The organism is Pseudomarimonas salicorniae (assembly GCF_023156535.1).
GTDB lineage: Bacteria > Pseudomonadota > Gammaproteobacteria > Xanthomonadales > Xanthomonadaceae > Pseudomarimonas > Pseudomarimonas salicorniae.
Genome location: NZ_JALNMH010000001.1, coordinates 399,063 through 455,672 on the forward strand (window position 1 = coordinate 399,063; position 56,610 = coordinate 455,672).

A 56,610-nucleotide genomic window follows, 5' to 3' on the forward strand; every position below is an offset into this window, starting at 1 on the left:
AGCACGAGCGGCATGGGAGGTTGTCCGCGATTTGAGGGGCAGGGGCAGCGCGGCGATGGGTAGCGGGACGGCGCAGGCAGTCCGGCTGCGAACGCGGCCAGCCGCTCAGCCCGCCGCCAGCGCCTCAAGCAGGGCCGCGCGGGGCAGCTTGCCGGTGTCGTTGCGCGGCAGGCGCGCGACCCGGCGCAGCGGGCGGGGCAGGAAGACCGCGTCCACCGACTCGCGCAGGGCGGCCAGGACCTCGGCCTCGGAAATGTCGCTGACCACCAGGGCACACAGGCGACGCACGCCGGCGGCGTCGGTCTCGTCGCTCTGGAAGACCACCGCGTCGCGCACGCCCGGCACCGCCTGCAGGCGACGGGTCAGATCACCAAGCGAGGCGCGCTTGCCAGCGATCTCCAGGAGGTCGCTGCTGCGCCCGCGCAGCAGGAAGCGCTCGCCATCGACCTCGATGGCGTCCTGCAGGCGCACCGCCTGGGCGAACCAGGGCGCGTCGACATCGGTGCCATCCGGCCCCGGGCGCAGCTCGACCCCGGCGTAGCGGGTGTAGGCCTCGTCCAGTGCAGTGCGGCGCCAACCGACCACGCAGGTTTCGGTGGACCCGAACATCTCGATCACCCGCGTCGCGTGCCGGGCCTCGATGGCCGCGGCCAGCTCCGGCGACAGTGGCGCGGTCGCCGAGAGCACGAGCGCCAGCGGCGGCAGGTCGACCCCCGATTCGAGCAGGGCGCGCAGATGCACCGGCGTGCTCACCAGCACCCGCGGCGCTTCGGCACAGCGCAGGGCATCGGCGATCTCGGCCGGGAAGAAGGGCCGCCCAGCGTGCACCGAGAAGCCGCCGAGCAGGGGCAGCAGGACCGAGGTCTCCATCCCGTACATGTGCTGCGGCGGCACGGTGGCGACGATGCAGGCGTGCTCGCCGGCCTGCTCGCGGACCAGGGCCGCGTTCATCGCGTTGCTGGCGCAGAAGCCGGCCCAGGTCTTCGGATTGGCCTTGGGTACGCCGCTGCTGCCCGAGGTGAAACCGATGGCCACCACCTGGCCGGGGGCAAGGCCGGGTAGCCCGGCGTCTCCATCGAGGGCGACGGGCCCGCCCTGCAGGCGGTGGAAGCGCGGCGGCAGGCGCTCGGGCGCCTCCTCGGCGATGCAGTAGCTCTGCGGGTGGCGATCGAGCGCTTCGCGGACCACGTCCGGCGCCCGCGAGTGCGGCAGCAGATTGGTCTGGCCGCGCAGCGCGACCGCGCAGAACGCGACCAGGAAGCGGTAGCGGTCCTCGCAGAGGTTGACCGCATGACGCGCCTCGGGAAGGGCCCGGGCGGCGGCGCGGACGTCGTCGAGGAAGCGCGCTGCATCGATCCGCCCCTCGGCGCCGCCGAAGCTGATCGCGCGCGACAGCGGCCCGCCGTCCAGCAGGGGAAGCGAGAGAGGCACAGTATCGTCGGGTCGGATCGCGGCGGACATGGATTCCCGAGGAGCCGGTCGGGCAGCGGATTATCGGGGTCGTCCGCGGGCTTGGCCAGTGACGCCGGGTCACTCCCGCACCCACTCCCGCACAGCTTGAACAGGCGCCCCCCGCGGTCGAGCCCGGGCTATGCTCGGAGAATGAGCTGGATCGAGCGCCTGCCCGCCCCGCCCGACACGCCTGCCTTCATCGGCTTCATCCTGGCCAGCGCGCTGGCTGCGGGCTGCGTGCTGGCCTTCGACTTCGTGCCGATCATCGACCACGTGAACCTCGCTTTCCACGAGGCCGGCCACCTGATCTTCGGCCTGTTCGGCGAGCTGATGCACTGGCTCGGCGGCACCCTCGCCCAATTCGTGTTCCCCATCGCCTGCGCGGTGCACTTCCTGCGCCGGGCACAGCTGCTGCAGGCCGCCGGTTGCGTACTCTGGGCGCTGGAGAACCTGCGCTACGTCGCCTTCTACCTCGGCGATGCGCGCACCCAGGCCCTGCCCTTGGTGGGCGGCGGCCAGCACGACTGGGCCTACCTGCTCGGCCGCTTCGGCCTGCTCGAGCAGGACCAGCGCATCGCGGGTCTGTTGGTCTTCCTGTGCTGGAGCGGCTGGATCGCCGTCTGTGCCGGCGTCACCTGGTGGTGGTGGCAGGGCCGCCGCGCCGAGATCGAAGCGGCCGCCGAACGCCGCCGTCAGGCCATCATCGAGGCGGCGCGCGAGCGCGCGCGGGAAAGCTCGCGCAGCGAGCCGCCGGGCGCCGGTCCGGTCTGAACCCGTGCAACGGCGCACGGGCGAGAGCGTCGTCCGGCAAATTCAACACTTCCGGCGCACCAGACTGGGCACAGCAACGGCCGCGGAGTCGCGCTAGTGTCGTATCAAGAAGCACCGCTGCCGCCATCGCAACGCGCAGGCGTCGCCGGGACAGAACGCGGGGAGGAGGCATCGCAACGCCATGGATACCAGGGAAAACGCTGGAACGACGCCGCAGACCTTGCGGGGCGTGCGATCCACCTCCGGATCGGGACACGTGGCGCGCGGAGCGTGCCGCCGCTTGTCCGTCATGCGCTGGATGCTTCTGACCTGCCTGGCAATCAGCAGCACGTCCGCGCCGGCCGAGCCACTGCGCATGCTGTTCATCGGCAACAGCTACACCTACACCCACAACTTGCCCGAGGTCTTCCGCCGGGTGGCCGCGGCACAGGACCGGGCCGTGGTCGTCAGCGCGGTGACCATCCCGGGTGCCGCCATCGAAGACCACTTCAGCACCGGCAACCTTCCGGACGCGCTCGAGGGCCAATGGGACTGGGTGGTGATGCAGCAGGGCCCGTCCTCGCTGCCGCAGAACCGTGTCCATCTGGTGCTATGGACCGCGGAGGTGGCGAGGCATCTAGACCCGTCGCGCACGCGGATCGTGATGTTCAGCGTCTGGCCGGCGCTCGAGCACGCCCACACCTGGGCAAATGCGGAAACCAGCTATGCGCAGGCGGCGTCGAAGTCGGGCGGCTGCCTGCTGCCCGCGGCGGCGGCCTGGCGCCTCGCCCTGGCCGAGAATCCGGGGCTGCCGCTCTACAGCGAGGACCGCCTCCATCCCAGCCGCGAGGGCACGCTGCTGACCGCGATCACGCTTGCCCGCGCGCTCTGGCCTGCCGCAGGAAAGGCGATCGATGACCGGCTGGCGCGGCAGTTCCGTGAGCAAAGCTGGCAGCCGGCGGTGCAGCTGGCGCCGGTGTTCTGGCGCCATGCCGCGCAGGCGGTGGCGGAGTCGCCGCCGCGCTGCGTTGACTGAGCCGCCTCAGTCGCGGGACTGCAGCTTGGACAGCAGGCGCAGCATCTCGATGTACAGCCAGACCAGGGTCACGACCAGGCCAAAGGCGCCGTACCACTCCATGTACTTCGGCGCGCCGGCCTCGACGCCGCTTTCGATGAAGTCGAAGTCGAGGACCAGATTGAGCGCGGCGACGGTGACCACCACCAGGGAGAAGCCGATCCCCATCCAGCCACTGTCGTGGATCAGGCCGAACTCGTAGCCGAAGAAGCCGGCGACGAAGTTGGCAAGGTAGATCAGGAAGATGCCGCCGGTGGCCGCGACCACGCCGAGCTTGAAGTTCTCGGTGGCCTTGATCAGGCCGCTGCGATAGGCGATCAGCATGGCCGCCATGGTGGCGAAGGTCAGGCCCGCGGCCTGCATGACGATGCCCGGGTACTTCGCCTCGAAGATGGCCGAGATGCCGCCGACGAAGAGGCCCTCGACCACGGCGTAGAGCGGCGCGGTGACCGGTGCCCAGGTCTTCTTGAACACGGTGACCAGGGCCAGCACCAGGCCACCGATGGCACCGAAAATGGCCAGCGGCATGACCTTGGAGACGCTCTCCGGACCGTCGTACTGGCTCCAGCAGAAGAAGGCGCCGAGCAGGACCAGGGCAAGCAGCACGCTGGTCTTGTTGACCGTACCCTCGAGGGTCATCACCCCACCTGCCCCGGCAGACCGCAGCTGGCCGCTGCCTACGTCGAGGAAGGTGTTGTCGTTGAGCGTGGGATTGCCGCTGCGCATGGACCGGGCTCCGCGTGGGGAAACGAGGTGCCGAGTGTACCCGAGCCCGCGGTGGGCGCACGGGGTGGGGCCGAGCGGCAGGTTTGGGCGCGAAGCAGACCTTCCGCAAAACCCGAATGTAGGAGCCAGCTTGCTGGCGGTCGTCCCATCCGGGGCGCCTATCGCCAGCAAGCTGGCTCCTACAGCGGGACCGGGGCGAATGCGAACTTCGCACCCGGAGCGCGCATCGCCCGCCCCCGGCGGCCGGGGCCGCCGGGGGGGCGACGGGTTCAGAACCAGATCGACAGTTCGACGCCGTAGACGCGCGGCTCGTTGACGAAGCCGGTGAGGTTGTTGAAGTCGATGCCGCCGACCGCTTCCTGCTCGTCGAAGATGTTGCGGCCGAAGGCGGCGATCTCGTAGAGGCCGTAGTTCCAGCGGTAGCCCACGCGCAGGCCGGCTTCCAGCAGCGGGTCGCCGGTGAACTCGGCCGACTCGTATAGGAAGAAATTGACCTCGCTGCGATAGGCCCAGTCGGTGAAGACGAAGAACTCGGCGTCGTCGCCGACCGGAATGCCGTAGCGGGCGGTCAGGTTGTAGATCCACTCCGGCGCCTGGGGCAGCGGGTTGCCGTCGATGGAGACCGTGCCGGGCACCGGACCGACCGGATCGAGCACGGTGCAGCCGCCGCCGCAGGGCTGCACGGCGAGGTCGCGGTCCTTGATCTCGGTGTGGTTGTAGCTGACGCCGGCGGTCATCAGCAGCTGGTCGGTGACATAGGCCTCGACATCCATCTCGAAGCCGTAACCTTCGGTTTCATCGGCATTGATCAGGGTGTTGAAGTTGGTGCCGCCGCCGACCGCGGTGAGCTGCTGGTCATCGATGGTGTAGGTGTAGATCGCGGCGTTGAGGCGGGCGCGGTTGTCGAACAGGTCGGCCTTCATGCCGAGTTCGTAGGACAACACGGTCTCCGAGTCGGCCACCGAGACCACATCGCCGAACAGCAGGCGGCCCTGGATGCTGGGCGCACGGAAGCCGCGGGCGATGCGGCCGTAGAGGTTGACGTCCTCATTCAGGCGATAGGTACCGGAGAGGTCCCAGCTGACGTCGGAGTCGTCCGGGCTGACGCTGATCGGGCCGATCGGACCGATGCCGAGGAAGGACAGCGGCGACTGCGTGCGCTCGGCGGTGAACTCCTTCTCGTCATGGGTGTAGCGCAGGCCACCGCGCAGGGTGAAGGCCTCGCTGACGTCGTAGTCGACCGAGCCGAACACCGCCCAGGCATCGTTCTCCTGCTGCTGGCGGGCGTACCCGTTGACCACGTCCCCGGCCAGGGTGTCGAAGTTGAAGCTGTCGATGCGCAGGTTCTCGGAGAAATAGAACACGCCGCCCTGCCAGTTGAGCGGACCCTCGTTCACCGACTCGAGGCGCAGTTCCTGGGTGAACTGGTGGTGCGAGGGCAGGCCGTCGCCGCTCTCCGCGGTGAACGGGATCAGGCCCGGGCCGAAGGGCGGGGCGAACACCGCGCCGAAGCCGCCGTCGATGTCACCGCGGGAGAAGGCGTCGACCGTCTCGTAGCCGGTGATCGAATGCAGCGAGTAGCCGTCGAAGTCCCAGCGCAGCTTGGCGATCGCGCCGAGCGCGTCGAGATCCTGCTCGTTGCGGCCGTCGATCGAGACCCGATCGCGCGCGAAGTCCGGACGGAGCTGGTTGGTCCCGGGCACGAACACGTTGGCGCGGAACAGCCGGGCGGTGCCGTCGAGCTTGCGGGCGTGGATGTTGAACAGGGCATCGAAGCCCTCGGTGCCGACGTACTGCAGCTGCCAGCGCGCGGCCTGCTCGTCGTAGCCCTCGAGGTCGCTGTTGGGACCGCCGCCGGTGTTGTCGACCCAGTCATTGCGCGACTGGCTGAGGAAGGAGAAACGGGTGCGCCAGGCCTCGTTGATCGGGCCACCGACGGCGCCTTCGACGTTCACCGAGTCGAAGCGGCCCAGCGCGAGCTGGCCGTAGCCACCGAACACCTCGTCAGGCAGGGCCGAGTTGAACTTGACCACGCCGGCCGGGGTATTGCGCCCGAACAGGGTGCCCTGCGGACCGCGCAGCAGCTCGACCTGGTCGAGGTCGAAGGCCGGGAAGCCCTTCAGGATCGGGTTCTCCAGCACGACGTCGTCATAGACCAGGGAGACCGGCTGCGAGGCGTTGACGTCGAAGTCAGTATTGCCAAGGCCACGCACGTAGAAGCGCGGGAAGGCGCGGCCGAAGCTGGATTCGATGTTGAGGCTGGGGAGACGCGAGGCAAGGAAGCGGATGTCCTCGCCGCCGGAACCGGCGATGTCGAGGCGATCGGCGCTGATCGCCGAGACCGCGATCGGCACTTCCTTGGCGTCCTCGACCTTGCGGGTGGCGGTCACCGAAACCGCGTCGAGCACCGCCGCCTTGTCGGCATCGGCCGGCTGGCCGCGCTCCTGGGCGGCGAGCGGTGCGGCCAGACCAAAGGCCACGGCGAAGGCGAGAAGCGAGGGGGCAAGCGGCGCACGAAGGGCGCGGGCGTTGGCGGCGGCGTCACGCATGGGGTCGGTCCTGTGATGGAAGGGGCAGGGCCGGCGCGTGGCGTCCCGGGGGTCGCCCTCCCCCGCGCCGGACGCCGGCATTGTACCCACCCCGCTCCGCCCCCGCCCCCGGCCCGGGGCCCCCCGGCGGGCGGAAAAACCCCCTACTCGCTGCGCAGGGCGGTGATCGGATCGAGCCTGGCCGCCTGGCGCGCCGGATACACCCCGAAGGCCAGGCCCACTGCGGTGCAGGACACCGCCGCCGCCAGCACCGGAAGCGGGGCCCAGGCCACCTGCCAGCCGGCGCCCCAGGCGATCAGGTAGGCCAGCAGGCCGCCGAACAGCACACCGGCCACGGCGCCGAGCACGCAGATGACCGCCGCCTCGCGCAGGAACTGCGCAACGATGTCCCGCTGGCGGGCACCGAGCGCGCGCAGCAGGCCGATCTCGCGACGCCGCTCCAGCACGTTGGCCAGCATGATGTTCATGATCCCGATGCCGCCGACCAGCAGGGACACTGCGGCGATCGCCGCCATCACGATGCGGAAGATGCGCTGGGTCTGCTGGTGCTGCTGGAACAGCTGGGCGGGAACGATCAGCTGGTAGTCCTCGACCCCGGCATGGCGCTGGTCGAGCAGGGCGCCGAGCACCTTGGCGCCGGGCGCGATGTGCTCGGGGCCGGCGACCCGCAACAGCAGCCGATCGATCTCGTCGTCCAGCGGCTGGAAGCGCAGCCGGGCGCGGGCGCTCCTCAGCGGAACGAAGATCCGGTTGCTCTCCAGGCCCAGCTGCACGCCCTCGAAGTCGGCCTTGGAGAAGTCGCGGTCCTCGAGCACGCCGATCACCTGCAGCCAGGCGTGGTTGAGCTTGATCGACTGGCCCACCGCACTGCCGTCGGGGAACAGGCTGGCCGCGGCCTGGTGGCCGAGCACGGCGACGGCGGCAAGGCCAGCCTCGTCGGCCGCCTCGAACAACCGCCCCTCGGCCACGCGCAGGGCCGACAGGGCGAAGTAGTCGGGGGTCACCGCGCTGGCCTTGGCATCGGAGCGGCGGCTGCCGGCCAGCACCTCATGGACGCGGAGGTCCTTTTCCGCGGCGACGGCGGTGGCCTCGGGCACCACCGCCAGCGCTGCCCGGGCATCGGCCATCGACAGGCCCAGCGAGCGCTGACGGCGCTCGCGCAGGGCATCCTGGTCGGCCGGCTGCGACTGCGCGATCAGGTTGTTCAGGCCGAGCCCCTCGACCAGGCGCAGGGCCTCGCGCTTGCTGCCCTCACCCACCGCCAGCATGGCGACGATGGCGCCCACGCCGAAAACCAGACCCAGCAGGGTGAGTCCGGTGCGCAGCTTGCGCCGGGACAGCTCCTCGAAAGCCTCGCGCCAGTCGCGCGGCAGGGCGGCGATCATGTGCGGTCTCCCGGCGCCTGCGGCACGAGCAGGACAGCTTCGCCGGCCTCGACGCCTTCGATCACCTCGGACCGACCCGGTCCGCGGACCCCCAGTTTCACCTCCCGGCGTTTCACCGATTCTCCGTCGAGGACGTCGACGAAGCGGCGACCGTTCTCGGCGACGACCGCAACGTTGGGCAGGCTGAGCGCCGATTCCGCCTCGCGCAGGATGATCCGCCCGAAGAAGGCCTGGCCCGGCACCCAGCCGCGCTCGCGGGCCAGTTCGGCCGGCACCTTGGCCTTCATCGCGATGGACTTCACCGGGTTGCCGCGGCCGCCGCGCTGCTGCGGCGCCGAGGCGACCCAGTGCAGCTCGGTGCGCAGAAGCTCGTCCGGGCGGCCGGCCGGATGCAGCTCGACTGCCTGGCCGACCTCGATGCCCTGGGCCTCCAGCTGCGGCAGGACCAGCTCGATCTCCAGCTCGGCCGGATCGGGCAGGGTGGCGAACTCGTGGCCGGCAAACAGCGAGGCGCCGAGCTTCGGCTTCTCGTTGCTCCAGTCGGTGCTCAGGACCAGCACGCCGTCATTCGGCGCGGTCAGCTCCAGCGCATCGAGATCGGCGCGGCGGCGGTTGGCGTTGAGGTCGAAGCTGGCCCGCTGCGAGTCGAGCACGGCCAGCTCGGCGCGGCCGCGCTCGGTGGCCTGGCCGCGCTTCCACTGCAGAACATCCTGTTTGGTGCCGAGGAAGCGCTGGTCCTGGATGGCGTCGAGGATCTCGTTGCGGGCGAACATCTCGAGGTCGGCATCGGCGTAGCGGGTGGCGATGGAGAGGTCGGTGGCGACCTGGGCGAGGTCGACGTCGACCCGCCCCTGCATGGTCTCCAGCTCGACCTGCTTGCTGGCCTTGGCCAGGGCGTTGCGCTGCAGGTCGAGCAGGGCCTTGGACAGCTCCAGCTCGCCCTGGTCGGCGGCGAAACGGGCGACCACCTCGCCGGCCTTGACCCGGCTGCCGTCGGGCTTCATCCAGACCAGCTGACGGCGCGACCACTGCTCACCCGGCACCAGCAGGGGCGTGGCCTTGGCCGACTTCAGCTCGCCCTCGGCCTCCAGCGCCAGGCGCAGCGGCGCCGCGCTGAGCACCTCGACGGCCGGGGTCGAATCGGGGGCGGAGGAGCAAGCGGCGAGCAGGCCGGCGAGCGCCAGCGCCGAGCTGCCCCGCAGGCGGTTGTAGCCAAGCGTCATGCGCCTTCCTCCTGAACATCCAGCTCCACGCGCACCGCCTGGCCCGGCTTGAGCCGGCCGAGGTCGCCCTCGACGGTGATCAGCAGTTCGACCACCGGCACCGGCTGCAGCCGCGAGCGCGAGCGCACGGTCTGGCCGATGCGGGCAAGGCTGCCGACGAGGCTGGCGCCGCTGCCCTCGACGGTGACCCGGGCCGGCTGGCCCTGGCGGACCTTGAGGTAGTCGACCTCGGGCAGGCTGGCGCGCACGGCGAGGGTGGCCGGATCGGGAATCTCGGCCACGGTCTGACCGCGCCAGACCTGGGAGCCGACGTCGAACTTCTCGCCGTTCCAGCTGCCGCGGTGCACCAGCAGGCCATCGCGCGGCGCCTTCAGCTGCAGGGCGGCGAGACCTTCCTCGGCCTGGGCCACCTCGCGACGCAGCTGGGCGATCTCGGCGTCGAGCATGGCGCGCTCCTGGCGACGCTGTTCGGCGGCCAGCAGCTCTCGACGCTCGGCCAGCGCGAGCAGGGCCTCATTGTGCTCGCGGTCGACCACCAGCTTGCGGTACTCGATGCCGCGCAGCAGGTCCTCGGGCTGGCTGGCCTTGCGCTGCGCCTTGTCGCGGTTGGCCCGCGCCTGCTCGGTGGCGATGCGCTCGTCGCGCTCACGGGCGGCGTGCTCAAGGGCCAGCTTCTCGCTCTGGCTGAGCTTCTCCTTCAGCGCCGACTGCTTCTGCTGCAGGGTGGTCTGCAGCTGGTTGCCGTCGAAGCCGAGCACCGGCTGGCCCTGCTTGACCGGGGTGCCGTCGGGGGCGAGGAAGGTGATGCTGTAGTTCCACATGCCTTCGATGGAGGGCGGCGCCAGCGAGGCGCTGCGCTGGGCGACGATCTCGCCCTCCAGGCGCAGCGGGCCATTGGCTGCGGCGACCAGCGGCAGCAGGGCGAGCAGGACGAACAGGCGCCTCATGCCGCACCCCCGGATTCGATGCGCACGCTCATGCCCGGAAGGGCGCCTTCCGGCGCGGGATCGAGCAGCCTGACGTCGATCTCGAAGTAGCGCCCGTCGCCCCACTGGGCTCGCGGCTCGGGTGCCCCGCTGATCCGCTCGATCCGACCGCGCACGGGTCGGCCGGGGAAGGCGTCGAAATGCAGCATCACCTCCTGTTCCATCGATACCCCGGCGCGGTCGGGCTCGAGCAGCCAGCCGCGCACCTCGAAGCCGCCCTCGCCGACCACTTCGCCGATCTTGGTCCCGGCGTGGGCCGAGGCGCCCTCCTCGTAGCGGGTACCGCGCCAGCTGTCGAAACCGTAGACCACCCGGCCACGGCTCTCGGCGCGCTGCTCGGCGTTCTCCACCTGGCTGCGGTGCCAGGCGAGGTCGGCGCGCAGCTTGTCGGCTTCGAGCGTGGCGTCGCGGCGCTTGCGGACGATCGCCTCGCGGGCGGCCGCCAGCTCTTCCTTCTTCAGCGCGGCCTCGCGGGTGGCGCGCTCCAGCTCGCCGCGGTAGCGGTCGTGATCCAGCGCCGACAGATGCTCGCGCGGAATGCCGGCGTCGATGCGCGCCCTCGACAGCGCCGCCTCGGCGTCAAGCAGGCCGCGTTCGGCGTCGGCCGCGGCGACTTGCAACACGGCCACGTCGCGGGCCACGGTGGCCTCCTGCAGGGCGAGCTGGGCCTCGAGCTGCAGCACCTGGGAGGCCGAATTGCCGGGGTCGATCCGGACCAGCACGTCGCCCGGTTCGACCAGCTCGCCCTCGGGGGCGACATAGCGCAGCACCACCGGGCTCGAACTGCTGGGCGGCACGATCACCGATTCGGACTGCAGGGCCTGCAGCTCGCCGGTGAAGGTGACGGCCACGGCCGGCAGGGCGAGCCCGCCGAGGAGCAGGAGCCCGAACAGCCTCCCCTTAACGCTGACGTTCATCGCTTTCCACCTTGCCGTCGCGCAGCCGCACCTGTCTTGGCGCATGCCGGGCAATGTCGTTGTCATGGGTGACCAGGACCACGGTCTGGCCGCTGGCGTGGACGCTGTCGATCAGCTCGAGCACGTTGGCCGCGCTCTTCGAATCGAGGTTGCCGGTCGGCTCGTCGGCGAGCAGCAGGGAGGGCTGCATGATCAGGGCACGGGCGATGGCGGCGCGCTGCATCTGTCCGCCGGACAGCTCCAGCGGCCGGTGCGCCCAGCGCTCGCCCAGACCGACCCGCTCGAGCAGGTCGCGGGCGCGCGGCTCGGCACCGGGGTCCGGCTCCTCGCAGTAGCGCCGCGGCAGCAGGACGTTCTCCAGCACCGACAGCCGCGGCAGCAGATGGAAGCTCTGGAAGACGAAACCGATGCGCCTGTTGCGGGTGGCGCTCAGCGCCTCGTCGTCGAGACCGGCGACGTCGATGCCGTCGAGCCGGTAGCTGCCCTCGTCCGGGCGGTCGAGGCAGCCGAGCAGGTTGAGCAGGGTCGACTTGCCGGAGCCGGAAGCCCCGGTGATCGCCACGTACTCGCCACGATCGATGTGCAGATCGACGCCGTCCAGGGCCCGCACCACCTGCCCGCTCATGGGGTAGCGCCGGCAGACGCCACGCAGTTCGATCATGGATTCCGGATTCCCGCAGCCGTGGACACCGCGGGGTGATACCACGACCGGGTGGGGAAGTTCCCTACCGTTCCTTGACGGAAGGCCCGGTCAGGCGCAGCCGCAGGGCAGCAGGTCCTCCCGGACGAGGGGCTCGGGCTTGGGCGGCGGCTGGCTGAGCGGGCCGCGGGCGGCGGCGTTGGCCACCGCGTTGCCGTAGCCGCGGGTAAAGCCGGGGTGCGCCCTGAGGCCGAACGGACCGACCACACCCTCGATCAGCAGCAGGCCCTTGTAGATCTCGGAAAGCTTCATTGCCATCTCCTTAGGTATTGAACATGGGGATACGATATTCAGGCGATGCCGCCCGTAGAAGCGACGTCTTCTCATGCCAGCCTTGAATGGGTTTCAATGATGAGCCGCCTTCCCCTGCATGCCCTGCGAGGCTTCGTGCTGGCCGCCCGGCACGGCAACCTGACCCGCGCCGCCGCCGCGGCCCACCTCACGGTGAGCGCGCTCAGCCACCAGATGCGCGGACTGGAAGAACGACTCGGCCGCACCCTGCTGGTCCGCGAGCCGCGCGGGGTCAGCCTGACCGAGGACGGTCGCGCCCTGCTCGAGCGCATCGCGCCGCATCTCGAGGCCATCGAGCAGGCGCTGCGCCCGTTTCCGGCACGCCGCGAGCACGTGCTGACGCTCAGCCTGCTGTCCTCGATGGCCAATGCCTGGCTGATGCCGCGCCTGCCCGGCTTCGTTGCCGAGCATCCAGACATCGAGCTGTCGCTGCGCTCGGACGTCGGCCTGGTGAACTTCGAGCGCGAACGGGAGATCGACGCCGCGCTGCGCTTCGGTCCGGGCCGCTGGCCCGGGGTGCAGGCGATGCACCTGTTCGATGACTGGCTGATGCCGGTGGCCAGCCCGGCCCTGCTTGCGCGGCTGGGCGTCGACCGCGACACGCCGATCGAGCGCCTGCCCCTGCTCGGTGATCCCGGTGGCCGCTGGGAGGACTGGTTCTGCTGCCACGTGCCGGGCTCGCCCCTGCCCCGCTTCGTCGCCCACCTCGACGATTCCGAAAGCCTGCACCGGGCAGCGGTCGAAGGCCTCGGCGTCGCGCTTGGCCGGATGATCATGGCCCGGCCGCTGATCGAGGCCGGGCACCTCGTCGCCCTGGGTGCCCAGCAGCTGCCGGCGGAGTGGTCGCATTACCTGGTCTGGCCGGCGCGCAGCGACGGCCACCCGGCCCTGCTGCGTTTTCGCGAGTGGCTCGCGACCCAGGCCGAGGCCTACCGGTCGAGCGCGCTGGCCTCGGCATCGCGAGGGTTTCTCCCGAGCCGCGACGTGTTGCAGTGCGGGGACGCTTCCACGAGAAACCGGATAGAATCGGCCCCAGAAGGGGAGTAGCTCCCGCCACCGCTATCGTCATCACGGGTCAACGACCCCGGTACGGTGGGCATCACAGGCAGATCGTGATGCGAGCAAGACCTTCGCCGCGATGGCGAAGGTATGCCCGGAGAACGGGAAATCAGCGACACGCGGACCCTCCCGCCAACTCCGGAATCGCTATGCAGACAATCGGCACGCCTGGCCTGTGGTCGGCTTTCCTGGTCCTCGTGGTGGTCGCGGTCGTCGTCGACCTGCTGGTCCTGCGTTCCAACGGCCCGCACAAGGTCAGCGCCCGCGAGGCCCTGAAGTGGTCGATGGCCTGGGTGGCCCTGGCCGCGGTGTTCAACCTTGGCCTGTGGTGGTATCTGGCCGAGACCGGGCCACGCGACATCGCCGATCACGTGGCGCTGGAGTTCCTCACCGGCTATCTGGTCGAGAAGGCGCTGGCGGTCGACAACATCTTCGTGTTCCTGATGCTGTTCAGCTATTTCGCGGTGCCGGCCGAGTTCCAGCAGCGCGCGCTGATCCTCGGCGTGATCGGCGCCATCCTGCTGCGCGCGATCATGATCTTCATCGGCGCCGCCCTGATCGCCCAGTTCCACTGGGTGCTCTACATCTTCGGCCTGTTCCTGCTGATCACCGGCGCCAAGATGCTCTGGGCCGCGGGACAGGAACCGGACATGGAGGAGAACCCGATCCTGCGCTTCCTCAACCGGCGACTGCCGCTGGTGCCGAACCTGCACGGCGAGCAGCTGTGGATCCGCCAGTCGGGCAAGCTGTTCTTCACCCCGCTGTTCGTGGTGCTGATCATGATCGGCATCACCGACGTGATCTTCGCCGTGGATTCGATCCCGGCGATCTTCGCCATCACCACCGACCCGTTCATCGTGCTGACCTCGAACGTGTTCGCCGTACTCGGCCTGCGTGCGCTGTACTTCCTGCTCGCCGACATGAAGGACCGCTTCCACCTGCTGGTCTACGGCCTCGCGCTGGTCCTGATGTTCATCGGCGCCAAGATGCTGCTGATGGACATCTACAAGGTGCCGATCGCCATCGCGCTGGCCGTCGTCGCCGCCACCATCACCACCTCGATGGTGCTGAGCGTGGTGATCCGGCCGCAGGGGCGCTGAGCACGCCTCTCCGGCGCGGCAGAGGTGCCGGCCCGGGTCGGCACCTATGACCTCGGAGGGCGGCTTCGGGCGCAAATCGGCCATTCATAGGGTGCGGCTGGCCGCACCGGGCGTACCCTCTGGACGCCCGTATCGGTGCGCCAAGGCAGACCCTATGGGGCTCGCTGACGCCCAACGAAGCCCGACTGTGGGAGTGCCCTTGGGCGCGACCGCAGCGCTACGGATTCACCATGGACGGCGGCCAGAGCGGATGTCCGCTGTCGCGCCCAAGGGCAGCACTCCCACAGAACATCGGCCCGCTGGATGCAACGGGGCGAATGCGAACTTCGCGCCCGCACCGACCATTGCTCCGGATCACGCGATGGCGCACGCGGGCTGAAGGGGCTTCGGTTGCGGCTCCCGCGTGGGGAGCCGCTCGGCCCGGGATATCCGGGTTAGCATTCCTGCTGCTTCCCCGCGGGACTCCCCATGCTCGATCCGGTCGTCTGGTTCTTTGTCCTTGGCGCCATCGCGCGGATGGTCGGCTCCGATCTGCGCCTGCCGGGCAGCGGCTCGGACAACCTCGCCCTGTTCCTGCTGCTGGCGATCGCGCTCAAGGGCGGCGCGCACATGGCGCAGAGCCCGATCGGCGCGGTGGCCGCGACCGCGGCATCCGGCGTCGTGCTGGCCTTGCTGATCACGGCCGGGCTGTTCTTTCTGCTGTACCGCGCGGCGCGCCTGGCGCGGCTGGACGCGGCGGCGGTCGCCGGCCACTACGGCTCGGTCTCGGTGGCGACCTTCACCGCCGCCACCAGCGAACTGACCCGGCTGGGCCTGGGCTACGAGCCCTTCCTGCCGGCGGTGCTGGCAGTGATGGAGGCCCCGGGCCTGATGCTGGCCCTGCTGCTGGCCGGCGGCGTCGCCGGCAAGCGCTGGTGGCACGACCTGATCGCCGGCAAGACCATCCTCGCCCTGCTCGGCGGGCTGGTGATCGGCGCGATGATCGGCGAGGAGGGTCTGGCCCCGCTGAAGCTGGTCTTCTTCGACGCCTTCAAGGGCATCCTCGCGCTCTACCTGCTGGATCTTGGCACGCGCGCCGCCGAACAGTGGGGACTGCTGCGCGGCCGCTGGCTGGTGTCCGCGGGCGTCGGCATCGGCGTGCCCCTGCTCGGCGGCCTGGTCGCCCTGCAGGTGGCGCAGTGGCTCTCGCTGTCGCAGGGCGGCCAGGTGCTGTTCGCCATCCTCGTCGCCAGCGGCTCCTACATCGCCGCGCCGGCGGTGTTTCGCCTCGCCCGGCCCGACGCCAACACCGCCTACGCGACGGCGCTCAGCCTCGGCCTCAGCTTCCCGTTCAACGTGCTGGTCAATGTGCCGCTGCTAATCCATCTCAGCGGCGGCGCGCCGGGCTGAGAAGGCCTCAGCCCTCGAGCAGGCGCGTCACCACGTCGTTGAGGTCGCGCGAGCGGGCGCCCTCGCGGATCCGCTTCAGGCTGGCCTCGGCCAGCGGCCGGCGCACGCTGTCCAGGCGCCGCCACTGCTCCAGCGCCGTAGCGAGGCGCGCGGAAACCTGCGGATTGATCGCGTCCAGCGCAACGACCTGTTCGGCGTAGAGTTCATAGCCGGCGCCGTCCTTGCGATGCATGGCCACCGGATTGCTGCGGCCGAAGGCGCCGAGCACGGCGCGCACGCGGTTGGGGTTGGTCGGCTGCCACAGCTCGCGATCGCCGAGCAGCGCGCGCACCTCGTCGAGGGTCTCGGGCTGCGGGCGGGTGACCTTGAGCCCGATCCACTTGTCGGTAACCAGCAGATCCTCGGCCCATTCGCTGCGGAAGGCCGCCAGCGCCTCCGGCGCGGCCGGCGCATCGAAGTGAAGTAGGCAGGCCAGGGCGCCCAGGCGGTCAGTCATGGTCCCGGCCTCGCGGAACTGCGTCGTGGCTGCGCGGGCCTCGGGATCGAGCCGGGTCAGCCAGGGCAGCAGCACGTTCTTCAGCCGCCGCGCGGCGGCCGCGGCCGGGCTCAGCGCATCGGGCTCGACCCGGGCCAGCGCGGCGTAGCGCGCGGCGGAGGCGTCGCTATGGGTCTCGGCGAGCAGATCGAGCAGGTCCTCGCGCTCCTTGATCAGAGCGTCGAAGTCGATCGCGCTGCAGGCGTCGGCCAGGGTGGCGACGTCGGGCAGGAGCAGGCATTCGGCGATGAAGGCGGGATCGGCGGCGGCATCCTTCAGCAGCTGTCCGCTGGCCTCGATCAGTGCATCACGATGCGCGGCCGAACGCTCGACGATGGCGGCGTGGGCCAGGCGCTGCATGGCATCCCAGCGCAGCAGCGGATCCTGCTCGACGCCGACCAAGCGGCCAAGCTCGGCGGCGCTGTAGGCGTAGCGCAGGCGCACCGGCGCCGACAGCCCGTGCAGGAAGGCAGGCAGCGGCTTGGCATCGAGACCATCCAGCTCGACCGTATGCTCGGCGCCGCGCAGTTCGAGCAGGCCCTCGCCGCGCTCGGCGTCGCCTTTCAGCCGCGCGCTGAGGTCACGCCCCTCGGCGTCGTAAAGGGCGATGCGCAGCGGCAGATGCAGCGGCTCCTTGTCCGGCTGTCCGGGAGTCGGTGCCGTGTGTTGTCGGATGCGCAGGCGGTAGCGGCCGCTGGCGGCGTCGAACTCGTCCTCGACCTCGACCTGGGGCGTACCGGCCTGCTCGTACCAGCGCTTGAACTGCGACAGGTCACGACCGCTTTCGACGGCGATCGCGGCCAGCAGGTCCTCGACCGTGGCCGACTGGCCATCATGCGTCGAGAAGTAGCGGTCGAGCGCACGGCGGAAGGTCGCCTCACCGACCAGGGTGTGCAGCATGCGGATTACTTCCGCACCCTTCTCGTACACCGTGGCGGTGTAGAAGTTGTTGATCTCGGCGTACTCCGGCGGGCGCACCGGGTGCGCCAGCGGGCCGGAGTCCTCGACAAACTGCCGCGCGCGCAGCAGGCGCACGTCGGCGATCCGCTTGACCCCGCGCGAGCGCAGGTCGGCGGTGAACTCCTGATCGCGGAAGACGGTGAGGCCTTCCTTGAGCGACAGCTGGAACCAGTCGCGCAGGGTGACCCGGTTGCCGCTCCAGTTGTGGAAGTACTCGTGGCCGATCACCGACTCGATGGCCTCGTAGTCGGCATCCGTCGCCGAGCGCGCATCGGCCAGCACGTAGCGGGCGTTGAAGATGTTCAGGCCCTTGTTCTCCATCGCCCCCATGGTGAAGTGCTGGGTGGCGACGATGTTGAACTGGTCGAGGTCGTAGGCGCGGCCGAATCGCTCCTCGTCCCAGCGCATGGCGCGCAGGGTGGCTTCCAGCGCGTACTGGCAGCGCGGCACGTCTCGTCGCTCGGCCCAGACGCGCACCTCGACCTTCCGGCCGTCCATCGTGGTGAACGGCGCCATGACGCAGTCGATGTCGCCGGCGACCACGGCGAACAGGTAGGCCGGCTTGGGATGCGGGTCATGCCAGCGCGCCCAGTGGCGGCCGTCCTCCAGCTCGCCGCTGCCCGTCGGATTGCCGTTCGACAGCAGCACCGGATAGCGGGCCTTGTCGGCGCGCAGTTCGACGTCGAAGCTCGACTGCACGTCCGGCTGGTCGATGAAGAAGGTGATCCGGCGGAAGCCCTCGGCCTCGCACTGGGTCAGCAGCATCGGACCGCTGACATAGAGGCCCTCCAGGCGCGTGTTGGCCTGTGGCGAGATGGCGACCGTGGTCTCCAGCACGCAGCGCGCCGGGGCGGAGGCGATCTCCAGCACGCCGTCGAGGTAGCGATACTCGCTGGCCCGCAGCACGCGGCCGTCGAGCCGCAGGCTGAGCAGGTCGAGCTCCTCGCCATGCAGGCGCAGCGGGGCATCATCCGCACCCAGCCGTTCCAGCTCGAGCCGGGCATTGACCAGGCTGCGCTCGGGATCGAGCTCGAAGACCAGCCGGGTATGCAGGATGCGCCAGTCGGGCGCCTGGTAGTCAGCGAGTCGGACGACGGACATGCGTGAATCGTAGGCCAGCGGAGAGAAGCCGGGGACCATACCACGCCTGCACTGAACCTCGCGGAGCGCCGCGCTATGCTCGGCCTCAGGCCTTTCCCGAGCTGCAGACCACCATGTCCCACGACGCCACGCCCGCCCGCGACCGGATCCTCGACTACTACGCCGCCTTCAACCGCGGCGACGCCGATGCCATGCTTGCCTGCCTCGCACCGGACGTCGTCCACGACATCAATCAGGGCGGCCGCGAGACCGGCCGCGAGGCCTTCGCCGCCTTCCTCGCCAGGATGGCGCGCTGCTATCGCGAACAGCTGCACGACATCGTGGTGATGGTCTCGGACGACGGCAGCCGCGCCGCGGCCGAGTACATCGTCGAAGGCGAGTACCTCAGCGACGACGAGGGCCTGCCGCCAGCCCAGGGGCAGCACTACCGGATTCCCGGCGGCGCCTTTTTCGAGCTCGGCGCGACGGGCATCCGCCGGGTCAGCAACTACTACAACCTGAGCGAGTGGATCGCCCAGGTCGAAGGCCGGGCCCGGCCGGCCGGCTGAACCCACAGCCGGCCGGGGAGGCGGACCACCAGGCCGCTCAGCGTCCGCCGGCGAACTTGCCGCCGAAGAAATTGCCCTCGTTCCAGCGCGGTGCATCGGCGGCATTGCCGACCCGCTGCCCGATGCGCGCGTTGAGCGTGGCGAGCTGGGCCGCAGTCGGGAAGTGGATCGACAGGTTGAGATCGTCGCTGGGCTGGTGGTAGTGGTTGCGCAGGAATCCATCGAGCTGCTCGCGACCATCGACCTCGGGCACGGTCGCGTGGATGCCGCCATCGAGATACACGGCGGGGATGCCGCGACGGACGAAGGCGAACTGGTCGGAGCGGACGAAGACGACTTCCTCGGGGAAGGGATCGGGCGTCAACGCAATGTCCAGCTCGGCCGCCGCGGCCTCCACCACCTGTTTCAGCGAGGTGTGCTCGATGCCGATCGGGATCACGTCCTTCTGCGGGCTGAGCATCACCGGCATGTCCATGTTGATGTTGGCCACGATGCGTCCGTCAAGGCCCGGCGAGTCGGCGAAGTGCTCGGCGCCCAGCAGGCCCTTCTCCTCGGCGGTGAGCGCCACGAACACCTGGCTGCGCGCCGCCCGTGGCGACAACGCGGCCAGGCGCGCGGTCTCGATCAGGATGCCGACGCCCAGCGCGTTGTCGAGCGCACCGTTGTAGATCGCATCCCCGTCGACCTCGGCGCCGATCCCGACATGGTCGAGATGGGCGGTGTAGACGATGTGCTCGGCAGCGCCGACCGCGTCCGAGCCGGGCAGCAGGCCGACCACGTTGTGGCTTTCGAGCGACGACAGGGTGGCAGCGCCGGACATGCGTGCAGTCAGCGGCAGCTCGACCGGCTTGAGGGTGCCGTCCTTGAGCTGGGCGAAGACCGCATCGGCGTCGAGCCCGGCTGCGGCGAACAGCTGCCGCGCGCCGTCAACGTTCAGCGAGGCGCTGCCGCGGATCTGCGGGAAGGTGTCGCGCGGGCGGCCGTCGGCGTCGCGCAGGCGCATGCTCGGCCGCGCCCAGTTGGCCGCGCCCCGTGCCCAGGGTGACTTGCCCTCGCGCTCGGGGTCGCCCAGATAGATCACCCCCACGGCGCCGCGCTCGCCGAGCAGGCGCAGCTTCTCGCGACCCGAGCTGTAGAAGGCGCGCTGGTCGTTGCCGAAACGCGCCGGCGCGCCGCTCAGCATGACCGCGATCTTGCCCTCGAGATCGACCCCGGCGAGATCGTCTTGCTCGTACTCCGGCGCGACCACCGCCTGGCCGACGAAGACCAGCGGCGCCTCCAGCGACCACTCGGGATTGTCGAAATTGACGCCCGGAAGGAAATCATCCTGGAAGTCGAAGCGGATCGGCTCACCGGCGCCGAGCAGGGTGAGCTCACCCTGGCGCAGGCGCTCGGCCTTCAGCAGGGGCACCGCCTGCAGCCAGCCGCCGTCGTCACCGCCCGGCACGAGGCCAGTCTGGGTGAACTGGCTGGCGACGTAGCGCGCCGCGATGTCGTAGCCGCGGGTGCCCGCCTCGCGGCCCTCGAGCAGATCGTCGGCAAGGAAGCGCACATGCGCCTCGACCTGCACGGCGGAGCCCGTCGGCGGCGCCGACGGCGCGCCATCGGGCACGCCGCAGCCGGCAAGCAGGAGGGCGGAGCAGAGCGGAAGCAGCGGTCGCAGCATGAAGGATCCCCGGATTGAGAGCCCGGGCACGTTACCAGCGCGCGGCGCGCAGCGCGCGTGATCGGACGCAGCGAGCGCTTGCCGCGGCACAGCGGCATTATCGTTCGAGCGGCAAGTTGGGCGTGAAACGGACGTTCGCCGCGGCTTCGGATCGGCGGGCTTTTCGTAGGAGCGGACATGGCCGCGACCGCGGAGGTTCGCTCTGGCCGCGGTCTGTGGAGAACACGCCACGCCGCGGTCGCGCCCATGTGCGCTCCTACAATCGGGCCTCGTTGCGCGTCGGCGGAGGCCCATAGGGTGTGCCTTGGCGCACCGGTACCGGCGCTCGGACGCTATGCCCGGTGCGGCCAGCCGCACCCTATGAAGGTCTTCTTCGCGCCCTTCTGGCCCGTCTAGAACCCGCCCCCTCTGACCGGATTCCCGCAATACAACGACACCCGACTGTGGGAGCGTCCGTGGGCGCGACCGCGGAGTTCCGCTCTGGCCGCGGTCTGTGGTGAATCCGATGCGCTGCGGTCGCGCCCAAGGGCGCTCCCACGTTCGGGATTCATTGCGCGTCGGCGGAGGCCCATAGGGTGTGCCTTGGCGCACCGGTACCGGCGCTCGGACGCTACGCCCGGTGCGGCCAGCCGCACCCTATGCATGTCTTCCTCGCGCCCCGATTGGACCTGACGGTTATCGCCCCCTATGCGCCCAGCCGGTCGCGCAGGTCATACCACCAGGCGCCCAACGCGGTGAACGGGATGCGGAACATGCGCCCGCCCGGGAATGGATAGTGCGGCAGCGAGGCAAAGGCGTCGAAGCGTTCGGCCTGGCCCTGCAGCGCCTCGGAGAGCACGCGGCCGATCAGGTGGGTGTAGGTGACGCCGTGGCCGGAGCAGCCCTGCGAGTAGTAGATGGTGTCATCCAGTCGGCCGACCTGCGGAAGGCGCGACAGGGTGAGCAGGAAGTTGCCGGTCCAGGCGTAGTCGATCTTCACCCCGGCGAGCTGGGGAAAGGTCTTCTCGAGGTTCGGCCGGATCAGCTGTTCGATGCGCGCGGGATCGCGGGCGCCGTAGATGACGCCACCGCCGAAGATCAGCCGCCTGTCCGCGCTCAGCCGGTAGTAATCGAGCAGGAAGTTGTTGTCCTCGACGCAATGGTCGGTTGGGAGGACCTCCTTCCAGCGTTCGCCGAGGGGCTCGGTTGCCACCACCTGGGTGCCGCAGGGCATCGACTTGGCCGCCAGCTGCGGCTCGAGGTCGCCGATATAGGCGTTGCAGGCCACGATGACGTAGCGCGCGCGCACCTGGCCCCCGCCGGTATGCACCACCGGCCGCTCGCCGCGCTCGATGCGCAGCACCTTCGATGCTTCACATATGGTTCCACCGAGACTCTCCAGAGCGGCCGCTTCGCCGAGGGCGAGGTTCAGCGGGTGGATGTGCCCGCCGCTGCGGTCGACCAGGATCGCCTCGTAGGCGTCGCTGCCGATATGCCGATGCACGCCGCCACGGTCCAGCAGCTCGAGCTGGTCATTGCCGTAGCGCTCCCACAGCCCCTTGTGGTGTTCCAGATCCCGGACCTTGCGGCGCGTCTTCGCGGCGTAGATGCCACCGCCCTTCAGGTCGCACTGGATGCCGTACTTCGCCACTCGCTCGCGGATGATCCGCGCGCCCTCGAAGGCCATGCCCCCCAGCGCACGGGCGGCGTCGGCGCCGTGCCGCGCCTCGATGACGTCCATGTCGCGCGAGTAGCTGTGCACGATCTGCCCGCCGTTGCGGCCCGACGCGCCCCAGCCGACCCGGGCGGCCTCCAGCACGACTACCCGAAAGCCGGCCTCGGCAAGGAACAGCCCGGAGGACAGCCCGGTATAGCCCGCCCCGATGATGCAGACATCGGCCTCGTGCGCACCCGCGAGTGGCGGACGCGGCGGCGAGTCGTTCGCACTGGCTGCGTAGTAGCTGGGGGCGTGGGACGTGGTCATCGGCAGGCTCCGCGGGCAAGCGTCGATGCTAACCGGTCAAGGGGCGCGGGTTGGTCGAGGCCTGCGCAGGGGCGGGGGCAGGGTTGGGCGCAAAGCAGACCTTCCGCATAACCCGCAGTAGGAGCCAGCTTGCTGGCGATCGTCCCATCCGGGGCGCCTATTGCCAGCAAGCTGGCTCCTACACGCAAGGGCGCCGATAGGTCCGGTTTGCGCCCTTCTGGCGCGTCGGAATCCCGCCCCCTTCGACCGCATTCTCGCAATCCAGCGAGACCCGACTGTGGGAGCGCCCTTGGGCGCGACCGCAGCGTTACGGATTCACCACAGACCATGGGCAGAGCGGATCTCCGCGGTCGCGCCCAAGGGCACTCCCACAGAACATCGGCCCAATTTATGCACCGAGGCGAATGCGAACTTCGCGCCCGTCGTGTGCGTACATCCCCCCAAAACACGAACGCCCGGCGGTGCCGGGCGTCGTGGGTGCGGCCGGCGGGGTCGATCAGGCCGGCTTGCGGAAGCGCAGGGTCATCCGGTCGGACTCGCCGATCGCCTGATACTTGGCGGCATCGGCCTCGTCGTGGCGGTTGCTCGGCGGCAGGGTCCAGACGCCGTTGGGATGGTCCTTGGTATCGAGCGGATTGGCATTGATCTCGCTCTTCTCCTCCAGCACGAAGCCGGCATCGGTGGCGAGCTTGATCACCTGGGCCTCGCTCATGTATCCGGAGCGGTCGCCGGCGGGCACGTCGGCATTGGCGCGGTGCTCGACCACGCCCAGCACGCCGCCCGGCTTGAGCACGGCGAAGAAGGCGCCGAACATGCCGGGGGCGCTGCCATTGTTCATCCAGTTGTGCACGTTGCGGAAGGTCAGCACCGCGTCGGCGGTGCCGGCAGCGCCGAGCGAGGGGGCGTTGCTGTCGAACTCGATCAGCTGGGTTTTGCCGAACTGGTCGGGCGCGGCGCCGAACTTGCTGCGAAGCTGCTCGTTGCTGCGCGAGTAATAGTCCCGAGCGCCCTCGCTGCTGGCCGAGGACGGGTCGATGATGGCGCCGACATAGCGGCCCTGCGGCGCAAGCCAGGGTGCGAGGATTTCCGCGTACCAGCCGCCGCCGGGGGTGATCTCGATCACCGTCATGTCAGGGCGGATGCCGAAGAACTCCAGGGTCTCCTTGGGATGACGGTAGGCGTCGCGGGCGGCGCTTTCGGCGCGCCAGCTGCCCGCGATGATCTCCTCGAGGGGCGCTGCGGCGGGCGCCGCGGGCTCGGCCGGCGCAGCGGCTTCGGCCGGGGCAGCCGGCGGAGCGGCCTGCCCGGCCGGATCGGATGTCTGGCCGCCGCAGGCGGCGAGGGCGGCGATCAGGGACACGACTAGCAGTTTGCGCATGGCGGGCAGGCTCCGGATGAAAGGCGGCAAGCCTATCAGCGTTTTCGTTACCGGGGAGTGGACGGGCGCCGAAGCGTGCGGGTTCCCGGGCGGCGAGGGACAGGGCAAGGGGAGCTGCCCTGTCCCCGCGAACAGCTCAGCTGTCGAACCGGTCGAGCGCCTTTTCCGCCTGGCCGCGCTCGAAGTCGCCGAGCTTGCGGGCGATGGCGCGGTATTCGCGGATCAGGTCGTCGTCGGCCGGCATCCGTCCGGCCAGGGCCTGCAGGGCGCGGCGGCACTCGTAGTCCGAACCGATCCCGTCAATGACCGGAAGCAGCGCCCGCGCGGCGGGAGCATCGGGCCTGGTCCGTTCGAGCAGGCTTTCGACGGCCACCCGCCGCTCGTAGTCCGAGCCGATGGTGGACAGCGCAGTGGCGAAGGCGCCGACCGCCTGGGCGTCGCTGCCGACGTGCTGGCCCAGCGACTGCAGGGCGACGCGCTTTTCGTAGTCGGAGTCGACCGTCTTGACCGCGTCCAGCGCGCGGGCAAGGGTGGCCGGCAGCAGCGGCTGCTTGGCCAGGGCCTGCAGGGCCACACGCATTTCGTAGGACGAACCCATGTCGCGCAGGGCAGCGACCCAGCGCTGCTGCAGCGCCTCGTCGGCGCCCAGCCTGGGCGCGGCCTTCTGCAGCAGCACCCGCCGTTCGTAGTCGCTGTCGATGCCGGCAGCGCCGTCGAGCACCGTGGCCAGCGCGGCCCCTGACAGCGAGGCATTCTTTACCGCGGCGACCAGGGCCACGCGGCGCTCGTAGTCACCGTCGAGCTGGACGGCGCGGTCGACTCCGGCGGCCACCGCCGGCGCGTCCAGGCCAGGCAGTTCGAAATAGACCCGCAGGTATCGGCCGCGGGCGTTGCTGTTGACGATGCGGTCGATCTCCATCAGCACGGCGCGGCTGCCGCCCTCCGCATGCAGCCGGGCGACGCGCTGTTTGGCACCGACGCCGGTCTCGCGCAGCATCCGCGGCAGGGCCTCGGCCAGCCAGCTGCGGGCCTCGGCGTCGAAGGGCCGCTCGCGCCCGTCGACCCGGTACTTTCGCTGGATCGAGCCCTTCTCGTCCTCGAGCTCAAGGCGGCGCGTCACCCCACCGGTAGTTTCCTCGAGGGTCAGCTCGTCCTCGATGGCGATGAAGTCATCCTCGGCATCGCTGAGCTCGAAATCTCCGTCGGTCTTCAGGGTCAGCTCGTAGCCCGGGCGGTCGATGTGGTAGCGCAGCGACTTTCCGAAAAAGGTGTCCATGTGCATGACCGACACCGTGCCGTTCTCCGCCGGCGGGGCAGGCGGGGCCGGGGGCGGCGGCGGGGCCGGAGGCGCAGGCGGGGCGATGCCGGCGGCGGCGATCACGCCCTGCGGCGGTTCGGGCGGGGCAGGGGGGGCGGGCGGCGCTGGCGGAGCTGGCGGAGGGGGCGGCGCTGGCGCCTGCCCGGCCTCGTCGGCCAGCTCGATACGCTGGCCGGCCTCGGCGGGTGCGGCGCCGATCACCGGCAGGAGCACGGCGCAGGCGGCCAGGGTCAGTGCCAGCAGGAACTGCTGCAGGCGGCTGGGCTTGGAGGATGTCATGGTGTTTTCCTCGATGAGTTGCTGGATCCGCTCCAGCAGGGGGGAGGGGCGCCGGGCCATGGCGGCAGCCAGCGGATGGGCATCGCGCAAGGCGCGGTGTTCGGCGCACTGCAGCAGGGATTCGGCCAGCGCCCGCGGGCTGCCGGTACGCTCGGCGGCCCAGCGGTCGCAGGCCAGCTCGGCCAGGGCATCGAGCCGACGCAGGGCCAGCGGAGCCAGTGGCGACAGACCGGCCACCGCGATCAGCCCGAGGCCGAGGCGCCACCAGGCGTCGCCGCGGCGCAGATGGGCCAGCTCGTGGGCCAGGGCCGCCCGGCGCTGCTCGAGACTCAGTCGCTCGAGCGTCCACGGCGGCAGACAGATCACGTCCGGGGGCCAGGCGGCCGGGCCGGACAGTCCGTGATCCAGGCGCAGCCGGGCGCTGATCGGCCCGAGGCCCAGAGACTCGGCGGTCAGCCGGGGCAGGCTCGAGATCCGCCGCGATTCGGCCTGCCATTGGTGGGCGCGGCGCAGGACCGCGGCGGCGAGCACGGCCAGCCAAAGCCAGCCGGCAAGACCGGCGATGGCGGCCCAGGCGGCCCGGGCGGGCGGGGCCGCGGCGGGGACAGCGGCGCTCACCGTCGAGGGGCTCGCGACGACGGCCGGCGCGCTCCGGGGAGCCGGCGCCGGTAAGACAGGGGAAACCGCCGGCGCGGCGATACGGTTCGGCTCGGACCGGGGGGATGCGGCGATCGGCGCAGCGGCGGGGGCAGGGGGAGCGGCGAGATCCGCCAGCGGGGACTCGACCTGCCAACTGCCGCGTGGTCCTGCGGCCGGCAGGCAGAGCACCAGCAATGGCAGCAGGAAGGCCGCGCGCCAGGCCTGCTCGCGCAGGGCGGCGCCGCGCAGCAGGCCAGCGCGCTCCAGCGCCCAGACCAGGCCCAGCAGCGCGCTGGTATGCAGGCAGAGCTGCAGCCAGCCGGACAGCAGTGAAATGCCCAGTTCAGTCATGGCGGCCGCCCTTGTCGGCGTCGAGCAGGGCCCGGGCGCGGGTCAGGTCGCCGGGCTGGATCTCCTCCTCGCGCAGCAGATGGGCCAGCAGGGCGCGGGCATCGCCGCCGAACAGGCTGCCGAGCAGGCCGCTGACCATCGACCGTCGCACCTCGTGCTCGGCGATACGCGGGCGATAGCAGACCTGTCGACCGTCGCGGCGGGCGCTCAGCAGGCCGCGCTTCTCCAGTCTCGACAGCAGGGTGGCCACCGTCGTGTAGGCGAGGTCGCGGCTGCCCGCCAGGGCCTCGGCGACCTCGGCCGTGCTGGCCTCTCCACGCGCCCAGAGCACGCGCATCAGGTCCAGCTGGAGGTCGGAGAGGGCGATGTCCCGGTTCTCGTCCATTTCGTCTTCTACAGGTGTCGTACTACAGTTGTAGAAGAAATACCCCAGTCGGACACGGGCCACAAGTCATGGGTGTCGCCGACGCCCGGCTGAACGACGCTGGACCCCCTCTCCCGCGGCGCCCTCGGCTCGAATAGAATCCGCGCCGATCTTCCGCCCGGCGGCCGCGCTGGCGCCCGGTCCGCGGAAGTGAACCCTCCCCGCCTCCCCTGTTTCGCGGTGTCCTGCATGGGTCATCCGTGCCTGTCGTGCGGCGCCTGCTGCGCCCATTTCCGTGTTGCCTTCCACTGGTCCGAGGCCGAGCCCTTCCTGGGCGGGACCGTGCCGCCACAGCTGACCGAGAAGCTCGACCCCCATCGCCTGGCCATGCGCGGCACGCAGGCCCGGGCACCGCACTGCACCGCGCTGCAGGGAGCCGTCGGCGGGGAGGTGGCCTGCGCCATCTATGCCCAGCGGCCCTCCCCTTGCCGGGAGTTGGAGGCGGCCTGGGAATTCGGCCGGCCGAGCCCGCAGTGCGATCGCGCACGCGCCGCCCATGGGCTGCCGGCGCTGACCCCGGACAGCTGGATCGATCCCCTCGGTCCCGGCCAGGCGCCCCTGCCGCGCAGCGCCTGACGCGCGGGTGGGGCTGGGGCACACTGCCCGCTCCCCCTGCCGGAGTCGCCGATGACACCCCGTCCCTGCCCCTGGCCCCGGCTTGAGCGCATCGGCCTGGTCGCTGCCGTCACCGCCGCCCTGATCGCCTCGGGAATCGCCCCGCACGATCGCCTGACCTGGTTCATGGAGGTGGTCTGGGTGGTGGTCGGACTCCCTCTGGTGGTGCTCCTCTGGCCGCGCTTTCCGCTCAGCCGCCTGCTCGGCTGGCTGCTTGCCCTGCACGCCCTGGTGCTGGTCTACGGCGGCGCCTATACCTACGCCCTGACCCCGCTCGGACTCTGGGCACAGGAGGTCTTCGACCTGGCCCGCAACCACTACGACCGGCTTGGACACCTGATGCAGGGGTTCGTCCCGGCCATCCTTGCCCGCGAGCTGCTGCGACGTCTGACCCCGCTGCAGCCGGGCGGCTGGCTGGCCTACCTGTGCGTCGCCGCCGCGCTCAGCTTCAGCGCCTTTTTCGAGCTGCTGGAATGGTGGGCGGCGCTGATCTGGGGCGGCGCGGCCGACGCCTTCCTCGCCACCCAGGGCGACGTCTGGGATACGCAATGGGACATGTTCTGCGCCCTGCTCGGCGCCTGCCTGTCCCTGATGCTCTTTTCGTCCCTGCATGAGCGGCAGCTGGGCGGGCTGAAGGGCTGATTGCGGTGTGGCGATCCGGTTTGGGTGCGAAGTGCGCATTCGAACCGGCGCATCAAAGGGGCCGGCTTTCTGTGGGAGCGCCCTTGGGCGCGACCGCGGAGATCCGCTCTGGCCGCGGTCCGTGGTGAATCCCTAGCGCTGCGGTCGCGCCCAAGGGCGCTCCCACAGTCGGGTCTCGTTGAACTGCGCGAATGCGGTCGAAAGAGGGCAGATTTCAGACGCGCCGGAAGGGCGCAAACCGGACCTGGCAGCGCCCTTGCGTGTAGGAGCCAGCTTGCTGGCGATCGTCCCGTCCGGCGCGCCTGTCGCCAGCAAGCTGGCTCCTTCATTCGGGTTCTGCGGAAGGTCTGCTTTGCGCCCATTGCTGGTCCGGCCGCCTCCCTCGGCCACTCCCAGGTCTTCGGCCCGATGCCGAGGCCCGATGTGAACGCGCTCACCCCGATTTCACGATGGGGTTAGGATGCGGGGACCATTTCCGAGGGGGAGATTGCCAATGCGCCTGCTCAAGGGCCTGTTTTTCCTGATCGTATTCCTGGTCGCGGTCTTTGCGGGGGTCGGCTGGTTCCTGCCGGACCGGGTCGAGGTGGAACGCGACATCGTCATCGACCGGCCGCCGGCCGAGGTGTTTGCCCTGCTCGACGGATTCGGCCGCTTCAACGAGTGGTCACCCTGGCGCGACTACGATGCGACCGCGACCTACGAGTACGCGGGGCCGGCGCGCGGCGTCGGGGCGATCATGCGCTGGCGTGGGGACGCCGGCGAGGGCTCGCAGGAAATCGTCGCGATGGAGCCGCCGAACTCGATCACCGTGAAGCTCGATTTCGGCACGGACGGCGTGGCCACGTCCCACTACCTGCTGCGGCCCGCCGGCGCCGGCACGCGACTGGTCTGGCGCTTCGAGTTCGACGCCGAAGGCCATCTGGTTTCGCGATGGTTCAACCTGTTGCTGGACCGGATGATCGGCCCCGACTACGAGCGTGGCCTGGCCGACCTCAAGGTGCTGGCCGAGTCGCAGCCGGCCGAGGTCGCGCCGCCGCCGGCCGAGGAGGCGCCGCAGGAGCCGATGGAGGGCGAGGCAGCCGAGGCCGGCGAAGAAGCGGCGGCCGGCGATGGCGCGGAAGAGGCGCCGGCGGAAGCCTCCACCGAGGGCGACGCGGGCTGATCCGCCAGCGGACCGGCGGCGGCCGGACTGGCGCAACGAAAAACGGCCCCGCAGGGCCGTTTTTCATGTCGCACAGGTGCTCACAGACTCAGGCCACGAACAGCGCCTTCATCTTCTTCATCGCCTGCGACTCGATCTGGCGGATGCGTTCGGCGCTGACGCCGTACTCGTCAGCCAGATCCTGCAGGGTCACCTTGCCCTTCACGTCCAGCCAGCGGCGACGGATGATGTCGCGCGAGCGCTCGTCGAGACGCGCCAGGCCCTGACGCAGGCGCTCGAGCTGGTCGCCCTCCTCGTCGTCGCGCTCATAGGTCATCGACGGGTCGGCGCCATGATCTTCCAGGAAGGCTGCCGGCGCGGGCGGCACGTCATCATCGGCGTCGACCGGAGCGTCGAAGCCGATGTCGCGGCCGTTGAGCCTGGCTTCCATCTCCATCACCTCGGCGACCGGGACGTTCAGGTCGCGGGCCACGGCCTGGACCTCGTCCTGGTTCATCCAGCCCAGGCGCTTCTTCGACTTGCGCAGGTTGAAGAACAGCTTGCGCTGCGCCTTGGTCGTGGCGACCTTGACGATGCGCCAGTTGCGCAGGATGAACTCGTGCATCTCGGCCTTGACCCAGTGCACGGCAAAGCTGACCAGACGCACGCCCTGGGTCGGGTCGAAGCGCTTGACCGCCTTCATCAGGCCGATGTTGCCTTCCTGGATCAGATCACCCATCTGCAGGCCGTAGCCGTTGTAGCCGCGGGCGACGTGAACCACGAAGCGCAGGTGCGAAAGCACCAGCTGGCGGGCGGCGTCCAGATCGTCCTCCTCGCGGAAGCGATGGGCCAGATCCTGCTCTTCCTCGAGGGTGAGCATCGGAATCCGGTTGACGGCGGTGATGTAGGCATCCAGCGAACCCAGCGCGCTGGGAATCGGCAGGTTGTTGGCTACCAGGGCAGTCGACATCGTTTTCTCCATGGGGCCGGAGTCTAGCACTCGAGGTATTAGAGTGCTAAAGCCAGCGTGAAGTTCCCCTTAGCCGATGCCACCGCTGGGGCATGAATTCATGCATCCGCAAGCTTCCCGGCGCAAACCTAACTGGGGACGGCGACGCCGGATTCAAGCCCGGGCCCGACCCCAGGCGCGGCAGGGCGCTCAGTGGGGATCGCGCCAGAGCCGGAACAGGGTGATCCCGACCAGCAGCCCGGCCTGGCCCAGCAGCACCGCCAGCACCCCGCCGCCGCCCGCCATCAGGATCACTCCGGACACGAGCACCGAAAGCCCGGTCCACGGCACACCCGAACCCATTTCCTTCTCGCCGGCGTGCCAGAAGAAGGCGGCGCAGGCCAGGGCGAATACGAAACCCATCGAGTAGAAGGGCATCTTCAGGCCTCCGCAGGCAGCGACCAGTCGATCGGCCGGCCGCCGCGCCCGCGCAGATAGCGGTTGGCGGCCGAGAAGTGTCCGCAGCCGATAAAGCCGCGGTAGGCCGAGAGCGGCGAGGGATGCGGCGCGCGCAGGACGCAGTGGCGCTGGCGGTCGACCAGGGCGCCCTTCTTCTGTGCGTAGCTGCCCCAGAGCATGAAGACCAGCCCCTCGCGCTCGCGGTTGAGCAGGTCGACGATGGCGTCGGTGAAGCCTTCCCAGCCCTTGCCGGCATGGCTGCCCGCCTGCCCGGCGCGGACGCTGAGCACGGCGTTGAGCAGGAGCACGCCCTGGTCGGCCCAGTGGATCAGGCAGCCGTGGCGGGGTTTGGGCAGGCGCAGCTCCGGGTCGCGCTCGATCTCGGCGAAGATGTTCTGCAGCGAAGGCGGCGGCGGCACGCCGGGCGGCACCGAGAAGCTCAGGCCATGGGCCTGGCCCGGGCCGTGGTAGGGGTCCTGACCGAGGATCACCACCCGCACCGACTCGAAGGGCGTGTGGTCGAGCGCGGCGAACATCTGCGCACCGGGCGGGTAAACGGTGCGCCCGGCGCGCTTCTCGGCGCGCAGGAATTCACCGAGGCCCTGCATCGCCGGGCTTGCGAACACCGGCGCCAGGCGCGATTTCCAGGACGGACCCAGGCGAACCCGCGCCTCGCCCGCGGCCTCGGCACTCATGCCTTCGACTGCGCGACCTTGTCCCGCATCATCCGGCCCACCCGCAGCTGGAAGAGCAGCTTGGTGACCAGCAGGCGCTCCTCGATCGGCTTCTGCACCAGGTCATTGGCGCCCAGGCGCAGCAGGGCCGACTGGTTGGCCGGGTTGTCATCGCCGGTCATGACCAGAATCGGCAGCTGCGATTTGGCATAGCCGAACACGTTGCGGACATGCTCGAGCAGGTCGTGGCCGGTCAGCCCGCCCTTGAGGTAGACATCGGTCAGCACGATGTCGGGACCGGGAATGCGGCCCTGGGCCATGGCCGTCTCGAGGTGGGCGATGGCGTCCTCGACGCTGATCACGTGGATCACCGACAGACCGTTCTTTTCCAGCATGCGCCGGGTGGCCATGGCCACGACCTTGCTGTCCTCGACGTAGAGCACCTCGCCCCCGCCGCTGTTGCCGCCAGCGACGTAGCCGTGGATGAAGGTGGTCAGCGCGGCAAAGCCGAGCGACTTGTCGAAGTAGTCGGTGACGTCATCGCCGAAACTGCGGTTGACCAGGCGCTCCTGCACATCGCCGGAAACGACGATGATCGGGATATAGGCCTGCGGCGCGTGCTCGCGGACGTAGTGGGCGAGTTCCAGGCCGTCCATGTCCGGCAGACGCAGGGCGGTGGTGACCAGGTCGACCACACCCTCCTGCAGGGCGGCCTTGGCCTCGGCGCCGGTCTCGCAGGAGATCACCGAGACGTTCGGCACGTCCTTGACCAGCAGGGTCTCGATCATCCTGCGCACGACCTTGGACCCGTCCACGACCATGATCCGCGGACTGTCCGAACTGATATGCCGGGTGATGCCGGCAACGCTCATGCGGTGCTCTCCGACTGTCTGAGGTGGTGGCCCACGGCCGCGGCCGCGCCCGCCATGCCGAGCAGGGCGGCAAGGGCTGCGACCGCCAGCAGCTCGCTGGCCGACCAGAGTACCAGCCTGAAGCTGCCGCCGTAGCTTGCCACCAGCCGGGCCAGAGGCGGCGCCAGCCAGCTGCCGGCTAGCCAGGTCACGCCTCCGGCGATCGCGCCGGCAAGACCGCCGTAGAGCGCGCCAAGGTAGAGGAACGGGCGGCGCACCCAGCGATCGGTGGCGCCGAGCAGGCGCAGGGTGAGGATCTCCTCGCTGCGGTCCTGGATCTCCAGCCGCACCGTGTTGCCGACCACCAGCACCAGACCGGCGCCGAGCAGGGCGGCGGCCAGCAGGGCCAGATGCCGGGCCAGCTGCAGCCAGGCGGCGAGGCGCTCGCGCCAGGCGGCGTCGTGGACCACCTGATCGACGCCGGGCTCGGCGCGCAGCGCCTCCACCAGGGCATGGTCATCGGCCCCCTCGCGCGGCGCGACCAGCAGCACCCAGGGCAGCGGATTGCGCTCCAGCACCGCCAGGGTCGGCGCCAGGGCGCGGTCGGCCTGGAGTTCGCTGAGGCCCTGCTCGGGACTCTGCAGGACGACCTCGGCCACCCGCGGGTCGGCATTCCAGCGTGCCGCCGCGGTGCGTGCCGCAGCCGAGTCGGCCGCCGGATCGAGGAACACGGCGATGTCGCGTGATTCGCGCAGGCCGGCGCTGAAGCGCTGCGCCTCCTTGACCAGACCGCCAAGGCAAAGCGGCAGGGCCACCGCCAGTGCCAGCACCGCCAGGGTCAGCAGGCTGGCGAAGGGCCGCGCGGCCAGCCGGCCGAGCGCATCGGCCAGCGCCGTGCGGTGGGCGCGGCGCCAGGCGGCAAAGCCACCGATCCTCGGACCGCGGCTCATGAACCGCCCTCCGCGGGCGGGCGGAAGTCGTCGATCAAGCGGCCGTGATCCAGGACCAGGGTGCGCCGGCGCATGCGCTTGATCAGGGGCAGGTCGTGGCTGGCCACCAGCACCGAGGTGCCGCGGGCCGGCAGCTCGGCGAAGACCTGCATGACGTCGGCGGCCAGTTGCGGGTCGAGATTGCCGGTGGGCTCGTCGGCGACCAGCAGGGGCGGCTGGGCGACGATGGCGCGGGCGATGCCGACACGCTGCTGCTCACCCGCCGAGAGCATGGCCGGACGGGCCGCACCGCGGTCGCCGAGGCCCAGGCGCTCCAGCACCGAACGCACCCGCTTGCCGATCTCGGCGCCTGCGTAGCCGGCGATCAGCAGTGGCAGGGCGACGTTGTCGAAGACGCTGCGGTCGGCCAGCAGGCGGTGGTCCTGGAACACCACGCCGACCCGTCTGCGATGCGCCGGCAGGGTCCGCCGGCCGAGCTTGGCCAGGTTGCGGCCCTCGAACAGCACGGTGCCGCGGCTGGCTCGATCGGCGCCATTGACCAGGCGCAGCAGGGTGCTCTTGCCGGCACCGGAGTGCCCGGTGACAAAGACCATCTCGCCGGCTGCGACCTCGAAGCTGACCTCGGACAGCGCCTGCAGTCCGGCGGCAAAGCGCTTGCTCACCGCGTCGAAATGCAGCAACGCACTCACGGCAGCGGACTCCGGTTGGCTCTCATCAGCGTACCAATGTGTTCAGTTCGAAGATCGGCAGGAGGATGGCGAGGACGATGAACAGTACCAGCCCTCCGACCGCGATGATGACCAGCGGGCCGAGCGCGGCGCTGGCGACGCCGACCGCGGTGTCCAGTTCGCGTTCGCCATGGGCGGCCGCCTCGTCGAGCATGGCGTCGAGCCGCCCGCTGCGCTCACCGCTCTGCACCAGGCGCACGGCGATCGGCGGGAACTGCCCGCTATCGGCCAGCGCGCGGCCGAAGCCCTGGCCCTCGCGCACCCGCTGCGCCACCCGACCCAGGGCCTCGCGCATCGGCAGGGTGGTGACCACCTGGGCGGCGATCTGCAGGGCCTCCAGCAGGGGCACGGCGCTGCTCACCAGCAGGGCCAGGGTGCGGGCGAAGCGCGCACTGTCGGCGGCCCGCAGCAGTGGACCGAACAGCGGGACCGCCAGCAGGCCGGCCTGGATCCGGCGGCGGCCGGCCGGGGTACGCAGGGCGGCCAGCACGGCGCCGATCACGACCAGCGCCATCAGGCCGATCCAGGCGCCCTGCTCACGCAGCCCGTCGGAGACCGCGATCAGGGTGCGCGTGGCCCAGGGCAGGGCCTGGCCCTGCTGGACGAAAACCGTGGTGACCTGGGGCACCACGTAGACCATCAGCCCGCTGACAACCGCCAGGGCCACCACGGTGAGCAGCAGGGGATAGGTCAGGGCCATCAGGATGCGCTGACGCAGCGCGGCACTGGCCTCGGCGTGGTCGGCCAGGCGCCGCAGCACCTGGTCAAGCCGCCCCGCGGATTCGCCGGCCGCCACCGAGGCACGGAACAGCCGGGGGAAGGTATCCCCCTGCTCGGCCAGCGCGCTGGCCAGCGCCGCGCCTTCCATGACCCGGGCACGCAGGGTGAGCACCACGGCCTGCAAACGGCCCTCGCTGGCCTCGGCCAGCGCCGACAGTGCCTCGTCGATCGGCAGGCCGCTGCCGACCAGCACAGCCAGCTGGCGCGAGAACAGGGCGAGCTGGGCGGTGCGCAGACGCTGCCCGGGGCCACCGCCCTCGCCGAGCGCGGAGACCTCCAGCGGATGCAGGCCGCGCTCACGCAGCAGAGACCGCGCCGCGCGGGGGGTATCAGCCTGGACCACCCCGCGTTGGCGGCGGCCATCGGCATCCAGAACCTGGTAGGCAAAAGCGGGCATCGCGGAAGTTTACGGGAAGGCTCACCGCTTCTTCGCCGGACGAAGCCGCCGCGGATCGGGCCATCGGCCTTGCCGCACCGCCGCATCCGGCTCAGACTTGCGCCCTCCCCGCCCTGCAAGCCGAGATCCGATGCCTGCCGCCCAGGTGCTGGTGGTCGACGACGAACCCGACATCCGCCAGCTCGTCCAGGAGATCCTCGAAGACGAAGGCTATGCCGTGCGCACGGCCGCCCACGCCGAGGCGGCCCGGTCGGCGGTGGCGGAGCGGGTGCCCGATGCCATCCTGCTCGACATCTGGATGCCGGAGACCGACGGCGTAGCCCTGCTGCGCGAATGGGCCGAGGGCCCGGGCCTGCCCTGCCCGGTGGTGATGATGTCCGGCCACGGCACGGTCGAGACCGCCGTCGAGGCCACGCGTCTGGGCGCCTGGGACTTCATCGAGAAACCGATCGCCCTGGCCAAGCTGCTGATCACCCTGCAGCGGGCGCTGGAAGCCGGCGCCCTGCGCGAAGCCAACCAGGCCCTGCGCGCGCAGATCCTGCCCGAGCTGGCTCCGGTCGGCGACAGCGCGCCGATCCGCGCCCTGCGCGAGCAGCTCGGCCGGCTCGCCCGCCACGAGGCGCCGGTGCTGCTGCGCGGCGAGGCCGGTACGCGCAAGGAGTCGCTGGCGCGCTGGTTGCACCAACTCGGCGACCGCCGCGACGGGCCCTTCGTCACCGTCGCGGCCGGGGCGATCAGCGAGGCCCAGGCAGCCAGCACCCTGTTCGGCGCCGAGGAGGGCGGCGTGGTCTCCCCCGGCCTGCTCGAGCGGGCCCAGGGCGGCAGCCTGTTCCTCGACGAGGTGGCGGCGCTCGGCCCCGAGCTGCAGCGGCGCCTGTGCGCCGCGCTGGAGCGCCGCGAGCTGCTGCGCGTCGGCGGTCTCAAGCCGGTGCCGCTGGACGTGCGGGTCATCGCGGCCACCGCCATGGACCTGGAGGCCGAGCGCGCCGCCGGGCGCTTCCTCGATGAGCTGTACTTCCAGATCGCGGTCGTCCCGGTCGAGGTGCCCGCCCTGCGCGACTGCGTCGAGGACATTCCGGAGCTGGTCTCGAGCATTGTCGAGCAGCTGGCCCGCCAGCAGCTGCCGCCGCGCGAGTTCAGCACCGCGGCGCTCAAGCGCCTGGCCCGGCATGACTGGCCGGGCAATGCCCGCGAGCTGCGCAACCTGGTCCAGCGCCTGCTGCTGCTCGGCGAGCCCGGGCCGGTCAGCCTGGCCGAGGTCGAGTCCGCGCTCGGCCAGCGCGGGGCGGCCGCGCGGGAGCCCGGCGAGGGTTTCGAGGTCGCCCTCGACCTGCCCCTGCGCGAGGCCCGCGAGCGCTTCGAGCGCCACTATCTGCTGCAGCAGCTGCAGACCGTCGGTGGCAGCGTCGGCAAGCTGGCCAAACTGGCCGGCGTCGAGCGCACGCATCTCTATCGCAAGCTGAAAGAGCTGGGCGTGGACATCCGCGCCAGCAGGGAGGCCTGACATGCCGGGGCACAGCTCGCCATGAAAATCATCATCCTCGGTGCCGGCCAGGTCGGCTCTTCGGTGGCCGCGGCGCTGTCATCGGAGAACAACGACATCACCGTGGTCGACAACGACCCCTCCAAGCTCAAGGAGCTGGCCGAGCGGCTCGACATCCGCACCGTGCAGGGCCATGCCTCGCTGCCCAGCGTGCTCGGCCATGCCGGCGCCGAGGACGCCGACCTGATCATCGCCCTGACCTCCAGCGACGAGGTCAACCTGATCGCCTGCGAGATGGCGGATATCGTCTACAAGACGCCGACCAAGATCGCCCGCCTGCGCGAGGCGGAGTACCTGCAGCACCCCGAGCTGACCGCCAAGACCCGCGCCGCGGTGGACGTGGCGATCAGCCCGGAGGGTCTGGTCTGCCAGCACGTGCAGCGCCTGATCGAATATCCCGGCGCGCTGCAGGTGCTGGACTTCGCCGACGGCCGTGCCCAGCTGGTGGCGGTTCGCGCGGTACCCGGCGGCGCCCTGGTCGGGCACGAGATCCGCGACCTGCGCACCCATCTTCCCGAGGAGGTCGACGCCCGCGTGGCGGCGATCTTCCGCGACGGCCGGCCGATCATCCCCGAGGCCAGCACCCGCATCGAGTCCGGCGACGAGGTCTTCTTCCTCGCCGACCGCCGCGACATCCGCACCGTGATGAGCGAGCTGCGCCGGGTGGAACGGCCGGTGAAGCGCGTGTTCATCGCCGGCGGCGGCAATATCGGTCGCAACCTCGCCCGGGCTCTGGAAAGCCAGTTCAACGTCAAGGTGCTGGAGCGCAGCAAGGACCGCGCCAAGCGCATCGCCGAGGACCTGCTCAACTCCATCGTGCTGGTCGGCGACTGCGCCGACGAGGCCCTGCTGCGCGAGGAGAACATCGACCAGACCGACGTCTACTGCGCGCTGACCAATGACGACGAGGCCAACATCCTCTCGGCGATGCTGGCCAAGCGGCTCGGTTGCCAGCGGGTCATCGCCCTGATCAACCGCCCGGCCTACGCCGAGCTGGTCGAGGGCGGCACCATCGACATCGCGGTCAGCCCGCAGCAGGTAACGCTCGGCGCCCTGCTGACCTGGATCCGCCAGGGCACGATGGTTCGCGTGCACTCGCTGCGCCGCGGCATGGCCGAGGCGATCGAGGCGGTCGCGGTCGGCGACCGGCGCACGTCCAAGGTGATCGGCCGCGCGCTGGAGGAGCTGCAGCTGCCCGATGCCGCCACCATCGGCGGCATCGTCCGTGGCGAGAAGCTGCTGATCGCGCACCATGACGTGGTGATCGAGCCCAACGACCACGTCATCGTGTTCCTGGTCGACAAGCGCCAGCTGTCCAAGGTGGAAGCGCTGTTCCGCACCGACGCGACCTGGATCTGAGCGTGCTCGAGTCACTGCCGCTGCGGCTGAAGGCCATGCTCCGGGTGCTCGGCGTGATCATCGCGCTCTCCTCGTTCTCCAAGCTGCCTCCGGCCCTGCTCGCCGTCGCGCTCGGCGAGGACACCGCGCACGTGTTCTTCAGCAGCTTCGCTCTGACCGCGGCGCTCGGTGCCCTGCTCTGGTGGCCGTTCCGCCAGGTCCACTACGAACTGCGCCTGCGCGACGGCTTCCTCATCGTGACCCTGACCTGGCTGCTGGCCAGCCTCGTGTCTTCGCTGCCCTTCATGTATGCGCCGCCCAACCTCAGCTTCACCGCGGCGATGTTCGAGGCGACCTCGGGCCTGACCACCACCGGGGCGACCATCATCGTCGGCCTCGACGAGCTGCCGAAATCGGTGCTGTTCTACCGCCAGTTCCTGCAGTTCATCGGCGGCATGGGCGTGGTCGTGCTCTCGGTGGCGATCCTGCCGATGCTGAAGATCGGCGGCACCCAGCTGTTCCGCGCCGAAAGCGGCGGGATGACCCGCGACACCAAGCTCACCCCGCGCATCGCCGACACCGCCAAGGCCCTGTGGGGCGTGTACATCGGGCTGAACCTGCTCTGCGCGCTGGCCTTCTGGGCGGGCGGCATGAACCTGTTCGACGCCGTCTGCCACGCGATGGCGACCATCTCCACCGCCGGCTTCTCGCCCTACGACGCCAGCTTCGGCCACTTCGACAGCGACCTGCTGGAGTGGATCGCGGTGGTCTTCATGCTGGTCGGCGGCATCAACTTCGGCCTGCATTTCCTGGCCTGGCGGCGGGCCACCATGGGCGTGTTCTTCACCGACTCCGAGCTCAAGGCCTTCCTGCGCATCGTCGGCGTGGTGAGCGTTGTGGTCGGCCTGATCCTGTTCCTCGGCGGCGACTTCGAAAGCCCCTACGATGCCTTCCGCCACGCCACCTTCCAGGTGGTCTCGAACATCACCACCACCGGTTTCGCCACCACCGGGTTCTCGGCCTGGTCCGGCATGGCGCCGCTGCTGCTGGTCGGCCTTGCGATCATCGGCGGCTGCGCCGGCTCGACCACCTCGGGACTGAAGATTGCCCGCGTGGTCATGCTGATGCGCCAGGGCTACCGCGAGGTCAAGCAGCTGGTCCACCCGCGAGGGCGGTTCCTGGTCAAGATGGGCGGGCGTCCGGTGTCCGAGAGCGTCGTGCTATCGGTGTCCGGCTTCATTGCGCTGTGGATGTTCTGCTTCATCGCCATGGTCCTGGCCATGAACGCCACCGGGCTCGACATCCTGTCCAGCTTCGGCGCCACGGTGGCGACCTTCGCCAACCTCGGCCCCGGCCTCGGCGACGTCGCCAGCAACTTCGCCGACGTCAACGGCGTGGCGGTCTGGCTCGGCACCTTCGGCATGCTGCTGGGGCGTCTGGAGGTGTTTTCCGTGCTGGTCCTGCTCACGCCGAGCTTCTGGCGCGAGTAGCGCATCCTCCAGCTCTGCGCTGAGCTCGGCGAGCAGCTCGCGGGCGACCGCGTAGGGCAGGGAGCGCAGCACCGTGGCGCCGCGCCACTGCGAGGCCCCGGCGCTGTCCGCCACCAGATCGGCCATTCCGGCGCGGCGGTCGAACGGGCTTTGCACGAGACGCAGCACCTGGATACGCGACAGATCGAGCATCTGCCACTCGCGCTCCAGCCAGCCGTAGCGCCAGAACAGCAGGTTACCGCGGCGGGCGAAACCGGCGAAGCGGGCGCTGGCCCGGGCATGCTGGATGGGCAGCAGGACCGCGGCCAGCATGGGCATGGCCTGCGGGCCGAAGCCGATCAGCTGCATGCAGACGATGCCGAGCACGATCAGCGACGGCCACAGCGCCCAGCGGCGCCAGGCCAGCGGATGCACCGGCTCCCAGTCCAGCGCCTCCAGATCGGCCTCGGGCAGCCAGCGCCGCAGCAGGGCATCAGCCCGCTGTCGCGGCGCCACCGGCACCAGTGACTCACCGGCGCGCTCCTCGTTTACCGCGGCGCTGCCGGCGGTCTCCGCGCTGAGGGTGCGCAGGCCCACGGCGCGCAGCAGGAAGGGTTCGCCGAGGATCCAGCGCTGCACCTTGTGCACCGGCACATGCGCACGTAGCCGGGTCAGCAGGCCACCTTCGGCGGACAGGCGCACGCCTTCTTCGCGAAGGGTGAAGCCATGGAAGCGCAGCACGGTCAGGATCACGCCCAGCAGGCGCAGGGCCAGCGAGGCAGCGGTGAACAGCAGCACCGCGGTGAGCAGGAAGGACAGGCCGAAGACCACGCCGCCCAGCCATTGGTAGACCGACTCCGCGCCGTTGGCGGCCATCCGCCCCATGCTGCCGATATCCAGCTGCCAGGCGGCACCGAAAATGGCGGCGATGACGATCATGCCGCGGTTGCTGGACAGCCCGAGCCAGATCAGGTGGTGCAGCGGAATCCGCAGCAGCGGCTCGCCCGCTTCGGCGATTCCGGCGGATGCCTCGGTGCCGGCCCCGCGGGGATCCTGCGCCTCGCGTCGGGCTGCGCGGATCAGCGATTCCAGCGACTCGGCATCGCGCAGCGAAAGCACGCGCATCTGCGCTTCGGCCTCGACTCCGGCGCGGGCGGACTCGAGGCGCACCTCGGCGACCTTGAACAGACGGTGCAGCAGGTTCTGCTGCAGCACGATATTGCTGATCCGGGCGAAGGGCACGTGGCGCTCGGCGCGGGTGAACCAGCCCGAGCGGACCACCAGCTCGTCGCGTTCGATGCGGAAACGATAGGTGTAGTAGCGGAACACCGCGGCCAGGGTCAGTGCACCGGCGGCGACGGCGGCCGCGGCTTCCTGCCAGTCGCCGCCGCGGCCGAAGACCAGCAGGGCGATCAGCGGAAGGGCGAACTCGCGCAGCTGGGCCAGCAGCACGAACAGCCAGGACCACGGGTGCAGCCGGCGCTCGCCGGCGGCGACCAGGGCCTCGGCGCGCTCAGAGCTGCCGGTCATGGCCCTGCAGCAAGGCATCGCGCAGCGCCAGCGCGCGCTCGGCTGGCAGGCCGGCGAGACGGATCGCGGCGGATTCGGTGCCGGCGGTGAACACGGTCAGGTCGGCAAGGCCCCAACGCCGGTCCAGCGGCCCCTGGTGGACATCGGTGTGCTGGACCCGCGAGCGCAGCACGCGGATGCGGCTGCGCCACCAGACGCCGCGGCGGATCTCCAGGCCCCGTGCATCGAGACGGTAGCGGGTGCGGGCGAAGCGCAGGGCGGCGTAGCGCCAGCCGAGCATCACCGCCAGCGCGCCGACGGCCAGCGCCAGCAGGCCCAGCATCCAGCGCTCGTCGGGCACCCACTCGTTGGCCCTCAGAACGATCCACAGGGCCAGCACGGGCACCAGGCCGAAGCCCATGCCGACCAGGCAGGCGGTCATCCGCATGCCGAGGATCGCCCGCGGGTGCAGGGCCTCGAAGCTGTCCAGCTCGTTCGATTCTGCGCTCATGCATCCCCCGACGCGTCGGCGGCTGGCGCGTGACCGGCAAGATAGGGATTGGTCAGCCCCGGCGCGGCCCGCGAGAAGCGCTTGTAGGTCCACTGGTACTGCTCGGGGGCCAGGGCGACGCAGGCCTCGACGCCGGCGTTCAGCGCCGCGGTGGCGACCCCGGGATCGGGATCGGCAATGCCCGGCAGGGCCGGCAGGAAATGCACAGCAAAGCCGCGCGCGTCCGGCAGCCGCCGGGCGACGCCGAAGACCACCTCGACCCCGGCCCGCGCGGCCAGCCGGGAGAGCAGGGTCATGGTCAGCGCCGGGCGGCCGAAGAAGGGCGCGAACTCGCCCTCGCCGACCTTGGGCTGCTGGTCCGGAAGGATGCCGAGGATGCGACCGTCCTTCAGCGCCTTGAGCATCTTGCGCACGCTGGAGGGCTGCGCCGGCAGCTGCTCGACGGCATCGCCGCCGCGGCCGCTGAGCAGGATCTCCCCGGCCGGCCCCCACTGCGGCTCGCGGTAGACGATGGACAGAGGCCCACAGGCGGCAAGGTAGTGGCCGAACAGCTCCCAGTTGCCAAGGTGCGGCGCGGCGACGATCACCCCGCGGCCGTCGGCCCGCGCCGCGTCGAGCAGCTCGCGACCGTGGACCTCGACGATCCAGCGCTGGCTGGCGGCCGCTGGGCGGGTCCAGATCCGCGCGCATTCGAGCACGGCGCAGGCCGTGTGGCGGAGCGTGGCGCGGTGCATCGCCTTACGCGTGGCGGCGTCGCGCCGGGCGAAGCACAGCGCCACGTTGACCCGGGCCACCCGCGACTCGCGCGTATCCAGACGCGCACTGCACCAGGCCAGCGCCGCAGCCAGCCGCTGCAGGGCCGCCAGCGGCAGGGCGCCGAGCAGGCCAAGCAGGGTCCGGGCGATGGTTGTCAGCCAGCGGTTGGGAGCGGTCATGGGGGCCCGAGTCTAAACGCGCCGCCGGCCGAGCAGGCTGGTCAGGATCGATCCGCCGACCACCAGGGCCGCACCGAGGCCGCCCAGCAGGCCGATCGACTCCGGGCTGACCCAGACCGGCGCCAGGCGATGCGCCACCTCGACCGTGACCAGGGTCAGCAGCGGGGTCAGCGCCAGCACCACCGAGACCCGCGAGGCCTCCCAGTGGGCGAGCGCCTCGGCGAAGGCGCCGTAGGCAGCCAGAGTGTTGAACGCGCAGTAGACCAGAAGCCACCACTGTGTTGAGGACAGCGTCCACAGCCGGGCCGGCTCGGCGAAGGGCAGCAGCACGACCGCCGCCAGCAGGTAGATGCACCAGAGGATGGTCTGCGAGCCGAGCTGGCGCAGCAGCTGCTTCTGCAGCAGCGCGTAGATCGCCCAGACCAGGGCGGCCAGCACGATCAGCGCGGCGCCCGTGCCGTAGGCGCCGGCGTCGGCCTGCCGGCCGAGCTGATCGGCGAAGAAGAGTCCGAGGCCGCCGGTGACCAGGAGCAGGCCGAGCCACTGGCCGAGGCTGAAGCGCTCGCCGAAGACGAAGATCCCGCCCAGCGCCATCAGCAGGGGGGCGAGCTGGATCAGCAGCTGGGCATTGCCCGGTGAGGTACGGTCGAGGCCGAACAGGTAGAACACGTAGTTGCCGATCAGCGTTGCTCCGGCGAGCAGCAGCAGCCCCCAGTGCCGAGGTGCCAGCCGGGCCAGCGGCGCGAAGCCGCGGCGGCTGGCCAGCCACAGGCCCATGCCCAGCGCGGCAAAGGCGAAGCGGAACCAGGTCACGGTCAGCGCGTCCAGCGCCCCGAGCACGCCCTTCAGGGCCACCGGCAGGGTGGCCCAGAACGAGGCGGTGGCGAAGGCGAGCAGCAGGCCGAGCTGCCAGCGGCCGGAAACGGTATGCAGGGACATGCGGGCAACTCTGGGAGGCGGGCGCGCAGTGTAGGCGGCCGGGCGCAGCGGTGGCGTACCGGCTTGCAAGGGCCGCCCCCCCGGGTATGCTGCCGGCGGACCCGACCGAGGACGCCCCATGCGCCATGCCTTGATCCTGCTTACCCTCCTGCTGCTCGGCGCCTGCGCAGGCAAGAGCGGCAGCACCAGCAAGCTGCAGGAGACCCTGTACGCCTACCAGAGCACGATCCGCTGGGGCGATCTGACCGGCGCTCTGGCCTTTGTCGACCCCGACCTGCGCGAGAAGCAGGCGCCGAGCAGCCTCGAGGAACGCCGTCTGGCCCAGCTGCAGGTCGCGGGGTACTACGTGCAGGGCAGCCAGCAGGTCGGCGAGGGCGAGTACGAGCAGATCGTCGAGATCCGCCTGGTCAACCGCAACACCCAGGTCGAGCGCAGCGTCATCGACCGCCAGACCTGGCGCTGGAGCGTCGAGGACAAGGCCTGGTGGTTGACCTCGGGCCTGCCGGATTTCTCCCAACGTTGAACCGAGGCCCGCTGGCAGCGGGCCAGACCCGCAGCCGTTCGCGCTTCCGCGCAGAATCGCGCCGCGAGCACGGATCCAAGAGCCGGTCGGGAGGCTCCGCAGCAGTGGATCCCGCCTGACACCCCGCCTGACACCCGGTTCCGGCATCGGAAGGCGACTGCATGGGCCGGATCGAGCCGGGGCGGAAGCTGCACAGGGTGGCCCCACCCCGGCCACCACGACCCGCGCGACACCTACAACGCGCCTGGCGCTTCAGCGTGGCTCAAACACTACTTCCAATCGATCGATCGAGGCGCCGGGCCAGATCAGGCAGTGGGCAGTGATGTCCACACCGCGCTGTTTCGGATCCGTCGCCACCTGGATCAACCCCTGACCTCCGCGCCATTCGACCCACTCCACCGTTTCGTCTCGGCCACCTGCGGGATGGACACGGCAATAGGCGGAGTTCTGGCCGGGATCGCTCAGCCAGATCCGGTATTCGGTCGCCTGATGGGTCGGATAGATGGCGCTCAGCGGACAGGCTGCCATGAATACATCCGCCCAGCTCCCCGGCTCCGCAGTATTGACCAGGCTGCCGGCGTCAAACTCGTAGCGGTCCGTCGGCAGATGGTTGGACGGCTTGCAGACCGCTGCGGACTGACCGTGGATGAAGGCTTCCGCTGCATGGGCCGGCTGCATCAACATCGTCAGCAGAGCCGGCAGGCACAGAAAGGGAGCACGGCTTCTCATGATTCTCCTCCTTGGTAGCTGTGAAGGGGCGGGCCGACCGGGTTTCGTCCGCTCCTATCCCCAAGTACGAAAAGGAGCCGAGCCGCCTGCCACTCACGGCGCCCCGATCACTACACCCAGGTCGAGCGCAGCGTCATCGAATGCCAGAGCTGGCGCTGGAGCCTCGAGGTCAAGCCCTGGTGGCTGACCTCGGGCCTGTCCGGTCTCCCGCCTCGCTGAGGCGGGCCGCGTGCTGTCGCGGCCCGAGCGGACGGCTGCGGTTCAAGCCCGGGCGAAGGCGCGGGGTTAGCATGCCCCTGCCCTGGTCCGGAGCCGCCCGGTGCTGATCCTCGATTTCGACGGCGTGGTGCTGGATTCGGAGCCGCGCTTGAACGCCCTGCTATGCGGCCTGCTGGCCGAGCAGGGCATATCGCTGTCGGTCGAACAGGCACTGCGGCGTTTCACCGGAGTGGCCAGCGCCGAGTGCCTAGCCGGGATCGAGCGGGATTTCGGCGTGCGCCTGCCCGGTGACCTCGGTGAGCGCTACCACGAGGCTTCGCTTGCGCTGTATGCGAGCGGCGCGCTACCGCTGCTACCGGGCCTGGTCGAACTGCTCGACGCCCTGCGCCGCCCGGTGGCGATCGCCTCGGGCAGCCAGCGGCGGAAGATCGAGGCAGGTCTGCGCGCACACGGGCTGGAGGCGCGCTTTGCCGGACGCATCGTCAGCGCCCACGAGGCGCCGCGCGGCAAGCCGCATCCGGATGTCTACCTGGAAGCGGCGCGGCGCTGCTCGACGCGGCCGGCCGACTGCATCGCCGTCGAGGATTCGCCGACCGGCGCCCGCGCCGCCGCGGCCGCGGGCATCCGCGTCTTCGGCCTGATCGGGATCTGGGACGCGGCTTCGCTCGCGGCGGCCGGCGCCGAGCCGATCCAGCGGCTCACCGACCTTCTTCGGCGCCCGGAGCTTGCGCCCTGGTGGTCGCCGCTGCAGGCCGTCACGCCGGCCCCCTGAGACCCGGCGCGACGCCCGGCGCCCGGCCTATTCCCGACGCACCGCCTTGATGAAGGGCAGGGCCTTCAGCTCGGCCTCGATGCGCGCGGCATCGCCGATCACGATCCAGCGCAGGCCCTCGGGATCGACCGCGGCTGCGGCCGCGGCATTGAGCGCCGCGCCGTCGAGGCCGCGCAGGTTGCTCGCGTAGTCGTAGTAGTAGTCCGGCTCACGGTCGTTCTGCAGCAGGTCGATCGCCGCGCTGACCAGGGACGACAGGGTCTCGAAGCGTCCCGGCAGGCGCGAAACCTGGCTGCGCAGGATGCTCTCCAGCTCCTCTCCCTCGAGTGGGCGCTCGCCGGCCAGGCCGCGGATCTCGGCATGCACCTCCTGCATGGCCGGACCGGTCTTGTCGGTCTGCACAGGGGCGATCACGACGAAGGCCCCCGGCGCGCCGCGCGCGTCGCTGATGTAGCCGCTGCTGCCGTAGGACCAGTGCTTGTCGAGGCGCAGGTTGCGATTGAGTCGCGAGGTGGCCATGCCGCCGAAGTTGCGCATCACCGTCTCCAGCGCCAGCGGATCGATCTCGCCGCTGGCACTGGGCTGGGCGGCGACGATCACCGACTGCGCGGCGCCGGGCTTGTCGACCAGCAGCAGCTCGCCGGCCGGGGCCACCTGCAGCGGCGGCAGCGGGCTGCCCTCGGGCCGCGCGCCGCGCCAGTCGCCGAAGTGGCGTTGCAGCAGCGGACGCAGTTCGCTTTCGCTGATCGCCCCGGCGACGACCAGCGTCGCGTTGCCGGGCACGAAATGGGCGGCATGCCAGCTTTGCAGCGCCTCGCGGTCGAGGCCCTCGACCGCGGCCGCCTCGCCCAGCCCGCCCGCCGGCCGGCCATAGGGATGCCCGGCCCCATAGACCAGGACCGGCACTCGGCGCTGCGCTGCGCCGAACGGGTTGGCGGCCTGCTGGGCGATCGCCGCCAGCTGCTGCTTGCGCTGCAGGCCGACCATGTCCTCGGGGAAGGCCGGCTCGCGGACCACCTCGGCCAACAGGTCCAGCGAGGGATCGAGATTGGCCTTGAGCGCGGTCATCGAGACGAACGACAGGTTAAGGCTGCTGCCGACGCCGAGGGTCGCGCCGAGCGCGTCGCGGCGGTCGGCGATGGCAAAGGCGTCGCTGTCCTTGCTGCCCTTGGGCAGCAGGTCGAGGGCCAGCTGGGCGGTGCCTGGGGCCTCGGCCGGATCACTCGCATAGCCCCCGTTGACGGTCAGCGCCATCTGCACCAGGGGCACGCCCTGACGCTCCATCAGCATCACCCTCAGGCCGTTGTCGAGGGCAAAGCGCTGGATCTCGGGGAAGCGGACCTCGGGCGGCGCGTCCAGCGCCGGCAGAACGGAGCGGTCGATCTGCTCGGCGCCGGCCTTCAGTTCGGGAAAGGGCTCGACCCAGAGCTGGTAGTGCGGCTGGTCGAGCACGCTGAAGGCGCTCTGCCGTATCTGCTCCGCGGAGCGCCCGGCAAGATCGCGCAGACGGGACAGATAGGCCTCGCTGTCGCCCTGCAGGGCCAGCCCTTCGGCCAGTACGTCGGAGCGACCGCCAAAGCCGCCCAGGCGCTCGCTGCCGCGGGCAAAGCCGGCCAGCAGGCGGGTCCGCGCCCGGTCGAGCTCGGCCTTGGCCGGGAGCTTTTCCAGGCTGGCGGCAAGCACGGCCTGGACCTCGCGCTCCAGCGCGGCCGGGTCGGCGCCCTTGGCCAGGGTCGCGGTGACGATCAGGGTGCTGCTCAGCTGCTTGTCCCAGACGAAGGCACCGACCTGGGTCGCCAGCTGGGTCTCGAAGACCAGACGGCGATCGAGCGGCGCGCTGTCGCTGCCGGAGAGCACGCCGGCGAACAGCTCCATGTCGTGCACGGCGGCGCTACCCAGCGGCGGCATGTGCCAGGCCATGTACAGCCGCGACTGCGGCACGCGGTCCTGCATGCGGTCGAGGATCGGACTGGACAGCCGCGGCACCTGGGCGTCGAGCCGGGTCACCGGCGCGCCCGGCGGGATGGCGCCGAAGTACTTCTCGACCAGCGCCCGCGCCCGTTCGACCGTGATGTCACCGGCCAGCGCCAGCACGGCGTTGTTCGGGCCATACCAGGCGCGGTACCAGTCGCGCACGTCGTCCAGGGTGGCGGCCTTGAGGTCCTCCATGCGGCCGATGGTCGACCAGCTGTAGGGATGCCCGGCGGGATACATCTGCTCGACCAGGCGGTTGAACACCTGGCCGTAGGGCTGGTTCTCGCGCTGGCGCTTCTCGTTCTGCACCACGCCCTGCTCGCGGGTCAGCATCTCCTGGCTGATGTGGCCGGCGAGGAAGCCCATGCGGTCGGCTTCCAGATAGAGCGTGCGCTCCAGCGCCGAGACCGGCACATCCTCGAAGAAGTTGGTGCGGTCGGTGTTGGTGGTGCCGTTGCGGTTGTTGGCGCCGAGGTCGTCCATGGCCTCGCGGAAACCGTGCGGATGGTTCTCGCTGCCGTTGAAGAAGAAGTGCTCGAACAGATGGGCGAAGCCGGTGCGCCCGGCCTGCTCGTCGCGCGAGCCGACCTTGTACCAGACGTTCACCGCCACGATCGGCACCGAGTGGTCGCTGTGCACCACCACCTCGAGACCGTTGTCGAGGGTGAAGCGCTCGTGGGCGATGCGCAGGTCATCCGGATCGGGCACCTCAGCGGCGCGGGCGGCACCGAAGGCCAGCAGGACGAGCAGGATGGCGTGGAGGGATCTCATCGGCAGGTCTCCGGTCGGGCGACGCCGCGGCGCCGCGATGAAACGGCAGGCTCAGGGCTTGTGGGCGCGGGCCAGGTAGGCCTCGCTCTGCATCTCGATCAGGCGGCTCTCGGTGCGCTCGAACTCGGCGCGCAGCTTCTCGCCGCGGTAGAGCTCGGTGAGCGGCACCTCGGCGGACAGGATCAGGTTGACGTTGCGGTCGTAGAACTCGTCGACCAGGTGGACGAAGCGGCGCGCCTCGTTCTCCGTCTGCACCGTGAACTGGGGAACGTGGGCGACCAGCACGGTGTGGAAGTCGCGGGCCAGCTCGATGTAGTCGGCCACCGAGCGCGGGCCCTCGCAGAGCGCCTTGTACTCGAGCCAGGCCACGCCTTCGCAGAAATCGATCGCCGGAATCAGCCGGCCGTTGATCTCCAGCGGCTCGCCCTCGCGCAGGGTGTCGCAGGTGAGCTTTTCGTAGAAGTCCTGCATCGCGCTTTCGGTGAGCCCGTTCAGCGGATGGTGGTAGACCGGCGCCTGGGTCAGCGTGCGCAGGCGGTAATCGGTGCTGCTCTCCATGAACTGGACGACGCAGTGGCGGTTGATCAGCTCGATCGCCGGCAGGAAGCGCGCGCGCTGCAGGCCGTCGCGGTAGAGCTGGTCGGGTACGGTGTTCGAGGTGGTGACCAGGACCACTCCCTCGGCGAACAGGCGGTCCAGCAGCCGGCCGAGGATCATCGCGTCGCCGATATCGCTGACGAAGAACTCGTCGAGGCAGAGGACCCTTGCCTCGGCGGCGATATCGCCGGCGATCTGGACCAGCGGGTCGCGGGTCTCGCCGAGCGCCGCCAGCCGGCCGTGCACCTCGCCCATGAAGCGATGGAAGTGCACCCGTCGTTTCGCCGTGCCCGGCAGGTGCTCGTAGAACAGGTCGACCAGGAAGGTCTTGCCGCGGCCGACGCCTCCCCACAGGTACAGGCCCTTGGGCACGGGCGGCGGATTGAAGCGCGCGCGCAGGCGGTCCAGCAGGCCGCTTCCCAGGCGCGGGTGCAGGGCGTGGTGGATGCGGTCGAACTCGCGGAGCACGGCACGCTGGGCCGGATCATCCTCCCACCTGCCGCTGGCGACGCCCTCTGCGTAGGCCCGTCCGGGCGGGATGTCGCGGGTGTCGGCCTCCCGGCTCACGCGCTCTGCAGCAGCGGTGGCAGGTTGCTGCGCACGCCGTTCTTGATCGCGCCACGCAGGTCCATCAGCCGGCGATGGAAGAAATGCCCGGTCTCCGGCATGCGGATCAGGTTCGGCCGCTCGGCGGTGGGCATGCCCTCGATCCAGTCGTAGACCTGCTGCGGCTCGACCACGTCATCGTCCTCGCCCATCACCACCAGCCAGGGGCAGGTCGGCGGCAGCACCGCGGAGAAATCCCAGCGGCCGGCGGGAGGAGCGATCGAGATCATCTGCTTGAGCGGCAGATGGCGGGCACCGAGCAGGGCGACGTAGGCGCCAAAGCTGAAGCCGGCCAGCCACAGGGCATCGTTGGGCCGCTGATGGCCAACCCATTCGGCCACGGTCAGCAGGTCGAGGGTCTCGCCACGGCCGTTGTCGTGCTCGCCCTCGCTCTTGCCGACGCCGCGGAAGTTGAAGCGCACGGTGGTCAGACCGACCTCGCGCAGCGAGCGCTCGATCATGGTCACCACCTTGTTGTGCATGGTGCCGCCGTGCAGCGGATGCGGGTGGCAGATCACCGCCACGCCGGCCCGCGCGCAGTCGGCCTCGGGCCGGTCGACCACCGCTTCGATGGTCCCGGCGGCACCCTGCAGGAGAACCTCGCCGGTGCTGTCGGGGAAGCCGGTGTCCTGGTTGCTCATCGGGTTCCGGGGTTGCAAGACGAGGCTGGGATCATACTGGAGGGGCCGGTGGCTTGCGCCGTCCGGGCGCCGCCCTACTGCGCGGCGCGCTCGAGGTCGAGCACCATGACCAACGGGTCATGGTCCGAGGTGGCGAAGGGTTCGGCACGGTACAGGTCGGCGGGGCGGCGCTCGAGGTTGTAGTCGAAGACCTCGGCCTCGTCGCTGTTGATCTGCCAGACCAGGGCGGCGGTGATCGCCCCGGCCAGGCTGGGGCTGACCAGGGCATGGTCGAGGCTGCCCGCCTGGCCGTTGAACACGAAGCTGTGGTGGCGCAGGTCCTCGCCGCGGATCGGCAGCGCGTCGCGCCAGCCCAGCGAGCGCAGCAGGCGTAGGGGGTCCTCGCGCGTGTAGGCGTTGAAGTCGCCGAGCAGCACCCGATGCGGGGTGTCGATGCCGGTCGGGTCGGACTTCATCCACAGATCAAGGGCCCGCGCCGAGGCGACCCGCTTGGCGTTCCAGCAGCCCTGTCCGTCGGCGGCGTCGAGATCACCGGCCTCGCCGTTGCCCGACTCGGGACAGCTCCCCTTCGACTTGAAGTGGTTGGCGACCACGGTCAGCTGTCGGCCACTGGGGAAGTCGATGAAGCCCTGGGCCAGCGGCGGCCGGCTGCCATGCGCGAACGGGCCTGTCGTCAGGGTCACCGCCTCACCCTCGACGCCGACCCGGCCGGCACGGTAGATCAGGGCGACCTGGATCGGGCCACCGGGACTGTCACCGACCACCGCGCGATAGTCGCCCGCCTCGCCCAGCGCCCGGTTGAGGGCGGCCACCAGGTCGCCGAGGGCGCTACGTTCGTCGAGCGGCTCGTTCTCGACCTCGGACAGCGCCGCGATATCCGGCTGCAGGGCCGCCAGCACGGCCACGTGCTTGTCGCGCTGGCGCTGGTATTCCTGGCGGCTGCTGGCGCCGCGCTCGGTGGGGAATCCTCCGCCCCGGCCGTTGCCATTGAACAGGTTGCCAAGGTTGTAGCTGACCAGCCTCAGGCCCTTGGGCAGCACCGGCATGGCCGGTCGTGGCGCCTGCTCGATGCGCCCGAGCTTCTCAGTCAGCTGCAGGCGCCAGCTGCCGTGACGGGCGTCGAGCACGCCCTCAACGCCGTAGACCAGGGAGCCGGCGCGCAGGGGGTTCTCGTTCGAAAGCGGCGGGTCGAGGAACCACAGCCGGTTCGGATACTCGCTGCCGCGGGCGTCATCGATGATCAGGCCGCGGCGGCGATTCTCGTCCTCGACGGCCTGGGCCTTGGCCCCCGGCGACGCGATGTCGGTGGGCGCCCGCAGACGCTCGCCGAAGGCCATGTGGAGCTCGCCGAACCGGCTGAGATTGGCATTGCCACTGATCACCAGCGGACCGGGCAGGCGCAGCCACATGCCCTCCAGCGCCTCCCAGTCGGCAGCACGGGCCGGCGCCCGCGACAGGGTCGTGGCCTGCACCGCGGCGCGGCCCAGCACCTCGATCCGCGCATCGACCAGGGCGGTCAGGGTAGGCGCGCGCGCGCCAAGCTCCACGACACGTCCGGTGACCGAGAGCCGTTCGCCGCGGCGCACCTTCGGCTGGGCGTCGCGCTTCCAGCTGACGAACAGGCCGTCGCTGGTAGCCCGGTCGCCATCCTCGGCGCCGCTGGCGTCCTGCATGAAAAAACCTTCCAGTCCGCTGACGAAGTTGCCGGTGACCACGCCCTGGACGGTAACCGTCTGGCCCTCGTAGGGGCTGCGCGCGGCGGGGCCCTGGACGTCGCCGATGCTGCGCGGCGGCCCCTTGGCCACCGGCGGCTGGGCCACCGGTCCGGGCATCGGCGTCGGCTCGCAGGCGGCAAGGCCAAGGCTCAGCAGCAGGCCGATGGCCAGCCGCGGATACAAAAACGCCGCCCGGGGGGCGGCGTTAACGTCGCGATAACGAAACCCGGTCATTTCAGGTTGTCGAGCATCCAGCGGACCGAAGCCGCGACCTGTTCGTCGTTGAGCGCCGGGTTGCCACCGCGCGCGGGCATGATGCCGGCCTCGCCCTGGTAGCCTTCGATCGCATGGCGGATGAGGGTCTCCTCGCCCTGCGCGATGCGCGCAGTCCAGGCGGCCTTCTCCATCTTCGGGGCGCCACCGGCGCCGGAGTTGTGGCAGGCACCACACAGGTTGCTGTAGATCATCCCACCATCGGTGCTGCCGCCGTAGGCGACCTGCGAGGCCGCAGCCGCGCGGGCGGCCTCCTGGGCCGCGGCCAGGGCCGCCGCACCGGTCTCGCCGGCATAGACGGCACCGGCCGGCTGCAGGCGATCTGCCAGCTTGGACTGCGCCACGGGGTCCTCATCAACAGCGCGTCCCTCGTGCAGCCACACCGCGGCGCCGATCAGGAACGCGGTCACCAGCACCAGAAAGGCGATGACCATCGAGAAATGCTTCAGGAATTCAAGGTCGTAATTGCGCACGGGGCACCTGGCGATGCGGGGCTGCGTCGGCGGGGGCCGGCGCATAGGGCTCGCAAGTATAGCGACGGCGCGGTGGCGGGCAAACCCCGCAAGGCCGGGGCGCCAGGCGGGAGCCGGGGCTGACTAGCCGTTGATCCTCGGCTCGCTTTCCGAAGGAGGCTCAAGCGGCAGGCGCACGCGGGCCACGCAGCCGCGGCGGTCCTGGCGGTTGGCAAGGCTGAGCTGCCCGCCATGGCCTTCGACGATCTGCTGGGCCAGCACCAGGCCGATACCCGACCCGCCCGGTTTGGTGGTGAAGAAGGGCACGAAGAGGTTGTCGCTGCCGGACAGGCCAAGCCCGGTGTCGCGGACCTCGATCACCAGCTGCAGGGGGCCACCGGAGGCCTTGAGCTCGACTTCTCCGTTTTCCGGCAGGGCGGCCTCCACGGCGTTCTTGACCAGGTTGATCAGGGCCTGCTCGAGCTGGTCAGGGTCGACCTGCAGCTCAAGGTCGGGGGACTCCAGCACCCGCACCGCAAGCCGCTGCTCGAGCGTGGCGATACGCTGCAGCAGGGCGCGCAGGGAGACCGCGCGCTTCCTCGGCGGCGGTAGCCTGGCCAGCGCCGAGTAGCGGGCGACGAAGCGGCTCAGCGCCTCGGCTCGGTCGGCGATCACGCCAAGGCCGGCACCGACGTCCTCCTGCCAGTCCTCCGGCAGCGGGTCGCGCGCGACCACGGTGGCCAGGGTGCCGGCCATCGACTTGATCGGCGCCAGGGAATTGTTGAGTTCGTGGCCGAGCACCCGGATCAGGCGCTGCCACGCCTGCCGCTCTTCCTCGCGCAGCGCCCGCGACAGGTCGGTGATCGCCAACAGACGGTTCGGCCGGCCGTCCTGGCGAAAGTCGAAACGGCGGACCTCATAACGTCCTGTTCCACTAGGAAGGGCGCGCACGCCGACGCTGCCGGCCTCGGCCTGCAGTGCCTCACCGAGCCCGAGCCCGAGCTCGGCGGCGTCAAGGCCCAGCGCCTCGCGTGCCGGCCGGCCGAGCAGGCGCTCGCCTGCCGGGTTCAGCAGGCGCAGGCGGCGCTCCTCGTCAAAGCTGAAGATGGCGATGTCGATGGCGCCGATCACCTTGCCAAGCAGGGCGGTGGTTTCCTCGACCTGCAGGCGCTGCTCGCGCAGCGTCTGCGACAGGGCGTTGACCTCCCAGACCACGTCGCCGATCGGATCGCCGCGCCGCGCCCGTGAGCCGCGCAGGCTGTAGTCGCCCTCGCGCAGGGCCTCGAGCAGGTTGGACAGGGTGTACAGCGGGAAGATCACCCGCCAGCGCAGCCGCGCGGCCAGGGCGAGGGTGAACAGGACGACCAGGGCCAGCAGCACCAGGTCGCCGTCCGACCAGCCTGCCCGCGCCACCAGCAGCAGGCACAGCGCCCCTGCCGGCAACAGCAGCCACAGCTGGTCAAGCAGCAGGCGGCGCTCGAAGCCGAGCCCGGTGCCGGGCTTGCTGGCGCGGGATTCGTGGGGCTTCATCGAGGAGCGCTGCGTGGCATGGGCCCCATTGCGCCATGTCTGGCAGCGCATTGCCAGACCGGCAGCACGGCCTGGCAGCGGCGCAGCGCCCGGCTAATCGAATACCAGCCGGCGGAGCTTGGCGGTGTCCTCCTCGGACAGGCCGCCCTCGAACTGGCTTCCGGCCAGACGCAGGATCAGCAGCTCGGGCCGCGCCGTGCCATCCGGGAGTCCGTAGATCGCGGCGATCATGGCGCGCAGCGTCTGCGGATAACCCCATCTGGCCTTCAGTCGGTGGGCGAAGGGACGCGCGTGCTTCGCCAGCGCCGCGTCGATGTCGGCCTCCGCGGCCTCGGTGCCGTGGCGGACCTGCCAGACGGCGATCTGCAGCAGCACGCAGAGCTCGCCCAGGCGGTGCATCAGGGCGGCGGTCTGCAGCGGGGCCGGGTCGATCCTGGCCTCGCGGGCCAGCGCCGACACCGCTTCGGCCACCTTCTCGGCGCGATCCAGCTCGGCGCCGAGCCGCGCGGTCAGCCGGGCGTCGTCCGGCTCGGCGCCCTGGCGCAGGGCCAGCGCCGTGGCCACGTTGAGGCTGGTCCGCCAGCCCAGCCGCTGCAGCGCTTCACGTAGGCTGCCGCAGACCCGGCCCTGCGGGTTGTAGGCGCTGCTGTTGGCCATTGCCAGCAGCCTCCCGGCCAATACCGGCTGGCGGGCCCAGCTCTCGGCCAGTTCGTCCAGTTCGGGCGGGTCTTCTCCAGCCGGCTGGGTTGCCAGCGCGCCAAGCCGGGCCGCCATCGGGGCCTCCAGCGCGCCGTCATCGAGGGCCGCCAGTGCATCCAGCAGGCCCGGGGGGTCGCCGCCCTCGGTCGCCTTCGACACCGGCAGATACTGGGCCAGCCGTTCCACCAGCTGTTCGACCTGGAACGGCTTGGCGATAAAGCCGTCCACCCCCTGGGCGCGGGCCGTCACCACGCTGGCCCGGTCGGTCCGCCCGGTCACCATCAGCACCGGCACCCGCGGCTGCGCCGCGCGGATCGTCGGCAGCAGGGCAATGCCCGGCCTGCCCGGCAGGTTCCAGTCGCAGAGCACCAGGCAGTGCCGCTTCGGCGAAAAGCGCGATTCCGCGTCGGCCACATCGACGCAGCGCTCGACCGTCGTACCGGGCGAGGCGGTCTCGACCAGCAGGCTGATCAGGCTGGCCATCTGGTCGTCGTCTTCGACTAGCAGAACGCGATCCGCAGACATGGGCTGGCGATCGATCGGGGGGGCAGGCTGCCTATCCTACTGGTGGACGGCCGCCCTGCGTCGGGCATGGATCTCGGTGCGCTTGCCTTGCTGGTGGAGGCGCGACCTCCCGGCCAGAGCCGCGTCCCTCACGGACCGCGGCCGGAGCCCCAGATAGCGCCCGTGCACCCCCGTCGGTCATGCATGTGGCGCTCAGGAACCTGGGTGACCGGCCTATGCGGGCAGGCTCCCAGAACCTGTCGGAGTTGCAGTTGCCTGCCCCGCGGTAGCTTGAAGTAAGCTCGCATGCCGGCCTGGGGTCATCCGTCCGGGTAGTTCCGCACTAACGGAAGCTTTCCGCTCACAACAGGGGTTCATGATGAAGCGAGGGTTGCATGGTGTGTGGGTCCTGGCCTCGCTGGCCTGTCTGACCATCCTTCCCGCGGCGCCGGCCGCCGGCGGACTCCTCATCGAGTTTCAGGACACGTCGGGCACCGTGGTGGCGACGGTGTCGGGATCCTTTGACCTTCTGCCGCCTCCGACGGCTACTGACACCACCCTCCCGGACAACGACCTTAACCCGAGCTCTGGATATTTCGCGGCGTCCGACAATCCAGGCGATTTGGTGACCGTCAGGCTTTACGATCTTGCGACACCGTTTCCCGCCTTCGGCTCGGGAGGTACCTCATCCGCCACCAGTGCGACGGCGTCGACTTCATTGCGGATCAGCGGAGCGACCTTCTTTATTGACCAGGCCTACACTCCCGGCACTGCGATCTCCGCCAGCCTGCTTTGGATCGGCGCGAACTTCACTTCGCTCGGGCTGACGCCCGGGATCTACTCCGCGCCCCTGTTCGGCGGAGAAACCATCGAGATCAGGGTCGGCGACATCTTTACCGTAACCCCCAGCGCCGGGCCGAACGGGTCCATTTCCCCGAGCTCGCCGCTCTCCATCCCCAGCGGCCAGACCACGTCCTTCAATGTGACCCCTGCCCCGGGCTTCGCGGCCTCGGTCGGCGGGACCTGCGGCGGTTCGCTGAGTGGAAACGTCTACACCACCGATGCGATCGTCGCCGACTGCTCCGTCGAGGCGAGCTTCACTCCGATCCGGAACTTCGGCGGCACGATCAGCGGACTGCAGGTCGGGTACAGCGTCGAGTTGTCGGAAGGCATGGTGGCGCAGGGAGGCTACGGAAACGGTTCCTACTCCTTCGCCAAGCCCGATGGCAGCAGCTACAGCCTCGCAATCAACACCCAGCCGACCGGGCACAACTGCGTGTTCTCCGGGCCTGGTGCCGCCTCGGGCACCCTGTCGGGCGGCAACATCACCGATATCAATATCACCTGCACCCCGGATCCGATCAGCATCGGCGGCACGCTGAGCGGCCTCGCCAACGGCAGCCCCGGCGGC

Annotated in this window: 48 protein-coding genes and 1 pseudogene (1 of these 49 cut by a window edge); 15 read left to right on the plus strand and 34 right to left on the minus strand. The window is 70.4% G+C overall.

What is annotated here, in order from left to right; genetic code table 11:
• Positions 1-105: 105 nt before the first annotated feature.
• The gene (locus M0G41_RS01685) at positions 106-1,461 is read right to left on the minus strand and encodes an AMP-binding protein (protein ID WP_248204497.1); all 1,356 of its coding nucleotides are present in this window, start codon (positions 1,459-1,461) and stop codon (positions 106-108) included.
• A gap of 141 nt (positions 1,462-1,602) precedes the next feature.
• Here M0G41_RS01685 and M0G41_RS01690 point away from each other — a divergent pair, with 141 nt between their 5' ends.
• On the plus strand, positions 1,603-2,223 hold the full coding sequence (locus M0G41_RS01690) for a hypothetical protein (protein WP_248204500.1): 621 nt from the start codon (positions 1,603-1,605) through the stop codon (positions 2,221-2,223).
• A 289-nt stretch (positions 2,224-2,512) separates the two neighbouring features.
• On the plus strand, positions 2,513-3,238 hold the full coding sequence (locus tag M0G41_RS01695; protein WP_248204501.1) for an SGNH/GDSL hydrolase family protein: 726 nt from the start codon (positions 2,513-2,515) through the stop codon (positions 3,236-3,238).
• 6 nt (positions 3,239-3,244) lie between these two features.
• Here the strand turns inward: M0G41_RS01695 and M0G41_RS01700 are convergent, their stop codons facing one another.
• From M0G41_RS01700 to M0G41_RS01735, 8 genes are all read right to left on the minus strand, one after another.
• Positions 3,245-4,003, minus strand: a complete 759-nt coding sequence (locus M0G41_RS01700) for a Bax inhibitor-1/YccA family protein (protein WP_248204503.1) — start codon at positions 4,001-4,003, stop codon at positions 3,245-3,247.
• Between the two features lie 269 nt (positions 4,004-4,272).
• A complete protein-coding gene (locus M0G41_RS01705; protein ID WP_248204505.1) occupies positions 4,273-6,552 on the minus strand; it encodes a TonB-dependent receptor in 2,280 nt (759 codons plus the stop codon).
• 143 nt (positions 6,553-6,695) lie between these two features.
• Positions 6,696-7,937 carry an ABC transporter permease gene (locus M0G41_RS01710; RefSeq protein WP_248204507.1) on the minus strand — a complete coding sequence of 414 codons (1,242 nt, stop codon included), beginning with the start codon at positions 7,935-7,937 and terminating at the stop codon, positions 6,696-6,698.
• Entirely contained in the window at positions 7,934-9,160 is a 1,227-nt protein-coding gene (locus M0G41_RS01715) for an efflux RND transporter periplasmic adaptor subunit (protein ID WP_248204508.1), read from the minus strand. Before M0G41_RS01715 ends, M0G41_RS01710 begins: the two co-directional genes overlap by 4 nt.
• Positions 9,157-10,107 (minus strand): HlyD family secretion protein, encoded by a 951-nt coding sequence (locus tag M0G41_RS01720; protein ID WP_248204510.1) that lies wholly within the window; start codon positions 10,105-10,107, stop codon positions 9,157-9,159. Before M0G41_RS01720 ends, M0G41_RS01715 begins: the two co-directional genes overlap by 4 nt.
• Positions 10,104-11,063 (minus strand): HlyD family secretion protein, encoded by a 960-nt coding sequence (locus M0G41_RS01725; protein WP_248204511.1) that lies wholly within the window; start codon positions 11,061-11,063, stop codon positions 10,104-10,106. Before M0G41_RS01725 ends, M0G41_RS01720 begins: the two co-directional genes overlap by 4 nt.
• Complete coding sequence (locus M0G41_RS01730) at positions 11,047-11,724, minus strand: ABC transporter ATP-binding protein (protein WP_248204514.1); 678 nt, start codon at positions 11,722-11,724, stop codon at positions 11,047-11,049. Before M0G41_RS01730 ends, M0G41_RS01725 begins: the two co-directional genes overlap by 17 nt.
• A gap of 90 nt (positions 11,725-11,814) precedes the next feature.
• Positions 11,815-12,015: a hypothetical protein gene (locus M0G41_RS01735; RefSeq protein ID WP_248204517.1), complete on the minus strand. Its 201-nt coding sequence runs from the start codon at positions 12,013-12,015 to the stop codon at positions 11,815-11,817.
• A gap of 99 nt (positions 12,016-12,114) precedes the next feature.
• Between M0G41_RS01735 and M0G41_RS01740 the strand changes: the two genes are divergently transcribed.
• From M0G41_RS01740 to M0G41_RS01750, 3 genes are all read left to right on the plus strand, one after another.
• On the plus strand, positions 12,115-13,101 hold the full coding sequence (locus M0G41_RS01740; RefSeq protein ID WP_248204519.1) for a LysR substrate-binding domain-containing protein: 987 nt from the start codon (positions 12,115-12,117) through the stop codon (positions 13,099-13,101).
• A gap of 161 nt (positions 13,102-13,262) precedes the next feature.
• A complete protein-coding gene (locus M0G41_RS01745; RefSeq protein WP_248204521.1) occupies positions 13,263-14,213 on the plus strand; it encodes a TerC family protein in 951 nt (316 codons plus the stop codon).
• A gap of 468 nt (positions 14,214-14,681) precedes the next feature.
• Positions 14,682-15,602, plus strand: coding sequence for a sodium-dependent bicarbonate transport family permease (locus M0G41_RS01750; RefSeq protein ID WP_248204522.1), 921 nt, complete (start codon positions 14,682-14,684; stop codon positions 15,600-15,602).
• A 7-nt stretch (positions 15,603-15,609) separates the two neighbouring features.
• On the opposite strand, the gene pepN is transcribed toward M0G41_RS01750, so the two are convergent.
• Positions 15,610-18,198, minus strand: a complete 2,589-nt coding sequence (gene pepN, locus M0G41_RS01755; RefSeq protein ID WP_248204524.1) for an aminopeptidase N — start codon at positions 18,196-18,198, stop codon at positions 15,610-15,612.
• A gap of 113 nt (positions 18,199-18,311) precedes the next feature.
• Between pepN and M0G41_RS01760 the strand changes: the two genes are divergently transcribed.
• Positions 18,312-18,746 carry a ketosteroid isomerase-related protein gene (locus tag M0G41_RS01760; RefSeq protein WP_248204526.1) on the plus strand — a complete coding sequence of 145 codons (435 nt, stop codon included), beginning with the start codon at positions 18,312-18,314 and terminating at the stop codon, positions 18,744-18,746.
• 37 nt (positions 18,747-18,783) lie between these two features.
• On the opposite strand, the gene M0G41_RS01765 is transcribed toward M0G41_RS01760, so the two are convergent.
• The 5 genes from M0G41_RS01765 to M0G41_RS01785 form a co-directional block, all read right to left on the minus strand.
• On the minus strand, positions 18,784-20,412 hold the full coding sequence (locus tag M0G41_RS01765; RefSeq protein ID WP_248204528.1) for a M28 family metallopeptidase: 1,629 nt from the start codon (positions 20,410-20,412) through the stop codon (positions 18,784-18,786).
• A gap of 685 nt (positions 20,413-21,097) precedes the next feature.
• Positions 21,098-22,375, minus strand: a complete 1,278-nt coding sequence (locus M0G41_RS01770) for an NAD(P)/FAD-dependent oxidoreductase (RefSeq protein WP_248204530.1) — start codon at positions 22,373-22,375, stop codon at positions 21,098-21,100.
• A 496-nt stretch (positions 22,376-22,871) separates the two neighbouring features.
• Positions 22,872-23,729 (minus strand): class I SAM-dependent methyltransferase, encoded by an 858-nt coding sequence (locus M0G41_RS01775; RefSeq protein WP_425511223.1) that lies wholly within the window; start codon positions 23,727-23,729, stop codon positions 22,872-22,874.
• Between the two features lie 160 nt (positions 23,730-23,889).
• Entirely contained in the window at positions 23,890-26,340 is a 2,451-nt protein-coding gene (locus M0G41_RS01780) for a M56 family metallopeptidase (RefSeq protein WP_248204533.1), read from the minus strand.
• A complete protein-coding gene (locus M0G41_RS01785; protein WP_248204534.1) occupies positions 26,333-26,725 on the minus strand; it encodes a BlaI/MecI/CopY family transcriptional regulator in 393 nt (130 codons plus the stop codon). The genes M0G41_RS01780 and M0G41_RS01785 overlap by 8 nt, the downstream gene beginning before the upstream one ends.
• A gap of 228 nt (positions 26,726-26,953) precedes the next feature.
• On the opposite strand from M0G41_RS01785, the gene M0G41_RS01790 reads away from it, so the two are divergent.
• The 3 genes from M0G41_RS01790 to M0G41_RS01800 all read left to right on the plus strand — a co-directional run bounded on the left by M0G41_RS01790 (position 26,954) and on the right by M0G41_RS01800 (position 29,183).
• Entirely contained in the window at positions 26,954-27,340 is a 387-nt protein-coding gene (locus M0G41_RS01790; RefSeq protein ID WP_248204536.1) for a YkgJ family cysteine cluster protein, read from the plus strand.
• Between the two features lie 51 nt (positions 27,341-27,391).
• Positions 27,392-28,021 (plus strand): DUF2238 domain-containing protein, encoded by a 630-nt coding sequence (locus M0G41_RS01795; RefSeq protein WP_248204538.1) that lies wholly within the window; start codon positions 27,392-27,394, stop codon positions 28,019-28,021.
• A 493-nt stretch (positions 28,022-28,514) separates the two neighbouring features.
• Positions 28,515-29,183, plus strand: a complete 669-nt coding sequence (locus M0G41_RS01800; protein WP_248204541.1) for an SRPBCC family protein — start codon at positions 28,515-28,517, stop codon at positions 29,181-29,183.
• Positions 29,184-29,271: 88 nt separating this feature from the next.
• Here M0G41_RS01800 and rpoH read toward each other — a convergent pair whose 3' ends face one another.
• The 7 genes from rpoH to M0G41_RS01835 all read right to left on the minus strand — a co-directional run bounded on the left by rpoH (position 29,272) and on the right by M0G41_RS01835 (position 34,950).
• Positions 29,272-30,144, minus strand: a complete 873-nt coding sequence (gene rpoH / locus M0G41_RS01805) for an RNA polymerase sigma factor RpoH (protein WP_248204543.1) — start codon at positions 30,142-30,144, stop codon at positions 29,272-29,274.
• Positions 30,145-30,321: 177 nt separating this feature from the next.
• A complete protein-coding gene (locus tag M0G41_RS01810) occupies positions 30,322-30,549 on the minus strand; it encodes a hypothetical protein (RefSeq protein WP_248204544.1) in 228 nt (75 codons plus the stop codon).
• Positions 30,550-30,551: 2 nt separating this feature from the next.
• Positions 30,552-31,265, minus strand: a complete 714-nt coding sequence (gene ung / locus M0G41_RS01815) for a uracil-DNA glycosylase (RefSeq protein WP_248204546.1) — start codon at positions 31,263-31,265, stop codon at positions 30,552-30,554.
• A complete protein-coding gene (locus M0G41_RS01820) occupies positions 31,262-32,116 on the minus strand; it encodes a response regulator (RefSeq protein ID WP_248204548.1) in 855 nt (284 codons plus the stop codon). Before M0G41_RS01820 ends, ung begins: the two co-directional genes overlap by 4 nt.
• Entirely contained in the window at positions 32,113-33,045 is a 933-nt protein-coding gene (gene ftsX, locus M0G41_RS01825) for a permease-like cell division protein FtsX (RefSeq protein ID WP_248204549.1), read from the minus strand. The genes M0G41_RS01820 and ftsX overlap by 4 nt, the downstream gene beginning before the upstream one ends.
• Positions 33,042-33,734, minus strand: coding sequence for a cell division ATP-binding protein FtsE (gene ftsE, locus M0G41_RS01830; RefSeq protein ID WP_248204551.1), 693 nt, complete (start codon positions 33,732-33,734; stop codon positions 33,042-33,044). Before ftsE ends, ftsX begins: the two co-directional genes overlap by 4 nt.
• Positions 33,735-33,759: 25 nt before the next feature.
• Entirely contained in the window at positions 33,760-34,950 is a 1,191-nt protein-coding gene (locus M0G41_RS01835; protein WP_248204553.1) for a type II secretion system F family protein, read from the minus strand.
• A gap of 130 nt (positions 34,951-35,080) precedes the next feature.
• Between M0G41_RS01835 and M0G41_RS01840 the strand changes: the two genes are divergently transcribed.
• The 3 genes from M0G41_RS01840 to M0G41_RS01850 are packed head-to-tail and all read left to right on the plus strand — an operon-like array spanning position 35,081 to position 39,321.
• A complete protein-coding gene (locus M0G41_RS01840; RefSeq protein ID WP_248204555.1) occupies positions 35,081-36,454 on the plus strand; it encodes a sigma-54-dependent transcriptional regulator in 1,374 nt (457 codons plus the stop codon).
• Positions 36,455-36,475: 21 nt separating this feature from the next.
• Positions 36,476-37,852, plus strand: a complete 1,377-nt coding sequence (gene trkA, locus M0G41_RS01845; protein ID WP_248204557.1) for a Trk system potassium transporter TrkA — start codon at positions 36,476-36,478, stop codon at positions 37,850-37,852.
• A 2-nt stretch (positions 37,853-37,854) separates the two neighbouring features.
• On the plus strand, positions 37,855-39,321 hold the full coding sequence (locus M0G41_RS01850; protein ID WP_248204559.1) for a TrkH family potassium uptake protein: 1,467 nt from the start codon (positions 37,855-37,857) through the stop codon (positions 39,319-39,321).
• Between the two features lie 42 nt (positions 39,322-39,363).
• Here the strand turns inward: M0G41_RS01850 and M0G41_RS01855 are convergent.
• The 4 genes and pseudogenes from M0G41_RS01855 to M0G41_RS01870 all read right to left on the minus strand — a co-directional run.
• Positions 39,364-40,848 (minus strand): annotated as a pseudogene (locus M0G41_RS01855) (PH domain-containing protein); the annotation flags it as partial.
• Positions 40,814-41,320 (minus strand): PH domain-containing protein, encoded by a 507-nt coding sequence (locus tag M0G41_RS01860; protein ID WP_248204561.1) that lies wholly within the window; start codon positions 41,318-41,320, stop codon positions 40,814-40,816. The gene M0G41_RS01860 and the pseudogene M0G41_RS01855, both read right to left, overlap by 35 nt.
• On the minus strand, positions 41,317-42,255 hold the full coding sequence (locus M0G41_RS01865) for an LpxL/LpxP family acyltransferase (RefSeq protein ID WP_248204562.1): 939 nt from the start codon (positions 42,253-42,255) through the stop codon (positions 41,317-41,319). Before M0G41_RS01865 ends, M0G41_RS01860 begins: the two co-directional genes overlap by 4 nt.
• Positions 42,256-42,267: 12 nt before the next feature.
• Positions 42,268-43,194, minus strand: coding sequence for a DMT family transporter (locus M0G41_RS01870; protein ID WP_248204563.1), 927 nt, complete (start codon positions 43,192-43,194; stop codon positions 42,268-42,270).
• Between the two features lie 118 nt (positions 43,195-43,312).
• Here M0G41_RS01870 and M0G41_RS01875 point away from each other — a divergent pair, with 118 nt between their 5' ends.
• On the plus strand, positions 43,313-43,717 hold the full coding sequence (locus M0G41_RS01875; RefSeq protein WP_248204564.1) for a hypothetical protein: 405 nt from the start codon (positions 43,313-43,315) through the stop codon (positions 43,715-43,717).
• Between the two features lie 252 nt (positions 43,718-43,969).
• Here M0G41_RS01875 and M0G41_RS01880 read toward each other — a convergent pair whose 3' ends face one another.
• Positions 43,970-44,446, minus strand: coding sequence for a hypothetical protein (locus M0G41_RS01880; protein ID WP_248204565.1), 477 nt, complete (start codon positions 44,444-44,446; stop codon positions 43,970-43,972).
• A gap of 319 nt (positions 44,447-44,765) precedes the next feature.
• On the opposite strand from M0G41_RS01880, the gene M0G41_RS01885 reads away from it, so the two are divergent.
• Entirely contained in the window at positions 44,766-45,437 is a 672-nt protein-coding gene (locus M0G41_RS01885) for an HAD family hydrolase (protein WP_248204566.1), read from the plus strand.
• A gap of 27 nt (positions 45,438-45,464) precedes the next feature.
• Here the strand turns inward: M0G41_RS01885 and M0G41_RS01890 are convergent, their stop codons facing one another.
• From M0G41_RS01890 to M0G41_RS01920, 7 genes are all read right to left on the minus strand, one after another.
• Complete coding sequence (locus M0G41_RS01890; protein WP_248204568.1) at positions 45,465-48,182, minus strand: M16 family metallopeptidase; 2,718 nt, start codon at positions 48,180-48,182, stop codon at positions 45,465-45,467.
• 51 nt (positions 48,183-48,233) lie between these two features.
• Entirely contained in the window at positions 48,234-49,346 is a 1,113-nt protein-coding gene (gene zapE, locus M0G41_RS01895) for a cell division protein ZapE (RefSeq protein WP_248204570.1), read from the minus strand.
• Entirely contained in the window at positions 49,343-50,026 is a 684-nt protein-coding gene (locus M0G41_RS01900; protein ID WP_248204572.1) for an alpha/beta hydrolase, read from the minus strand. Before M0G41_RS01900 ends, zapE begins: the two co-directional genes overlap by 4 nt.
• A 74-nt stretch (positions 50,027-50,100) precedes the next feature.
• Positions 50,101-51,975 carry an ExeM/NucH family extracellular endonuclease gene (locus M0G41_RS01905; RefSeq protein WP_248204574.1) on the minus strand — a complete coding sequence of 625 codons (1,875 nt, stop codon included), beginning with the start codon at positions 51,973-51,975 and terminating at the stop codon, positions 50,101-50,103.
• The gene (locus M0G41_RS01910; protein WP_248204575.1) at positions 51,972-52,487 is read right to left on the minus strand and encodes a c-type cytochrome; all 516 of its coding nucleotides are present in this window, start codon (positions 52,485-52,487) and stop codon (positions 51,972-51,974) included. The genes M0G41_RS01905 and M0G41_RS01910 overlap by 4 nt, the downstream gene beginning before the upstream one ends.
• 123 nt (positions 52,488-52,610) lie before the next feature.
• Positions 52,611-53,996: a sensor histidine kinase gene (locus M0G41_RS01915; RefSeq protein WP_248204577.1), complete on the minus strand. Its 1,386-nt coding sequence runs from the start codon at positions 53,994-53,996 to the stop codon at positions 52,611-52,613.
• Positions 53,997-54,089: 93 nt separating this feature from the next.
• A complete protein-coding gene (locus tag M0G41_RS01920) occupies positions 54,090-55,220 on the minus strand; it encodes a response regulator (RefSeq protein WP_248204580.1) in 1,131 nt (376 codons plus the stop codon).
• A gap of 604 nt (positions 55,221-55,824) precedes the next feature.
• Here M0G41_RS01920 and M0G41_RS18755 point away from each other — a divergent pair.
• Positions 55,825-56,610: the beginning of a fibronectin type III domain-containing protein gene (locus M0G41_RS18755; RefSeq protein ID WP_248204581.1), read on the plus strand. The gene runs 1,872 nt beyond the window's last position; only the first 786 of its 2,658 coding nucleotides appear in the window; its start codon is at positions 55,825-55,827; its stop codon lies beyond the right edge, outside the window.

What these genes read in the sequence shown, in the direction of transcription:
- M0G41_RS01685 (WP_248204497.1), bottom strand. Translation starts at nt 1,461, where the DNA reads ATGTCCGCCGCGATCCGACCCGACGATACTGTGCCTCTCTCGCTTCCC.
- M0G41_RS01690 (WP_248204500.1), top strand. Translation starts at nt 1,603, where the DNA reads ATGAGCTGGATCGAGCGCCTGCCCGCCCCGCCCGACACGCCTGCCTTC.
- M0G41_RS01695 (WP_248204501.1), top strand. Translation starts at nt 2,513, where the DNA reads ATGCGCTGGATGCTTCTGACCTGCCTGGCAATCAGCAGCACGTCCGCG.
- M0G41_RS01700 (WP_248204503.1), bottom strand. Translation starts at nt 4,003, where the DNA reads ATGCGCAGCGGCAATCCCACGCTCAACGACAACACCTTCCTCGACGTA.
- M0G41_RS01705 (WP_248204505.1), bottom strand. Translation starts at nt 6,552, where the DNA reads ATGCGTGACGCCGCCGCCAACGCCCGCGCCCTTCGTGCGCCGCTTGCC.
- M0G41_RS01710 (WP_248204507.1), bottom strand. Translation starts at nt 7,937, where the DNA reads ATGATCGCCGCCCTGCCGCGCGACTGGCGCGAGGCTTTCGAGGAGCTG.
- M0G41_RS01715 (WP_248204508.1), bottom strand. Translation starts at nt 9,160, where the DNA reads ATGACGCTTGGCTACAACCGCCTGCGGGGCAGCTCGGCGCTGGCGCTC.
- M0G41_RS01720 (WP_248204510.1), bottom strand. Translation starts at nt 10,107, where the DNA reads ATGAGGCGCCTGTTCGTCCTGCTCGCCCTGCTGCCGCTGGTCGCCGCA.
- M0G41_RS01725 (WP_248204511.1), bottom strand. Translation starts at nt 11,063, where the DNA reads ATGAACGTCAGCGTTAAGGGGAGGCTGTTCGGGCTCCTGCTCCTCGGC.
- M0G41_RS01730 (WP_248204514.1), bottom strand. Translation starts at nt 11,724, where the DNA reads ATGATCGAACTGCGTGGCGTCTGCCGGCGCTACCCCATGAGCGGGCAG.
- M0G41_RS01735 (WP_248204517.1), bottom strand. Translation starts at nt 12,015, where the DNA reads ATGAAGCTTTCCGAGATCTACAAGGGCCTGCTGCTGATCGAGGGTGTG.
- M0G41_RS01740 (WP_248204519.1), top strand. Translation starts at nt 12,115, where the DNA reads ATGAGCCGCCTTCCCCTGCATGCCCTGCGAGGCTTCGTGCTGGCCGCC.
- M0G41_RS01745 (WP_248204521.1), top strand. Translation starts at nt 13,263, where the DNA reads ATGCAGACAATCGGCACGCCTGGCCTGTGGTCGGCTTTCCTGGTCCTC.
- M0G41_RS01750 (WP_248204522.1), top strand. Translation starts at nt 14,682, where the DNA reads ATGCTCGATCCGGTCGTCTGGTTCTTTGTCCTTGGCGCCATCGCGCGG.
- pepN (WP_248204524.1), bottom strand. Translation starts at nt 18,198, where the DNA reads ATGTCCGTCGTCCGACTCGCTGACTACCAGGCGCCCGACTGGCGCATC.
- M0G41_RS01760 (WP_248204526.1), top strand. Translation starts at nt 18,312, where the DNA reads ATGTCCCACGACGCCACGCCCGCCCGCGACCGGATCCTCGACTACTAC.
- M0G41_RS01765 (WP_248204528.1), bottom strand. Translation starts at nt 20,412, where the DNA reads ATGCTGCGACCGCTGCTTCCGCTCTGCTCCGCCCTCCTGCTTGCCGGC.
- M0G41_RS01770 (WP_248204530.1), bottom strand. Translation starts at nt 22,375, where the DNA reads ATGACCACGTCCCACGCCCCCAGCTACTACGCAGCCAGTGCGAACGAC.
- M0G41_RS01780 (WP_248204533.1), bottom strand. Translation starts at nt 26,340, where the DNA reads ATGACTGAACTGGGCATTTCACTGCTGTCCGGCTGGCTGCAGCTCTGC.
- M0G41_RS01785 (WP_248204534.1), bottom strand. Translation starts at nt 26,725, where the DNA reads ATGGACGAGAACCGGGACATCGCCCTCTCCGACCTCCAGCTGGACCTG.
- M0G41_RS01790 (WP_248204536.1), top strand. Translation starts at nt 26,954, where the DNA reads ATGGGTCATCCGTGCCTGTCGTGCGGCGCCTGCTGCGCCCATTTCCGT.
- M0G41_RS01795 (WP_248204538.1), top strand. Translation starts at nt 27,392, where the DNA reads ATGACACCCCGTCCCTGCCCCTGGCCCCGGCTTGAGCGCATCGGCCTG.
- M0G41_RS01800 (WP_248204541.1), top strand. Translation starts at nt 28,515, where the DNA reads ATGCGCCTGCTCAAGGGCCTGTTTTTCCTGATCGTATTCCTGGTCGCG.
- rpoH (WP_248204543.1), bottom strand. Translation starts at nt 30,144, where the DNA reads ATGGAGAAAACGATGTCGACTGCCCTGGTAGCCAACAACCTGCCGATT.
- M0G41_RS01810 (WP_248204544.1), bottom strand. Translation starts at nt 30,549, where the DNA reads ATGCCCTTCTACTCGATGGGTTTCGTATTCGCCCTGGCCTGCGCCGCC.
- ung (WP_248204546.1), bottom strand. Translation starts at nt 31,265, where the DNA reads ATGAGTGCCGAGGCCGCGGGCGAGGCGCGGGTTCGCCTGGGTCCGTCC.
- M0G41_RS01820 (WP_248204548.1), bottom strand. Translation starts at nt 32,116, where the DNA reads ATGAGCGTTGCCGGCATCACCCGGCATATCAGTTCGGACAGTCCGCGG.
- ftsX (WP_248204549.1), bottom strand. Translation starts at nt 33,045, where the DNA reads ATGAGCCGCGGTCCGAGGATCGGTGGCTTTGCCGCCTGGCGCCGCGCC.
- M0G41_RS01835 (WP_248204553.1), bottom strand. Translation starts at nt 34,950, where the DNA reads ATGCCCGCTTTTGCCTACCAGGTTCTGGATGCCGATGGCCGCCGCCAA.
- M0G41_RS01840 (WP_248204555.1), top strand. Translation starts at nt 35,081, where the DNA reads ATGCCTGCCGCCCAGGTGCTGGTGGTCGACGACGAACCCGACATCCGC.
- trkA (WP_248204557.1), top strand. Translation starts at nt 36,476, where the DNA reads ATGAAAATCATCATCCTCGGTGCCGGCCAGGTCGGCTCTTCGGTGGCC.
- M0G41_RS01860 (WP_248204561.1), bottom strand. Translation starts at nt 41,320, where the DNA reads ATGAGCGCAGAATCGAACGAGCTGGACAGCTTCGAGGCCCTGCACCCG.
- M0G41_RS01865 (WP_248204562.1), bottom strand. Translation starts at nt 42,255, where the DNA reads ATGACCGCTCCCAACCGCTGGCTGACAACCATCGCCCGGACCCTGCTT.
- M0G41_RS01870 (WP_248204563.1), bottom strand. Translation starts at nt 43,194, where the DNA reads ATGTCCCTGCATACCGTTTCCGGCCGCTGGCAGCTCGGCCTGCTGCTC.
- M0G41_RS01875 (WP_248204564.1), top strand. Translation starts at nt 43,313, where the DNA reads ATGCGCCATGCCTTGATCCTGCTTACCCTCCTGCTGCTCGGCGCCTGC.
- M0G41_RS01880 (WP_248204565.1), bottom strand. Translation starts at nt 44,446, where the DNA reads ATGAGAAGCCGTGCTCCCTTTCTGTGCCTGCCGGCTCTGCTGACGATG.
- M0G41_RS01890 (WP_248204568.1), bottom strand. Translation starts at nt 48,182, where the DNA reads ATGAGATCCCTCCACGCCATCCTGCTCGTCCTGCTGGCCTTCGGTGCC.
- M0G41_RS01900 (WP_248204572.1), bottom strand. Translation starts at nt 50,026, where the DNA reads ATGAGCAACCAGGACACCGGCTTCCCCGACAGCACCGGCGAGGTTCTC.
- M0G41_RS01905 (WP_248204574.1), bottom strand. Translation starts at nt 51,975, where the DNA reads ATGACCGGGTTTCGTTATCGCGACGTTAACGCCGCCCCCCGGGCGGCG.
- M0G41_RS01915 (WP_248204577.1), bottom strand. Translation starts at nt 53,996, where the DNA reads ATGAAGCCCCACGAATCCCGCGCCAGCAAGCCCGGCACCGGGCTCGGC.
- M0G41_RS01920 (WP_248204580.1), bottom strand. Translation starts at nt 55,220, where the DNA reads ATGTCTGCGGATCGCGTTCTGCTAGTCGAAGACGACGACCAGATGGCC.